Genomic DNA, 57,671 nt, shown 5'->3' on the forward strand with positions numbered 1-57,671 from the left:
GTGGTATTGCCGGCAAACGCCTCAATCGCCACCGGGCACCCGCGCCGGTCGGTCAGTAAGCCATAATTGACCTGCAGCATGCCCTTCTTCCCGTCACGGGAATAGCCGCGCATGGCCAATGGACAGCACTCACCCTCGAAATAGCTTGANGACAGATCGTAGAGGACTCGGCCACCGTCGTGCAAATGCCGCTTGGCCAGTTGCTGCTCAATGGCCGGCTGGCGCTCGCATAGCCAATCCAGCGCCGCATACAGCGCGTCTTCATCGGCATCACTGACCCCGTACAGCTCCCCCAGTGTGCTGTGGTCCCACGTCCGCGTGGTGGCCAGCTTACTCTGTGGATCAAGGACCCGGGCGGCGATCATCGCCAATACCAGGTCGCGCTCTCGACACGCCTCGCGCCCCAACAAGGCACTGATGCGCAATCGCCCCATGGCCAGGTCGATCGCTTGCACCGCCCCATGGGTGCGCGAGCGGATGATCTCGAATACCTCATCGACTGCTGCGAGGGGTTGGCCCTTGAGGACGGCCCGAATGGCTTGCGCTTGCGCGAGGGTCAGCGATGAGAGATTCGCAAGTGTGCGCTTGATGACCCGCTTGCCCTCGCGTACCGACTCGCGCAGCAAGATCGCCGGGGGGGAGTTGCGGTTCGGCACGATGTCAATGTACATGCATACAAGTATAAAGCATATGCTTAGATTTACAAGTTCCTGAGAGATATTTACATGGGTACATTTATGATCAAGATAGCGGACCCCAATGATCAGCGCCCCAAGAGATCAGAGACTTAAGGTCAAGATGAGAATGGTTCTCGATGGAACTTCGGTTTAGTCGAATCACCGGGCGGCGAATGCCACGCGCATCTCGTTATGGGGTCTTGCTGTGCGCACGCTGCCAACGCTGCCGCAGATCCGCGAGGTGCACCACCAAGGCGACCGTGACAAAGAGCCAGACCCAGACCCATCCGGCGTCCGTCAGGGCGGCGCGCACCGCCAGCAACAGACAGGCGCCGGAGGCGAGGATGAGGATCAACGCCGCCGGCGGGATGCCGCATGCCCGGACGCGCCACAGCAGGAACAGACCGAGACCTTCCAGTGCCATTAACAGCAGGATCCAGTCGATGAAACGGCCGCTGGCGAAGAACTCAGCCATCAGCGACACCGGCGGATGCGTATGCGCTCATTTCGCCGAGACAATGCCGAGCAAGTGACCCAAATCCTTGAAGAAGACGCGGACGTGCGCGGCCGGTTTGGCGCGTACCAGACGCTTGTTCATGTAGGCTTCCCAGGTCAACTGCTGGACGTCCGGGTCGGCGCACATGCTGACGAAGCGCTCGCGCCGTTTGTCGCTGCTGTACCAGAAGCGCTGCATGATGCCCAGCACCCAGAAGACCCGGCCATGGGCTTTCATGAAGTGCTTCCGGGCCAGTTTGAGCGAACGCACATCGCCGGTGGCGCAGAAGGCTTCGGCGGCCTGAGCGGCGAAGCGTCCTCCCGCTAAAGCATAGTAGATTCCCTCACCGGATGCCGGGGCGACCACGCCCGCGGCATCGCCCGCCAGTACGACATTGCGGCCGTCGTCCCACCGATCAAGCGGGCGCAGCGGAATGGGCGCACCTTCGCGCCGAATGGTTTCCGCGTCGGCCAGTCCGGCGGCTTTGCGCAGGTCGTCGGTGGCCGTGCGCAGCGAGAAGCCGCTCAGCGCCGTGCCCACCCCGACGCTGGTGGTCTCGCCATGGGGGAAGACCCAGCCGTAGAAATCCGGGGAGATCTTGCCCTGATAGTAGACGTCGCAACGGGTTGCATCGAATCCACCCTCGCCGTTCTTGGGTGAGCGGACGATCTCGTGATAGGCGCTGACGCAGGGCATTTTGTCCGCGCCGGGGATCCTCTGGCGGGCCACCTTGGAGCGTGCCCCGTCGGCCCCGATGACGCAGCGGGCGCGGACCTCCTGAATTTGGACCGGGCGGTCGTTGCCGCGCGTCTCATAGCGGACGATGACCTGACCCTGGTCGGTCGGGACCAGTTCGGTGAAGGTCCCGGTGCGGCGCACGGCACCGGCCTCGGCGGCGCGGGTGCGCAGCCACTCGTCGAATTCAGCCCGATTGACCATGCCGACGAAGCCGCCGTTGATCGGCATGTCTACCTGGCGGTCGGATGGCGAGATCATGCGGGCGGAGTTGATATGCGCGCACAGCAGGTGCGGCGGGATGTCGAACTCACGGATCGCCTGGGGTGGGATGGCCCCGCCGCAGGGCTTGATCCGTCCGGCGCGGTCGAGCAGCATGACCGAACGGCCGATCTTGGCCAGATCGGTCGCGGCCGTCGCGCCGGCCGGCCCGCCCCCTACGACGACCACATCGAAACTCTCGATCTCGTTCATGCGACATACCTTTTTTCAAACGCGACGGCGTTTGTCGGCTATGGGATAACAGAAAATTGTTGGCTCATCCGCGGCGCCCGGTCGAGCGCCGGTCAGGCCGTCTCCGCGGCGGCGGATGGATTGAGCATGACCGCGCCCGTGGCGGTCGTCTCCGCCCGCGTCACCCGCACCGCCAAGCCCGCGGCGGCGAGGAACAGCAGTGCCTCGGCGGCGAAAACGAACGCATAGGCCGGGCCGGGTGCCTCCATGAGCGCGCGGGTCAGATCGATGGCGGCAGTGCCGAGGAAGCCGCCGATGGCGTAGGCAACAGCCTGCGCGGCACCCCAAAGGCCCATGCGCACCCCCTCGCGCTGTTCACGCCCCTTGCCGACCAGGCCCATCATGGCCCCGATGGCGGCGACCGCAAAGACACCGTTGGCGACACCCAGGGCGAAGACCGCAGTGCGCAACGGGAAGTCCGCCCCGAGCAGACCGCCCGCCGCGAGGTTGAACAGGGTTGCCGCGGAGGCGAGACAGCCGATGATGGTCCAGGTTTGCAGCGAGGCCAGGCGCCGCCCCCAGGCGGTGCTGCCCACGCCGGCCAACAGGAGCATGCCGACGAGGACGCCGCCGTGCTGGTCGGCGGCAAGCCGGGTCGACTCGCCCGGGGTGAAGCCGAAGACGGCCCCGGCGAAGGGCTCCAGAATCAGGTCCTGGGCACTGTACGCGAGCATGGAGACGAAGATGAAGACGGTGAAACGGCGCGCGCGGACCTCGGACCAGACTTGGGCCAGGGCCTCACGGAAGGGTGTTCGGGGGGGCGCGGCGGCGTCCGCGGTTGGGAGGCTGGCGCGGCCCTCGATCCGGTAGGTTGCCGCCACGGTCACGGCCAAGGCGATGACGGACACGGTGGCGGTGACCAGCACCAGGCGGGCGGGAGAAAAGGGATCCAGGTAATGGCCGGCGATGCCCGCGGTGACCACGAACCCGACGATCATCATGATCCAGACGGTCGTGGCGGCCGCCGCCCGGCGGCGTTCATCGACGCGTTTGGCCAGGAGCACCAGGAGATTGGTGCCGCAGGCACCGACCCCGCCGCCCACCAGGGTGAAGGCGACCACGGCCAGGGCCGTGCCCAGCAGCCGGTCGCTCGCCATCAGCGCGGTGGCCAGCGCCGCCAGGACCCCGCCCAAGCCCAGCACCGCCATGCCGCCGATGATCCAGGGCGCCCGACGGCCGCCCAGATCAGAGCCGTAGCCCAGGCGCGGACGCAGGATCTGCACCGCGTAATGTAGTGCGACCAGGGCGCCGGGGAGCATGGCGGGCAGGGCTAGTTCGACCACCATGACGCGATTGATCGTCGAGGTGGTCAAGACCACGATGGCACCCAGGGCGGCCTGCACCAGGCCGAGGCGCAGAATGCCGAGCCAGCCGAAGGCGTCCTGGTCGGTCCGCGTCACGCGGCGAGCCCCCGCAGCGCCCAGGCGCTGATCATCATGCCGGTGACATAGACCATGACGCCGAAGGCGCTGAGCCACAGGGCGCGGTTGATGGGGTCGCGCAGGAAGCGCACCATCATGGCGACCTGCACCAGCACCACCATGGCGACGGCGGCCGCGTGGAGCGGCCGGCCCCAGTCGACCAACAGCCAGACTACCAGGACCTGGGGCAAGGCCATGAAAAGACAGGCGGCCCAGGCCGCTCCCTGAACTCCGAGCTGGACCGGTAGGGAGCGGAGCCCCATCTGCTTGTCACCCTCGATGGCTTTGAAATCATTGAGTGTGAGTATCCCATGGGCGCCCAGGCTGTAGAGCGCGGCGAGGGCCAGAATGCGCCACTCGGGCAGGTCGCCGCCGAGCATCACCGCGGCCCCGGTCACCCAGGCGAGCCCCTCGTAGGAAAACCCGACCGCCGTATTGCTCCACCAGCCGTTGCGCTTGAGCCGGACCGGCGGGGCGCTGTAGGCCCAGGCGAGCAGCAGGCCCAGCGCCGCCGACCAGAACACCCAGGTCCCCAAGGTCGCCGCCAGGGCCGCCGACAGCAGGGTCCAGAGGATGGCGATATAGAGACCCCAGCGCCCCGGTATCCGTCCCGACGGGATTGGGCGGTGGGGTTCGTTGATGGCATCCACATGACGGTCGAACCAGTCGTTCACGGCCTGGCTGGTGGCGCAGACCATGGGCCCGGCGAGCAGGATACCGGCAACGATGTAAAGCCAGTGGCCACTGAACGAGACCCCGGAAGACACCACGCCGCAGGCGAAGGCCCACATCGGGGGGAACCAGGTGATCGGCTTGAGCAACTCAAGCGCGGCGGCCGGCGAGGGACGGCCGGTGGAGGCCAGGGAGGGCGCGGAAGCATTCATGGGTGCAAATTATAACTGACAGTTTGCGCTGTCAACTACACTTGACAGTCTAGGGGATTGCCGGGTGCGTAGTCAGGCCATCCTGGCCTGACACCATCAGGGCTGGAAGCCCTGACGACGCACGCCGCTGGCCGGGATTACGATCAATGCCTGGCGCACCGCGTTCATGGGTTTGGTCGCGCCACGCGATCAGTCCGCTTCGGTCACTTCGCCCCCGATTCCGTAGCGGGCGAGCTTGACGTAGAGACTCTGACGGCTCAAGCCCAGCAGTTCCGCCGCCGAGGCGCGATTGCCGTTGGTCAGTTTCAGAGCGGCCTCGATACAGAGCCGCTCGATCAGGTCGGTCGACTCCCGGACCAGATCCTTGAGTGGGGCGCTGCCGACCCGGTCGGTGAACTGCGCCACCCAGACCGGCAATCCGCCGGCGCTGGGGTCGCCGCTCAGCCGCCGACCGACGTCACGGATGAAAAAGCCGAAACAGGGCCGGTCCCCGTGCTCCACCGCGGCCCCCGAGATTTCGACCTCGGTCGTGGTCCCGTATTGGCCGCGCAGGGTCGTCTTGAAGAGTCGCAACGTCCCGTGCTGGCGCAGGGTACTGATCAGGACATTGAGATCGATCCCCGCCCGGCCCAGCCAGCGGTCCAGTGACTGACCGCGCAGCAGATGCTCGCTGGCCAGTTCGACCTGGTTGAGGAAGGCGCGATTGGCGGCCAGGATGCGCCCCTCGCTGTCGGTGATGAGGATCGAGTCCGGCGCCGCCGCGACGACCTTCAGCAACTTGGCGTCATTGTCCGGGAGCACCGCCGCGGCGGGATCGGTCGGCAGTGGGCAGAGGCGCACGACGAACAGCGGGGCGTCGTCCTGACGCAGCAGGGTGGCCGATACCACCAATTCCCCGCCGTCGGCGAGGCGCTGCACGCTGACGCTGTCGACGCGCCCGCTGCTCAGCACGTTGGCGAGCAAAGTCTCGATGGCGCGGCTGCTCTCGGGCTCGAACCCCTCGGGAAACGGGCGGCCGACGATATGGGTGGCGGTATCGCCCAGCACCAGGGCGGCTGCCGGATTGGCCTCCACCACCCGCCGCAGGCCCGCATCGACGATCAGCACGGCCTCGGAGACACTCTGAAACAGCAGGCGGTAGCGGGTTTCCATCTGTCGGAAACGCCAATAGTCCCGCTCCAGCGCCTGTTGGGCGTCGACCAGTTGCTGTTGCAGCGAGGCGACGGCCTGCAATTCCCGGCCGATGGCCAGGATCTGCCCCCGTTTGCCGACGCGGATGGCGCGGTACTGGATCGGGATCTCTTTGCCTTGGCGGCCCAGGTGGCCGACCTGACGCCATTCATGCGCCCAATGTGGTTCGGCCTCGCGCAGGATGGCCTCCACCCGCGGGCGGCTGTCCTGGGAAACGGTGTCCAGCCAGGCTCGACCTCGCAAATCGTCGCAGATCTCACGCGACAGCGCCTCACTGCCGACCGAGCAGTCGATGATGGAGCCCTTGGCGTCCAGCACCAGGGCGATATCGGCGATGGTCCGCAGCAGGTCGGCGGCGACCTTTCCGTCGATGCGGTCAACCGCCTCGTGCGTGACGCTCAGCGGGCACACGGCAGCCCTCCGCGCGCACGGCGTCGGCCAGCACATGGGTCGGGTAAAAGCGGCATCAGCGCAGACAACGCGCGGCAGTCGGCGGCGAACAGTGAACAGTGGGCATTGCCGGAAACGACCCTCTTGTTGTGGATGGAAAACGGAGCAGCGACGCGTCGGATGCGCCCGGAATGGTCCAGGTCAGCGCTGCAATGACTCCAAGTCTGTCTGCTTGGCCGGGAATGTCAAGTTTCCGCTACGTCAACTTGCATTGACACTCCCGTCTCGCGAGGCTAGATTGTTCGTTGTGGGGCCGGCGTCGGCCGCGCTGGAACCCATCCGCTTGGGCCGGACCCGAGCCGAATCCGATGTCCAGCGGACCGGCTGCTGCGCGTCGGCGCCCGCCAGTCCGCTACATCATGCACAATTGACCTTGAAGGTACCGCCCGAGCATGCCTCTCTATACTCCGGAGGAGCGCAAGCGTCGCGACGCGACCCCATGGACCCTGGTCCAGGGTGTGCTTGCCCCAGTTCAGTTCCTCGTGTTCCTGGTGAGTTTGGCGCTGGTGCTGCGCTATCTGTCGACCGGTGAGGGTTACCAGGCGGCGACGCTGTCGATCGTCGTCAAGACGCTGGTCCTGTACCTGATCATGGTCACGGGATCGATCTGGGAAAAAGTGGTCTTCGGGCGCTATCTGTTCGCCCGCCCCTTCTTTTGGGAAGATGTGTTCAGCATGCTGGTGCTGGCTTTGCATACGGCCTATCTGGTTGCGCTCCTCTTCAACCTGCTCTCCGACCGTGACCTGATGCTGCTGGCCTTGGCGGCCTACGCCTCCTACGTGATCAACGCCACGCAGTTCCTGCTCAAGCTGCGCGCGGCCCGCCTTGAACAGGCCCGCACGGCGGGTACGGCCGACGCCGGGTCGGTCGGGCCGGCGGAGTCGGCAGCGTGAGCGGCAGCGGGGCGGCCGCCGGCACGAATCTCGATCAGGGTTTTCCCGGCACGGCACCGGTCGTCCTGCGCGAGCGCGGCCAGTGCGAGGTCTTCTGCGGGCTCAGCAGCATCGTCTGGCTGCATCGCAAGATGCATGACGCGTTTTTTCTGGTGGTTGGCTCCCGTACCTGCGCCCATCTGCTGCAATCCGCCGCCGGCGTGATGATCTTCGCCGAACCGCGCTTCGCCACCGCCATTTTGCAGGAGCGCGATCTGGCCGGCATGGCGGACNGCATGGAGGAACTCGATGGGGTCGTCACCCGCCTGCTGGCGCGCCGCGGGGACATCCGCACCCTCTTCCTGGTGGGCTCCTGTCCCTCCGAGGTGATCAAGCTCGATCTGCACAAGGCGGCCGAGCGGCTCACCCGCGCCCAGGCCAATGTTGCGGGTCACCAGGTCAAGGTCTTGGCGTTTTCCGGCAGCGGTCTGGAGACCACCTTCACCCAGGGCGAGGATCAGTGCGTGGCCGCCTTGGTGCCCGAGTTGCCGCGCGCGCCGGCCGGCGAGCGTAATCTGCTGGTGGTCGGGACTCTGGCCGATGTGGTTCAGGATCAGTTCGGCCGCTTGTTCGACGCCCTGGATATCGGACCGGTGCAGTTCCTTCCGGGCACCGACACCCGCGCCTTTCCGCCGCTGGGAGACGGGACCTGCGTGCTGTTCGCCCAGCCGTTTTTCAACGAGACCGCCGGCCTGCTCGCGGCGCGCGGGGCGCGTCTGCTCAGTGCGCCCTTCCCCTTCGGCGTCGAAGGAACGCTGGGCTGGCTGGCCGCCGCGGCGCGCGCCTGGGGGGTTTCCGATGCGCGCTTCGACGCGGTCACCGCGGCCCCGGCGGCGCGCGCCCAGCGTGCCCTGATCCGCTACGCCGAGGTGTTGGCGGGACGGCGCATCACCTTTTTGCCGGACTCCCAGTTGGAGATTCCGCTGGCGCGTTTTCTCGCCCGCGAGTGTGGCATGGAGCTAGTCGAGGTCGGTACGCCCTACCTGGATCGACGCGCCATGCAGCCCGAACTGGATCTGCTCCCGGCCGGCGTGCGGCTGGTGGAGGGGCAGGATGTCGACCGCCAGCTCGATCGCATCGCCGCCGACCGTCCGGACCTCACGGTCTGCGGTCTCGGCTTGGCCAATCCCCTGGAGGCGCTCGGGTTGCGGACCAAATGGTCCATCGAGTTGGTCTTCACCCCGATCCACGGCTTTGAACAGGCGGCCGATCTGGCCGAATTGTTCGCCCGGCCCCTGATCCGCAGCGCGCGCCTGAAGGTCTAGGACATGCAACTGACCGTCTGGACCTACGAAGGACCTCCGCATATCGGTGCCATGCGCATCGCCGCGTCCATGCGCGGGGTGCACTGTGTCTTGCACGCCCCTCAGGGGGACACCTACGCCGACCTGCTCTTCACCATGATCGAGCGCAGTGAGCGCCGCCCCCCGGTGACTTACACCACCTTCAAGGCCCGCGATCTGGGGACCGACACCGCCGAGTTGCTCAAGACCTGCGTCCAGGGCGTGCACGAGCGCTTCCGGCCGGACCTGCTGCTGGTCGGCGAGGCCTGCACCGCGGAACTGCTCCAGGATCAGGCGGGCACCCTGGCCAAATCCATGGGACTGCCGATCCCGGTGGTCCCGCTGGAACTCTCGGCCTATTCGCGGCAGGAAAACTGGGGCGCGAGTGAGACCTTTTATCAGATCGTCCGCCGGTTGCTGCATGCACAGGTACCGCAACCCGGGTCCCCGCCCCGTGAGCGCGTCAGCGGGCACCGGCCTAAGGCCAACCTGCTCGGACCGACCTCACTCGGCTTCCGCTGTCGGGATGATGTGACCGAGGTGACCCGGCTGCTGAATGCGATCGGCGTGGATGTCAATCTGGTGGCGCCCTTGGGTGCCAGCCCTGCTGATATCGCCCGCATTCCTGAAGCGGACTTCAATTGCTGCCTCTACCCGGAAGTGGCGTTGTCGGTGTGCAGTTGGCTGGAGCGGATGTTCAAACAGCCGACGGTGAAGACCATCCCGATCGGCGTCGGCGCGACCCAGGACTTCCTGCGCGAGATCGGCGCCCTGACCGGGATCGATGTCACTGCGGCACTTGCGGCCCAGGCGTCGCGGCTGCCCTGGTACTCGCGCTCGGTGGACTCGACCTACCTCACCGGCAAGCGGGTCTACATCTTCGCCGATGCCACCCATGCCATCGCGGCGGCGCGGATCTGCGCCGATGAACTGGGGTTCCAGGTGGTGGGCCTCGGAACCTATGGCCGCGAGTTGGCCCGCGACGTCCGCGCCGCGGCCCAGCGTTACGGCATCGAAGCGCTGATTACCGACGATTATCTCGAGGTCGAGGCGCAGGTCGCCGAACTGCATCCGGAGCTGGTGCTGGGCACCCAGATGGAGCGCCACATCGCCAAGCGTCTGGGGATCCCCTGCGCGGTCATCGGTGCGCCCTTCCATGTTCAGGACTGTCCGGCCCGGTACGCACCCCAGATGGGATTCGAGGGGACCAACGTGATCTTCGATACCTGGGTCCATCCGCTGATGATGGGCCTGGAAGAGCACCTCCTGACCATGTTCAGGGGTGATTTCGAGTTCCATGATGAGGCCGCACCCTCGCATCTGCCGACGTCGGCCACGGCCAAGGCGCAACCGGTGCAGACCGAGATTTCGCAGCAGCAGACCCCGCAAGCGTCTGCACCGAGCGTGTCGCCCGCGCCGGGCGACCCCCTCGCTTGGGCGCTGGACGCCGAGCGGGAACTGAAGAAAATACCCTTTTTCGTCCGCGGCAAGGCCCGCCGTAACACCGAATTGTTCGCCGCGGAACGCGGCATACAAATGATTACCGTGGAGACGCTCTACGATGCAAAAGCGCACTTCGGTCGCTGACCGTTCGCCCAAGGCCATGCGGGATACGCCGATCCGTGTGGTCATCGTGTCCCTGGACGGGCACCTTGCGGGGACGCTCGACCGGGCCCGCCCTGGTTTGCACCGCGATATCCCAGGCCTGCATCTTTCACTGCACGCCGCGGCCGAGTGGGCCGAGGACCCCGAGGCGATCGAGCGCTGTCGTGCGGACATCGCCCACGGGGACATCATCATCAACACGATGCTGGTGATGGAGGAGCATATACAGCCGGTGCTGCCTGCGCTGCAGGCGCGTCGGGATCACTGCGATGCCATGGTGTCCTGCATGTCCGCCGCGGAGGTCATGCGTCTGACCCGCATGGGCGGATTCAGCATGGACGGCTCCAAGGGCGGCCCGCTGGCCCTGCTCAAGCGGCTGCGCGGCGGCGGCACCAAGAAAGAAGGTACCGAGGCCAACGCCGGCGCCCAGCAGATGAGCATGTTGCGCCGCATCCCCAAGCTGCTGCGTTTCATCCCCGGTACCGCGCAAGACGTGCGCGCGTATTTCCTCAGCCTGCAATACTGGTTGGCGGGCACCGAGGAGAATATCGCGAACATGGTCCGCTATCTGGTGGACCGTTACGCCGACGGTGATCGCCGCGGGCTGCGCGGCAGCCTCAAGGTGCCGGCGCCTCAGGAATATCCCGAGGTCGGTCTTTATCATCCGCGCATGAATGGGCGCATCAGCGATGATCTGGGCCGTCTGCCCGCCGCCGGACGCGACAGTAAAGGCACCGTGGGGCTGCTCTTGATGCGCTCCTATGTCCTGGCCGGGAACGCCAATCACTATGACGGCGTGATCGCGGCCCTGGAGTCACGGGGCCTGCGGGTGGTCCCCGCCTTCGCCAGCGGGCTGGACGCCCGTCCCGCCTGCGAGCGCTTTTTCATGCATAACGGCCGTGCTACGGTCGACGCGGTGGTCTCACTCACCGGTTTTTCACTGGTAGGCGGGCCGGCCTACAACGATTCGAAGGCCGCTCAGGAACTGCTGACCCAACTCGATGTGCCTTATCTTTCCACCCTCGCGGTGGAGTTCCAGACGATGGAACAATGGGAGGGCTCGGATCAGGGACTGCTGCCGGTGGAGGCCACCATGATGGTGGCGATTCCGGAACTGGACGGCTCCACCGGCCCGATGGTCTTCGGTGGACGCTCCAACGCCGTCACCACCGAGCAGGCGCGGGACATGCAGTCTCACGGCGAGCGGACCGAGCGGCTGGCGGGACGCGTGGCACGGCTCGTGGCCTTGCGTCACACGGCGCGCAAGGACCGCAAGATCGCCATCGTGATTTTCAATTTCCCGCCCAACGCGGGCAACACCGGCACGGCCGCCTATCTCTCGGTCTTCGCTTCCCTGTTCAATACGCTGAAGTCGCTCAAGGCGGCCGGGTACGGGGTCGAGGTGCCGCAGGATGTGGATGCGCTGCGCGAGAGTATCTGTTCCGGCAATGCCGCCCGCTATGGCGCTCATGCGAATGTGCACACCCGCATTCCGGTGGATGACCATGTGCGGCGTGAGCCCTGGCTCAAGGAGCTTGAGAAACAATGGGGACCAGCGCCCGGCAAACAGCAGGCCGACGGCCGCTCCATCTTTGTCCTCGGTGAGCGCTTCGGGAATGTCTTCGTCGGCGTGCAGCCCGCTTTCGGCTATGAGGGCGACCCGATGCGGTTGCTGTTCGAAAAGGGCTTTACTCCGACCCATGCCTTCACGGCCTTCTATCGATATCTCAACGAGGATTTCGGGGCGCACGCGGTACTGCACTTCGGGACCCACGGGGCACTGGAATTCATGCCGGGCAAGCAGGCGGGGCTCTCGGCTGCCTGCTGGCCCGACCGGCTGATCGGCGATCTGCCGAATCTGTATCTCTATGCCTCGAATAACCCGTCCGAAGGTACCATCGCCAAGCGGCGTTCCGCCGCGACCCTGATCAGCTATCTGACACCGCCGATCGCCCACGCCGGACTGTATCGCGGGCTCATCGACCTGAAAGGCTCGATCGAGCGGTGGCGCAGCCTCCCGCCCAGCGAGGAGAATGAACGCACAGGGCTTGCCGAACTGATCCAGGCCCAAGGGGCCGAACTCGACCTGTGCCCGGCCGAACCCGCCTGGGGTGACGCCAGCGAGGAACCCATCGGCCGCTTGAACAAGGCCGTCCTGGAGCTGGAATACACCCTGATTCCCGATGGGTTGCACATCGTCGGCACCATTCCGACGCCCGCGCAGCGCACCGATCTGCTGCTGGCCATCGCCGAGGCCAGCCATGACTCGCGCCCGGCGCGCGAAGCGGTGGCCGCGCTGGTCTCCGGGGCGGCGGCGCCGAAGGCGCTGGCGGCCGGCGGCATGGAAAAGAACGAGGTCAATCTCGGGCTCATGCAGCAACTCGGCGAGACCAACCGGTTGTTGACCGAGCAGCACGAGATTCCGTCTATCCTGCATGCGCTGGACGGCGGCTATGTCCGTCCGGCCCCGGGCGGCGATCTGCTGCGCACCCCGGAGATCCTGCCCACCGGGCGCAATCTCCACGGCTTCGATCCCTACCGCATCCCCAGCCAGTTCGCGTTGAAGGATGGTGCGCGTCAGACCGAGCGGCTCTTGGAGCGCTATGTGCTCGAGGGCAATCCGGTCCCTGAGTGCATCGCCCTGGTGCTTTGGGGGACGGACAACCTCAAGACCGAGGGTGGACCCATCGCCCAGGCGCTGGCCCTGATGGGCGCGCGTCCGCGCTTCGACGGCTTTGGCCGTCTGGCCGGCGCCGATCTGATCCCCCTGGCCGAACTGGGCCGGCCACGGATCGATGTGGTCATGACGCTCTCCGGCATCTTCCGTGACCTGCTGCCGCTCCAGACCCGGCTGCTCGCCGATGCGGCCTTCCAGGCGGCCAGTGCGGATGAACCGCTGGACCAGAATTTCGTGCGCAAGAACGCGCTGGCCTATCAGGCGGCCAATGACTGCGATCTGGAGACCGCGTCCCTGCGGGTTTTCAGTAACGCCGACGGGGCCTATGGCGCCAACGTCAACTATCTGGTGGACAGCAGCCGCTGGGACGAGGGCGACGAGCTGGCGGAGACCTACACCCGCCGCAAGTCCTTTGCCTACGGCCGCTCCGGCAAACCGGTGCAGCAGGCCAAGCTGCTGACCAGCGTGCTCGGCAAGGTGGACCTGGCTTACCAGAACCTGGATTCGGTCGAACTCGGGGTCACCTCCATCGATCACTATTTCGATACCCTGGGCGGCATCAGTCGGGCCGTCGGCCGCGCCCGCGGGACCGAGATCCCGGTCTATATCGGTGATCAGACCACCGGCGAAGGGACGGTACGCACCCTGGCCGAACAGGTGGCCCTGGAGACCCGCACCCGGATGCTCAATCCCAAGTGGTACGAGGGCATGCTGGCGCATGGCTATGAAGGGGTCCGGCAGATCGAGACGCACGTCACCAATACCATGGGCTGGTCCGCCACCACCGGTCAGGTCGCCCCCTGGGTCTACCAGCGCCTGACCGAAACCTATGTCCTCGACGAGGAGATGCGCGAGCGGCTCGCCGCGCTCAATCCCACGGCGTCCGCCAAGGTCGCCAGCCGTCTGATCGAGGCCCACGAACGCAATTACTGGACCCCCGACCCCGAGACTCTGGAAGCCCTGCGCCGTGCCGGCGAGGAGCTCGAGGACCGGTTAGAGGGCGTCTTTCAGGAGGCCGCCGCTTGAATACTCTGGGTATCCCGATCGAGCTGGGTCGTAACCCCCCGGACGGTGACGGCAGCGTCCAGTTCCAGGAGGACGAGCGCATCGATGTCGGTACGGCCAAGATCTTTGCGGTCTATGGCAAGGGCGGCATCGGTAAGAGCACGACGTCATCCAACCTGTCCGCGGCCTTCTCCAAGCTTGGCAAACGGGTATTGCAGATCGGCTGCGACCCCAAGCACGACTCCACCTTTACGCTCACCAAACGGCTGGTGCCGACGGTGATCGATATCCTGGAATCGGTGCAGTTCCATCCGGAAGAGTTACGCCCCGAAGATTATTGCTATGAAGGCTATAATGGCGTGATGTGCGTGGAAGCCGGCGGACCTCCGGCCGGGACCGGCTGCGGCGGTTACGTGGTCGGCCAGACGGTGAAACTCCTGAAACAGCATCATCTGTTCGAGGACACCGACGTGGTGATCTTCGATGTGCTGGGTGATGTGGTGTGCGGCGGCTTTGCCACGCCCCTGCAACACGCCGAACGGGCCTTGATCGTCACCGCCAACGACTTCGATTCGATCTTCGCCATGAACCGGATCAGTGCCGCGATCATGGCGAAGGCCAAGAATTACGGGGTCCGGCTGGGCGGCATCATTGCGAACCGCAGCGCCCAGACCGACCAGATCGACCGTTTCGCCGCGGCCGTGGGTCTGAAGCGGCTCGCCCATCTGCCCGATCTGGATGTGATCCGCCGCAGCCGGCTCAAGAAGAGCACGCTGTTTGAGATGGAAGCCTGTCCGGAGGTGGAGTTGGCTCAGGCCGAATACCTCAAACTGGCCGCCGCACTCTGGGCCGGGACCGAGCCGCTGACGGTCTCACCGATGCGCGACCGGGATATCTTCGACTTTCTGGGGTTCGACTAATACCAAGTATGAATTATGAATTATGAAGTATGAATGATGAAGGCCGGGCATGAGGGGATTATCCTTGCGCCTTGGTTCTTTATCCTCCGGCTTTCATAATTCATACTTCATAATTCATAATTCATAATTTCTTTTTGAACTCTCTATGATGTCTTCGTACGAAGAACGCCGCGTCGAGATCGAGACCTACTTCGATCGTACCGCCGCCGACGCCTGGTCCAGGCTCACCTCCGATGCCCCGGTCAGTCGCGTCCGCGCGACCGTGCGCGCGGGGCGGGACCGGATGCGCGCCACCCTGCTCGGCTGGCTGCCGGCGGATCTGTCGGGTCGGCGGCTGCTGGACGCGGGCTGCGGCACCGGTGCACTCGCCGTGGAGGCGGCGCGCCGCGGCGCGCGGGTGGTTGCCATCGACGTGGCGCCGACGCTGATTTCACTGGCGCAGGAGCGCAGCCCCAAGGATTTGGGCGTCGGCAGCATTGAGTTCCTGGTGGGCGACATGAGCGACCCGGCCTTGGGGCAATTCGACCATGTGGTCGCGATGGATTCCGTCATCCATTATCAGGCCGCCGACGTGGTCACCTTGCTGGCGGGCGTGGCGGCACGCACGACCGGCTCGATCCTCTTCACCTATGCCCCGCGGACGCCGGCCCTCGCGGTGATGCACGCGGTGGGCCGCTTCTTCCCTCGCGGTGACCGCTCCCCGGCCATCGAACCGGTGGCGGAGCGCCGGCTGCACCGACTGGTGGCGGAGCATCCGGGGTTTGCGGACTGGCGGATTGGCCGCACGCAACGGATCGCCCGCGGTTTCTATACCTCACAGGCACTGGAGCTGGTCCGCCAGTGAAGTCGCTCACCGCCACCCTGACCCGTGAGTGGATACGGCTGGGGCCGCGGTTCCTGCCGTTTGCGGATGCCGGCACGTGCGAACTGCCGTTGTCGCGGCTGCTGCGGCTCGCGCTCTTCCAGGTCTCGGTCGGTATGGCGGTGGTGCTGTTGAACGGCACCCTGAATCGGGTCACCGTCGTCGAACTTGGTGTCCCGACCTGGCTGGTCTCTCTGATGGTCTCGCTGCCGCTGGTGTTCGCTCCACTGCGCGCCTTGATCGGCTTCCGTTCGGACTATCACCGTTCGGCCTTGGGCTGGCGGCGCGTCCCCTACATCTGGTTCGGTACCTTGCTGCAATTCGGCGGCCTGGCCCTGATGCCGTTTGCGCTGCTGTTGCTGTCCGGGAACCACGAGGCCCCGGTCTGGATCGGTCCCACCGGTGCGGCCCTGGCCTTCCTGTTACTGGGTGCTGGTCTGCATGTGACGCAGACCGCGGGTTTGGCCCTGGCGACGGATCTGGCCCCGCCCGAGGCGCGGCCGCGGGCCGTGGCGCTGCTCTATGTCATGCTGCTGCTGGGGATGGTCGGCAGTTCACTCATTTTTGGGCAGTTACTGGAGAACTTCAGCTATACCCGACTGGTCCAGGTCATCCAGGGTGCGGCCCTGGTCACCCTGTGTCTGAACGTGGTCGCCTTGTGGAAGCAGGAGGCCAGGAACCCCGCACTCACCGCCAAGCATCGGGTGCGGCCGAGCTTCAGTGACTCCTGGGCCGATTTTCTGGCGAATGGCCGTTCCGGACGGCTGCTGGTCGCGGTGGCCCTGGGGACGGCTGGTTTCAGTATGCAGGATATCTTGTTGGAGCCCTATGGGGGCCAGGTGCTGCATCTCTCGGTCGGTCAGACGACCTCGCTCACCGCGCTGCTCGCGGGCGGCACCCTGATCGCCTTCGCGCTCGCCTCGCGCATCCTCGCCAGCGGCGCCGACCCCTATCGGGTCTCGGGATTCGGCGCGCTGGTGGGCGTGTGTGCCCTGGCCGCGGTGTTGCTGTCCTCGCCGCTGGATTCAGTGACCCTGTTTCGGGTCGGCACCTTCCTGATCGGGTTCGGCAACGGACTGTTCGGCGTCGGGACCCTGATCGCCGCGATGGGGTTGAGCCAGAAAGGCGAAAGCGGTCTTGCACTGGGTGCCTGGGGCGCCGTTCAGGCGACCGCGGCGGGGCTTTCCATCGCCTTCGGCGGGGCGCTCCGCGATCTGGTTTCCGCGCTCGCTGCGCAAGGCGCCTTGGGCGAGGCCTTGACTGGTCCGGCAATCGGCTACGGAGCCGTGTACCATATCGAAATTCTGTTACTCTTTGTGACCATGATCGCCATTGGCCCGCTCGTCGGTTCGTCCGCGAACGACCGGCGATCACCGTCATCCAGCTTTGGCTTGGCCGAATTTCCCGGCTAGCCCTTTGCCCTCGGGAGGAGAAACCATGCCCGCCGACGCTCTCGTTAGCACCCTTGATGTTGGCTCTATTGCCATCTGGGCCTTTTGGCTGTTCTTTGCAGGACTTATCATCTATCTTCGCAAGGAGGACAAGCGGGAGGGATATCCGCTGGAGTCTGAGCGCTCCGACTACGTTAAGGTCGTTGGATGGCCGGCCATGCCTGAACCCAAGACCTTCCTGTTGCCTCACGGCCAGGGTACCCGTCAGGTACCGCGTCCGCAGGAGCCTGAAACCGTCAACGCAACGCCCACCGAGCCCTGGCCTGGTGCTCCGCTGCAGCCCAACGGCGACCCGATGCTCGCCCGTGTGGGTCCCGGCGCCTGTCCGAAACGTGACGACCTGCCTGATCTGACCTTCGAAGGCGAGAACAAGATCGTGCCCTTGCGTGTGGCCGAAGGGTTCTCCATTGCGTCCGAGGACGGCAATCCGGTGGGAATGGAAGTCCTGGGTGCCGACGATCAGAAAGGCGGTGTCATCACCGATTGCTGGGTCGACCGCTCCGAGCCGCAGATCCGTTATCTGGAACTGTCCGTTACCGGCGGCAAGAAGGTCCTGTTGCCGATCAACTTCGCGCGTATCAGTAAGGCTAACCGTAAGGTCAAGGTCGATGCCCTGCTCGGCAGCCAGTTCGCCAATGTCCCTGTCCTTGCCAACCCTGACCGCGTGACGCTCCGCGAGGAGGATCTGATCACCTCCTATTACGGCGGCGGCAAGCTCTACGCGACTCCCGATCGGACCGAGCCCTTCCTGTGAGTCAATCGATGTGAGTCAACCGATGACCGAGTACGAGTTCGAACCCGTACCGGGCCTGCCAGAGGATCTCCCGCCCGGCGAGACGATCCTCTGGCAGGGCGCGCCGCGCCGGCAAACGCTCGCGCGGCGCGCCTTCCACACCCGTAAGGTGATCGGCTATTTCGTAGTGGTATGGGTGCTGTATCTCGGGTGGGAGATCTCCTCGGGAGCGGCTCTTCTCAGTACCTTTTTGAATTCCCTGAAACTGGTGGTCCCGGCGGCCTTGGGAGTGGGTCTGCTGAGCCTGTTGGCCTGGGCGATGGCCCGCTCAACGCTCTATACCATCACCAGTAAGCGCGTCGTGCTGCGTTTTGGTGTCGCTTTGCCGATGACGATCAATCTGCCGTTCGCCAAGATCGCGAGCGCGGCCTTGCGTGAGAACGGCGACGGGACCGGTGATATTCCACTCACCTTGACCCGCGCGACGCGGGTGCCCTATTTCGCGTTGTGGCCCCATGCCCGGCCCTGGTATTTTGCACCGGCGCAGCCGATGCTGCGGGCCATCCCTGACGTGTCGTCCGTGGCACACATCCTGGCCGGCGCGCTCCAGCGGGCCGCCGGGGAGCAGCAATCCGCACCGGTCGGTGACACCGCATCAGAAGCCGAGCCGGGGGATCGTGAAAGATCCGCGGTACCGGGGCAACTGACCTGAACGCCGGCCGTACGAGCGGCGCAGCACTTTAAGATCCCGATTTTCGGTCGATGTAAGCCTCATGAGTGATCATTCCCATAACCTGATGCCGCGGAAGATGCTGATCGCCATCGCGTCCCTGATCGGATTCAGTCTGGTGCTGGTCATCACGGCGCGGCTCACCGGTCTCGGGATCAGTCATGTCCCGCTGGCGCCGGTGGTGCAGTCGCTGGACCTGCGGTTCGAGGGCCAGGGCGACGCTGCGCTGACCGTGCGCGCCATTGCGGATGGTACTGTCATCACGGTGCTTGAAGCAGGCAGCAACCAGTTCATTCGCGGTGTGCTGCGCTCTACGGCGCGTGCGCGCCGCAGTCGCGGGGTCGGTGACGACACCCCGTTTCAGGTGGCGCGCCTCGCCGATGGACGCCTGATCCTGCGCGATCTGGGGACCGGGCAGGTCATCGAACTGCGCTCTTTCGGTCCGACCAATGAAGGGGCCTTCGCCGCGCTGCTGGACGCCCGCGGGAGCGATCCCGCGCAAGCGCCCCCGGTGACCGCGACTCAGACCCGGCAGCCGCTCTAGGGCTCGCCCGGTTTCCAGCCTGGAACACGACTGCATGTTCGATTATGCCGCACCCGCGCTCTATGCCCTGTTCGTCTGGTGGCTCGGAACCGGAATCATCCTCTACCTCGATAGCCTGCCGACACACACCTATCGCTGGAGTCTGACCGGCGGCGCGCTGGTGTTGATTGGTGCCATCGTCGGGGTCGTCGTCTCCGGCAGCGGCACCTCGGTGGCGCACGCCTATATCGGTTTCACCTGCGGTGTCCTGGTTTGGGGCACGCTGGAGATGAGCTATTTCATGGGCCTGGTCAGCGGACCGCATAAGACTCCCTGCCCTCCGGGCTGCGGGTCCTGGCGACGCTTCGGCCTGGCTATCGGCACCAGTCTTTACCACGAACTTTCTGTGGTAGCCATGGGCCTGCTGCTGGCCGTATTCTGTTGGAATGCGGACAATCAGGTCGGCCTCTGGACCTATTGCGTGCTCTGGGTGATGCGCTGGAGTGCGAAGCTCAATATCTTCTTCGGGGTGCCGAACCTGCATATCGATTGGCTGCCGGAGCATCTGCGCTTTCTCCAGTCCTATATGGGTCAGCGCTCCATGAATTATCTGTTTCCGCTGTCGGTGAGTGGCGGAACCATCGGTTGTGTGCTGATGATCAGCGGGGCACTTGATCTCGAGACCGGCCCCTTCGGCAGCACCGGACAACTCCTGGTTGCGGTCTTGTTGGCGCTGGCGGTGCTCGAACACTGGTTCCTGGTGTTGCCCCTGCCGGACGAGGCACTCTGGGCCTGGGCCTTCAAGCCGCGGTCGCGGCGCTCGGTATGGCGCTCCCGCGTGGGCTCGCAACGGGCAAGGGTTCGCGGGCCGGGTCGGTCAGCCCAATTGGCTGCGATCAGCGGACGCTGACTTTGGAGCATTTGAGCGCGCGGGCAGAGGGACTGCCGCGGGGCGGTGCCTGAGGGCGGGCCTGTGCCAGTGAAGGCAAGAACAAGACCGAAACGACCTGGTCCATCCGCGTGGCCGGGTTCGACGTACGACAGCAAGCGGTTAGCCACAGTCTTTCGGGAGTAGCACATGCGCATTTTGATGATTCAGCCGAACTATCACGCGGGCGGAGCAGAGATCGCCGGAAACTGGCCGCCCGGCTGGGTGGCCTATATCGGCGGCGCCCTGAAACAGGCGGGCTACAACAATGTCCGTTTCATCGATGCGATGTGCGAGGATATCCCGGACGAGAAGCTCCGTGAGATCATTCGCGAGCACGCTCCGGACGTGGTGTTGGCGACCGCCATCACCCCGATGATCTACAAAGCCCAAAGTACACTGCAACTCGCCAAGGAGGCGCTGCCCAAGTGCGTGACCGTGCTGGGCGGCATTCACCCCACGTTCATGTACACCCAGGTCTTGGGCGAGGCGCCCTGGATCGATTACATCGTGCGCGGTGAGGGCGAGGAGATCATCGTCAACCTGCTCAAGTCCGTTGAGAAGGGCACCGATAAGGCGGATCGGCGCCGGATCCTGGGCATTGCCTATCTCGACGATGACGGTCAGGTGGTGGCAACCCCGGCGAACCCGGTCATCCAGGATTTGGATGCGCTGGTCCCCGACTGGTCCCTGCTCAAATGGGACCTGTACATCTATATTCCGCTGAACTGTCGCGTGGCAGTCCCCAACTTCGCGCGCGGCTGTCCCTTCACCTGCCGCTTCTGTTCGCAATGGAAGTTCTGGCGCACCTACCGGCACCGTGACCCCAAGAAGTTCGTCGATGAAGTCGAGATCCTGGTGCGGGATTACAACGTCGGCTTCATGATTCTGGCCGATGAAGAACCGACCATCTTCAAGCGCAAGTTCGTCGCACTCTGCGAGGAGTTGATTGCCCGCAAGGTGAACATTCACTGGGGCATCAATACCCGCGTGACCGACATCATGCGCGACCGCGACCTGTTGCCGCTGTACCGCAAGGCGGGTCTGGTGCACGTCTCGCTCGGTACCGAGGCGGCCGCCCAGTTGAACCTGGACGTGTTCCGCAAGCAGACCACGGTGGAGCAGAACAAGCTGGCCGTGAAGCTGCTGCGCGATGCCGGCATCGTGGCCGAGGTCCAGTTCATCATGGGCCTGGAGAACGAGACCCCGGAGACCATCGAGGAGACCTACCGTCTGGCCCAGGACTGGAAGCCGGACATGGTCAATTGGAACATGTATACCCCCTGGCCCTTCGCCGAATTGTTCGAGGACCTGGGGGATCGGGTCGAAGTGCGCGACTACTCCAAGTACAACTTCGTCACGCCGATCATGAAGCCGGAGGCCATGACCCGCGAGCAGGTTCTGAAGGGCGTGCTGAAGAACTACGCGCGTTTCTATATGCGCAAGAGTTTCTTCGAATACCCCTGGATCAGAGATAAGTTCAAGCGCCGCTATATGCTGGGCTGTCTCAAGGCGTTTGCCAAGACCACGATCACCAAGAAGTTCTACGACCTGGGACGGGTCAAGCGCAAGGGCTTCTCCACCGAGGTCGATCTGGGCTTCGATGAGACCAAAGTCCTGACGTCCGAGCAGATTGCCGAGTTGAAGCTCAGCCGGCCGGACCTGACCGCCGACGTGAATTTCAAGGGAACGCCGATCAAGGTGCTGGCGTGCGGCGGGCCGAGCGACGAGGTGTACGAGGAGCAGATCGGCGCGCCTGGAATGCCCCCGGCGGTGTCAGCCGCGGGATTGGAGAAGACTGCAACCGCCACGTCGACGACCTGAGCCGGGGGCCGCCATGACCCCTACCCTCTTCGCCGATATTCCGCGGAATCTGCTGGAGCACTTTGCGCATCCCGCTGCCGAGGCGATCACCTTCACGCCCTCGGCCAACGCCGGACGACTGCCGTCAGCGGAGTATGCGAGTGCCCTGACCGCCCTCGCCGGGCGTCCGGATGAGGCGGTGGCGGTCTATGTGCACCTGCCCTTCTGTCCGGTGCGGTGTCTCTATTGCGCCTGCCATACCACGGTGACCCATGAAGCGGAGCGGATCGACCGCTACCTGGACACCTTGGAACAGGAAATGGATCTGGTGACCGAGCGTCTCGGTACGGGGCGCGTCTTGTCTCAACTGCATTTGGGCGGCGGTACGCCCAACTATCTCTCGGACTCACAACTGATCCGACTGATGGAGATGGTGACCAGACGCTTCCGGTTTGGCGCCAACACGACCGCGGCGATCGAATGCAATCCGCGGCGCGCATCCGCCGGGCAACTGGAATTGCTCAAAGGCTTGGGTTTTACCGGGGTGAGCTTCGGCATCCAGGATTTGGATGCCCGGGTCCAGCATGCGATCGGTCGAATCAATTCGCTCGGCCTGGTCCGGGATGTTTGTGCCATCGCGCGCGAGACCGGGTTCGAGAACGTCAGCCTGGATTTGATCTATGGATTGCCTAATCAGACCGAGCAGAGTTTCGAGTCGACCCTGGAGCGGGTCATCGAAATCAACCCGGATCGAGTGCGCTGCTTCAGCTATTCCCATCTCCCGACCGCGCGGCCGCATCAATACGCGATCGAGGCGGGTTGCTTGCCCGGTACCGGGGAAAAGCTCGGTTTGCTGCAAAGCGCCGTACGCGGCTTTACCGACGCCGGCTACCATTGGATCGGGGTCGATTGGTTCGCGCGCGATGGCGATGAACTCGCTGATGCGCAGCTGGCGGGGACACTGCGGCACACCTGTCTTGGTTACACCAGCTCACCGACCCGGCATCTGATCGCGCTTGGCAGCAGCAGTTTAGGCGAAGTCGATCGGGTCCTGATCCAGAACCAGCCGGGAATTGACGCCTGGCGCAGTGAGATCGAAGCCGGGCGATTCCCCCTTCACTGGGGTCACACGATGACCGATGCGGACCTGCGCCGGCGGCAGGCCGTCGCGCGACTCATGTGCAATCTGGACGTACCGGCCGGTCTGGCCACCGACTTCGATCGGGACTATGAACGTCTGACGCAGTGGGTCGACCACGGTCTGGTCGAGTTCAGTGGTGACACCATGCGGGTCACCCAGCGTGGGCGCTATTTCCTGCGCAGCCTCTGTGCCCCACACGAGATATCCATCTCCTGGAGCAATGGTCAGTCGAACGTGGCGCGAGTCTGTTGAAGATGGGTGCACAGGAAACACCAGAAGCCGCCGGGGACGCCGGTTCGGCACCCGCGCGCATCGGGCCGAACGCCATCTGGCGGGTCGCCGAGGCGCTGCGGGACGGTCCGGGCCCGGAGGCCCTGACCAGGGTATTCGAGCGCGCCGGGCTTGCCGGTTATCTCGATTCACTGCCGCAGGAGATGGTCGACGAGCGCGAGGTCACCGCGCTGCATCACGCCCTGCGTGACATACTGGGCATCAAGGAAGCCCGCCAGATCGGTGCCGATGCCGGGCGGCGCACCGGCGATTATCTGCTGGCCAAGCGTATTCCCCGCCCGGCGCAGGTCGTGCTGAAATTCCTGCCGGGTTTCCTCGCCGGCCGCGTCCTGCTCAAAGCGATCGAGCGCAACGCCTGGACCTTCGCCGGCAGCGCCCGCTTCAGTACCCAGGCCGGAACGCCGACCCGCTTCATCATCGAGGGCTCACGCGTGTGTCTCGGTGTCCAAGCTCCGGTCCCCTTGTGTGACTTCTATGGCGCAACCTTCGAGCGGCTCTTCAGGGAACTGGTCGACTCCAAGGTGCGGGTCATCGAGGTGCAGTGCCAGGCGATGGGTGACCCGGCTTGCGTTTTCGAGGTCCGCAGCGACGGGCGTTAGCCCGCCGCTTTGTTGTTGTCGCGAGAGCGCATGGCCAAACGCGATGCGCATCGCACCTGCCGTGTCGCTCAATAGGGCGAGTTCACCACCACATACTGTACGCTGGTGCCCGCATAACGCGGCTGGTACCAGGTTGAGCCGCAGCGCTGATAGGTGATTCCGCCGACATTAACCATGGAACATGAGGGCGGTAGCGAATAGACGATTGAGCCGATGATTGCGGCGGTGGCCCCGATCGCCACCGCGGTCCCCACCGGGTGATTCCAGCGGCGGTTCACGTCGACATCGATGTCGTTGTAACGATGAACATCGACATTGCGGTTGATGTTGCGGTCGACATTACGATTGACATTGCGGTCGACATTCACATTCGCGCTGCGGTTGATATTGGTATTGCGGTTCAGGTTCGCCTGGCGATTGACGTTCGTATTCCGGTTGACGTGGGCACCCCGGTTGACCGAAGTTCGGGCATGACCTCCGCCGCCCCTGCCGGCCCAGGCATCCAGAGACATCAGGCCGACAGTGGCGCACAAGAGTGACACGGCGGCCAGCGTGATGGCGTGCTGTGATAGGCGTTTCATCTTGAGGCCTCGCTAGGGTTTCGCTTCGGATGTTGCCTGGGACTCGTCACGGACGGCGATGGCGATCGGGTGGTTGTTTTCATTTGGCGTGAATGTAAAAACCGCATCATCTGGCCTGGCTTGCGTATTCCAACTCAGGTTGGCCGCGTACTGCGGTTCACCCGGCAGGTCCTTGGTGGTGATGACATAGCGCAGTGGCAAGGGGGCGTCGCCCTGCGCAATCCAGATTTGCCAGTCGATGTCGTCCTGACGGAAAGCGTAATGGTCCGCCGCCTGGCCGGCGATCTTGCTGGTACCAACCACCGTCGCCTGTGTGACTTCCGTTGCCGCGTCCGCGTTCTCACCCCAATGAAAGAGATCCACCAGCGGGATCTCGATACCGAACTTTGTTTCGATCTCGGTGAGCAATGCGCCGATGCTGGCTGGGGCCGCCACAGTCGCGTAGTAGCCGGTCTCCGGCGCCAACAAAGTGAATTGCTTGCCGTCGTAAAAGATCTCGCGCGCCTTGCGGTCCGTTGTCACCTCGGCATGCAGATGGTCTGGCTTGCGTACCTGAAGCGCGACTGTTTTCAACAGTTGGATCTTTTCACCGGATTCCAGCACTTCGTCGGTCGCGTCATTCGCCTCCAAGTTGAAAGTGGGCAGGCCGCGCAGATAGGCACCCATGCGGTCCAGCGCCTGCATGGCCGCGGGATCGACTGCCTGAGTGGCCGTCGCCGGAGCCGTCTCTGTCTGGGGTTCTGCGGCGGATGCGACGCCCGCCAGGGAGAGGCCGGCAAATAGCAGCACGGTCGGATAATCCGGCCTTATCGTCATGATCTTGGTCCTCGTCGTGAGTCGGTTGCAACATGATCGCTGGCTTGCGTCGCTGACGAGCGGCGCAAGCGCAACGGAAGGCCCCGCCATGCTGCCACAGATGGATGGTCGGCGAACAGGGTGGGTGACCCGTCCATCAGGCTGGCGCGGCCGAACGCGGCAGCAGTGACTCGGCATACATGGGTCGGACCCCGGTATAACGCACCGCGGTGTAATGAGCGATGACGACCGCAAGCATCAGCGGCAGGACGATCTGATAATCCATGGTCATTTCCAGGATCATCAGGATCGACATCAGCGGCGCGTGGGTGGTCCCCGCCAGCATGGCACCCATGCCGACCACCGCATACGCGCTGACCGGCCCGGTGCCATCGGGCAGGAGTGCATGGATCAAGGTGCCGAACAGGGCGCCGAGCATGGCGCCGACGAAGAGCGTCGGCGTGAAGGCGCCGCCGATGCCGCCGGAACCGAGCGTCACCGCGGTTGCGAGCATCTTCAGCACCAGCACAGTCACCAGCGCTTGCCAGGCCCAGGGTGCGAGTAACACCGAGTCGACCACGCTGTAGCCCTTACCCCAGACCTGGGGTTCGTAAACCGAGATGGCGCCGACGATGAGTCCGCCGACGGTCATCCGGCCGACCAGGGGAAGCGGCATCCTGGCGAACAGTTGCGAGGTCCGCTCCAGCAACTGCAGGAAGAACGGCGCGAGATGACCGGCAACCAGGCCGAGCACAATAAAAAGTCCCAGTTCCCAATCGCTCACCAGACTGAACTCGGGGATGGCATAGGTCGGCGCATAGCCGAAAATGTCGTGAACCGTGACGCTCGCGATCACCGCGGCGACGATCACCGGCCCGATGTACTCCAGGGCGATGGAGCCGAGGACGATCTCGGCGACGAAGATGGTCGCGGCGAGCGGCGCGTTGTAGGCGGCGGCGAGTCCGGCCGCCGCGCCGGCGGCGACCAGCAAACGCAAGCGGTCGGTCGGCAAGCGGCTGAGCCGTCCCAGGGCCGAGGCGACCATCGCCGCCAACTGCACCATCGCCCCTTCGCGACCGATCGACCCGCCGGAGGCCACCGTGAACAGCGACGAGGCGGCCCGCACCAGGCTCTGGCGGATACTGATCCAGCCGTCCCCGACCGCCACGGCCTCCATATAATCGGTGGTGGTGCGCCCCCGCAGCCGGGTGCCGATCTCCTGCAGGATCAGACCGGCGATCAGCCCGCCGAGCGCGGGAATCAGCAGCCGTTGCCAGGCCGGCAGGGCCACGGCCATGGCCGCCAGGCTGCTGCCGTGGCCCCCGTAGAGCGACGCCAGCCCGTCGATCGCCTCGCGAAACACGACGGTCACCAGGGCACCGAGCACGCCGGTCACGGCGGCCAGCAGCAACAGCAGGTGCAGATCGCGCGGTCCGAGTGCCAGCAGCAAGACGGCGCGTTTGGGCAGCGTGATCGCCGCGGCGAGCGCCGCGGTTGGGGTCAGGTGCGCGGTCCGGCCCAATTGGACCTGCTCCCAGCGGATCAACGCGATCCCCAGCAGACCGATGGTCAAGGCCGTGAGGAGCCATGCAGGGGCGCGTGCACCGGGCGGTAACAGGGTACTTGGTTGTTCCGGCGCGTCCGGGGTCGTCGGCTGGATCGAGATCGATGCGTCCGGGTAGACCTTGGCCAACAGCGGCTGGTCGGGGTCGGGCGATGTGCTTGCCGGAACCGGCTGCAGGACGGGCGGGCTCGCCGGTGCTGGAGACGGCAGGTCGACAACGGTTAGTGCAGTCGCGCCGGGCGTCTCAGCGACCCCTTCCAGGGCACTTGGAGCAACGAGTGCACAGTCCAGCGGTTCGCCGCCGCGGCGATGATCCGCCCACTCCCGTGTCTGCTGTGCGATCGTCGCTCGCGCGGTTTGCCGATCCACCGCGCCGATCGCTTCCGGAGTCGGCACCCGCAGTCGAGCGCCAAGGCGCAAGGTCCCGTTGACATTGCAGGACGGCGTGAAGGCGTCCGGATTGGCCCGCAGCAGGGCCAGCATGATCTGATTCCGATCGAGCCCGGCACCGGGGTGGACCCGGCCCGCCACCTGCCAAAGGGTCTCCCCGGAGCGGATCGGACCATAGTCCTGCACCGTCGCCGCGTGCGCGAACGCAACCCAGACGGCCAGCAGTATCAAGGCGCCCTGCCCGGCCGCTGCCCAGCGCTTACCGCGTCTCACGTCTTGTCCGCCAGGCGTCACGTGGTTCCCCGGTTGTCGGTTCTATGCCGGCTGATTCAGCGGCCGGTCTGGTCGTTTCGTAGTGTATACCGGGAAACCTGGGCTGCCCCAAGGCCCCAAGCCTCGCGATCGTGTCAGGTTTGGCGAACAGGACGAGCGGGTCGTCGACCTGGGGTATCCTGTCAGCAAAGTCATCGGTCAGCGTCCCCGGGTGACCTGCCCGAAAGGGGGGGGCTTGATCATCGTTCCGGCCGCCGACGGTCCGCACAGCGGACCCTACGGGGAAACCGCGATCTGTAGGGTCCGCTGTGCGGACCGACGACCGCGCAGATCGCGCGGCGGCCAGGTTTATGACCAAGGTCCAACCGGGAGAGAACCGCTGACCTGAGCACCACCAAACGACGGGGCGACACGCTATCCAGGAGGCAAACCGATTGTTATCGGCCGTTGAAGAGACCCGATTAAGCCTATCCAGAAACACCGCGGCGAAGCGGAAATCGCAATTTGGTCAGTTTCTCACGCCGGCCACTACCGCTCGCTTTATGGCAGGGCTATTCAATCCGATGCTGAAATGCCCGTGTCGGCTACTTGATCCGGGCGCGGGTATTGGCTCACTTTCAAGCGCATTTCTCGACAGGTGTCAATCCGGTGATCTGGCTTTTTCGGAAATCACGGTGACGGCTTTTGAACTGGACAACCTGCTTCAGCACGAGCTCAATCATACGCTTTCCAGCCATGCGACTGAAGTCTCGTTAAAATACGAAGTGCTTGGTGGTGACTTCATCGAACAGGCGGTAAATCGGATTCAGTTCGGGCAGTGCGATTTTACTCACGCGATCCTGAATCCGCCTTACAAGAAAATCAACAGTGACTCCCATCACCGTCTTTTGCTGAGGCAAGTCGGGATTGAGACAGTCAACTTATACTCGGCGTTTCTCGCGTTGACAGTGGCTCTGCTGGCGCCTGGCGGACAGCTTGTCGCGATCATCCCACGCAGCTTTTGCAACGGACCTTATTACCGGCCATTCCGCGACTTTTTGCTGGAGCGTACCGCGATCCGTCAGTTACACCTGTTTGACTCGCGCAACAAGCAGTTCAAAGACGATGCGGTACTACAGGAGAATGTCATTCTCGTACTTGAACGCGGCGGCCGACAAGGTGAGGTCACCGTCTCAACCTCCACCGATGATAGTTTCGTTGACCTCAGCATCAACATGCATCCCTTTGAGCGTATTGTGTTTCTTGATGATGCAGCGCGCTTTATTCACGTACCGACCACGATTGAACAACTTCCTATCGAGCAATCAGGTATCATCCGCTATTCATTGGAAGATCTCGGGGTCAACGTATCAACCGGGCCGGTTGTCGACTTCAGACTCAAAGAGCATCTGCGTCCTATGCCGGAACCAGGCGCGGTCCCGCTACTCTACCCCGCGCATTTCAGGTGCCTGAAGACACAGTGGCCGCAACCAGGACTGAATAAAGCGAACGCGATTCGGCGCAACCCGGAAACCGAGAAGTGGCTTTACCCGGTAGGCTGTTATTGCGTGGTACGCCGCTTCTCAGCGAAAGAGGAAAGGCGGCGCGTTGTTGCCGGCGTGGTGAATCCGGACGCGTTCGACGGTGTCGAGGCTTTGGGCTTTGAGAACCACTTGAATGTATTTCATCAAAGCAAAAAAGGTTTGCCGGAGGCTTTGGCTTACGGTTTAGCCGTCTTTCTCAGCACAACGGCGGTGGATGAGAATTTTCGACGTTTTAGCGGGCATACGCAGGTGAACGCAACGGATCTTAAGCTCATGAAATACCCAAGCCGCGAAGTGTTGATTGCTCTCGGGGCTTGGGCAATGGAGCAAAATTGTGTGTTGACCCAGGCGATGATCGATAGCAAGTTTGAGATGTTCTCGACATGATGCAACATAACGGTCATACCGAAGGCGCGTACCAGATCCTGATCTCGCTCGGTCTGCCTCGTGCCCAGCACAACGAGCGCTCCGCTCTGTGTTTGCTGGCTCTTTTGAATCCCATTTCAATGGCGAGCGCTTTCTTGGGCCATACGGTTCATAGTTGGCATCGGCCGCCGCGGCCTCTTCGACAACACCGGTCAGTCCTTCAGTCCGAAGAATGACCTGAAGCCGGTCGTGCGACGCTTCTTCGCGGTAACCTGTGCGACCCGGGCCTTGGCGTTGGCGAGCATCCGCTCGTCCAGTTCGTTTTCCACCAGCCGCTCGAGGGTGGCGATGAGTCCGTCGGCAGACGCACCTTGGCCGGATGCCTGATTCAGCATCGCCATGACACTGTAGAGTGAAAATGCCTCCTGAACGTGCAGCCGCGGCCGCTGCATGAGGCCATCAAGTAATGCTTTGGCCGCGTCCAGATGACCCGCCTCGATTTCGATGGCGGCCAGGTTGCACCGGGCGAACAGGTAGTCGGGGTGGGCGGCGATGATCCGGCGCAGGATCGCCTCGACCTCCTGATAGCGGCCCTGGCCAGAGCGGATTCCTGCCAGATTACCTAAAGCGATGGGGTGTTCGGGGACGCGTTCCAGGATGGTATTGAGGCATGCCTCTGCAGCATCGATCCGGCCTCCCAGCAGCAGGCTCAGGGCTTGTTCGAGAACAGGCCGGAGGTCGTCCGGCAGATCGATCGGCCCCGGTTCACGATCGATCTGGGTCGCGAGCATCTGGATCCGCTGCAGTGATGTGCCGTCCCAATATTCGATGATCTCGTCGGTTCCAATCAGATTGTGTTCGCGCAGGGCGGTGAAGAACCCGATGTGTTCCTCCTTCGTACCAATGGGCAGGCGTGCCAGTTCCCGGAGGATGAGCGGTGCATGCCGCGCGCTCGGGTCGGCCGTTGAGGAGATCGGATGGGGGAACTTCAGCCGATGTCTCAGCAGGAGCCCGACGATGCTGCGTACGCGGTCATCGCCGCCACGGTAGATGGCGTCCAGGTAGCCATCTGTGGCAGTCAGCGCGCTGAGGTGTGACTCGATCGTCCTTGGCGTGGTCTTGCTGGTGAGAATGCCATTGACCCAGGCGACGGGCAATACCACGCCCAGGTCAAAGATCATCGGGTAGGTGGGCGGCTTGCCGTCCGCTTTCAGGGCCGCGAGGTTGGCGGTCGCGGCCGGGAGTCCCGGACTCTGCTTCAGTGCCTGTTCCCACAGCGTTCTGGCCTGCTCGCGACGCCCGAGTCGGCTGGCCGCTCCGGCGCCCTGCAAGAGTCGCAAGGCCTCTAGGAGGCCGGTCTGGTCAGCCGTCCAGTCCGCTCGACTGGTGCGCTCGAAGGCCTCCCACGCGGCTTGGTTCTCCTGAAGCAGTAGCAACGCGGCGACCTGGGCCTGGGCATCTTCGGCGCGCCGCGCATGGGCCTGAGCCAAAGGAACCGCGAGCCCGCCGGCGCCGGTCTCATCGCCGCGATACAGCCGCAGCTGCAGGGCGAAACTCAGGGCGAAAAGATTGTCCGGGTCGCGCGCCCAGGCATCCAGGAAGGCGGTCAAGGCGGCGTCGGCGCGATCCAGGTGAAACAGGGCGAGGGCCCGGTTGTTGCGCGCCGGGGTCGTGTTGACGCCCTGCAGGACACGCGCGGCGCCGACGAAATCGTGAGCCTCCAGGTGCACCTTGCCGATCTCGAATCGCTCCTGTTCCTCTCGGGTTGCGCGGGAGCCGTCGGGTTGTTCCAGTAATTCATCGATCATTTCGTCGGTGCGGGGGCCATCGCCGGTGATCACTCCCAGCTGCTGCATTCGAGACTCGACCCGCAGCGCAAGCAGGAAATACCGGCCTTCGATCGCGAGTTGGAAGAGTGCCTCCGTAGCGGCCAGACTATTCGGCCGCCGCTCCGCCCACTGATAGGCGGCCAGGGTGGCGGCGGCCCGACCCTCGCCCTGATACAGCGCATCGACCAGTAACCGATTGGCGCCGCCATGATCGGGGTAGCGCGCCACCAGCGCGCGTGCCCGCGCAATCGCGTGCGGATAGTCTTCCGTCCCGAGCAAACGCTCTATGGCCTTGATCTGGGCTGGGTCGGGTTGCGGCCTTTGCGCTGATGATCGTTTCGTCGGCGTCTTTGCCACCGTGGGGTCCTTCTGGATCTGGTTGGGGTCGAGATTTGATTTTACCGAACCCCGGTCCGCTCAGCGGCTGGATTTCACGGCGGCGGATGGCATCGATCCGCAAGGTCAGCTCCCGCGGTCTTCTTGTGGGACCATGACGCGTCGCTCTGACGCCCCACTTCACCGATGAAATCGACCGGACCATGCGAATCGAGACTGACCACACGACCACCTATACCTACAGCGAACCGGTGCGGCTGGGACCCCAAACGGTCCGCTTGCGGCCCCGCCCCGGCGGGCCCCTGAGCGAGATCCACTACCAGCTTGAGGTAGACCCAGCCCCGTCGGTTCGACTGGAGTGTCTGGACCCGGCCGGTAACCGCGTCGTGCGGCTGCAATTCATCGGCGAAACCCGGCATCTGTGTCTCACCACCCACCTGGTGGTGGAGACCGGTTCCGCCGCGGAGTATGTGCCGGTGTTGGACGCGGCGCATCGCCTGTTGCCCCTGAGTTATCCAGCCGCGGAGGCCGATCCGCTCGCCCCGTACCTGTCCGGACCGCCGGCCCCACCCGCCGTGACCCAACTGGCGACACGCCTGCAGGAGCGGGCGGGCGGCGATCTCCTGGCGTATCTGGAGTGCCTGAATCAGTGGATTTACGCATCGATCGTCCGCGAAATCCGCCCCACCGGCGCCCCGCAGACCCCATCGGAAACACTCGACCGGGGTCGCGGCGCCTGTCGTGATCAGACCGTGCTCTTCGTGGCACTCTGTCACGCCGCAGGCTTAGCGGCCCGCTTCGTCAGCGGCTATCAGGACCGTTCGGCCATGGAGACCGACCGGCGCTACCTCCATGCCTGGCCCGAGGTCTATCTGCCGGGGGCCGGCTGGTACGGTTACGATCCCACGCGGGGGATTGCGGTCGCGGACGGGCATCTCCCGCTCGCCGCGGCCCTGGACCCGGCCGGCACCTTACCGGTGGAAGGGAGCTATTTCGGCACTGCCGAGTCGCGCATGGAGTTTCTGCTGACCATTCAGACCGATGCTCACCAGGCCGGGGCAACCCGCACCCGCTCCGGCGCCTGATTCGGGCTGGTGGGCAGGAAGTAAAGTCGAGCGAACAGCAGCGCGGCCTTGACGCTCAGCCCCGCGCGTTTGAGCGAACCGATGACGCCGCCCTGCGCCTTGGCGGCAGCGCTGGCTTGCGCGACCACGAGCAGATCAGCCAGACCGGCCCGGAAGCGCGGGTCGTCCGTCTCCAGCGTCAGCGGGAACACCTGCCGGCTGATCTCGGTGGTGATGGCGAACACCTGATAGTCGAATTCGGTCGGATCGATACCCAGGGCCTCGTAGAGCACGGGGCGGGTGTGGTCGCGGACATACATGGTGGCGTAGACGGCGAGCACGAAAAACCGAATCCAATAGCGGTTGAGCCCGCGCAGCAGATGCGGCTGGGCACGCATCAGCAGGGCGAAGGCTTCGCCATGACGGTATTCGTCATTACACCATTCCTCGAACCACTCGAAAATGGGATGGAAACGGTACTCGGGATGCCGCTCCAGATGCCGGAAGATGGTGATGTAGCGCGCGTAACCGATCTTCTCCGACAGATAGGTCGCGTACATGATGAACTTGGGACGGAAATACGTGTATTTCTTGGCCTTCTTCAGGAAGCCCAAGTCAACCGCGACACCCATGTCGGCCAATGACTTATTGATGAAACCCGCGTGGCGGGATTCATCGCGGGCCATATAGCCCATCAGCGCCTGGATGTCGGGATTATCAACGTGCTTTTTGATCTCGGTATAGAGCACGCAGCCGGAGAATTCGGCGGTGACCGAGCTGATCAGGAAGTCCAGGAACTCCTGACGCACATGCGGCGGAATGCGGGCGGCGTCGGCGGTGAAGTCCTCGACCCGGCGAAAGTGCGTGCGGTTTTCATCCCGCGCGAACTCGGCCATCATCTCGTCGAATTCACGGCGCACCGGACTCACGTCCAGTGCATCCATGGCTGCATAATCGGTGGTATAGAAACGCGGACTCAGCAGGTTTTCCCGCTGCGCCAGCGCCGTTGAATCAATGCCCGGATGCAGTTCGGCAACCTGTTCCATCCCAATCCTCCCGCCTGCTCGGCGTGTCGTGTGACGGGCCAGCCGCGCGGCTGGCCGCGGGGTGCGCGGCCCCGACCCGTAAGCCGGGCGGGGCCGTCGCCGCTGAACGTTCGCGTTCGATGGGGACGCGCGGGTTGGCCGTCAGTTCTGCCCGGCCCAAAAGCCCTCGATGGCGGTCGCGGTCTCGGGGAGGCGCTCCCAATGCGGCACGCCGAGCGACGGCGTGACGCGCTGGGCCTGCCAGTTCGCCCGGCCGGGCAGGAACGCCGGCAAGAGATCGAAGTTGATGTTCGGATCCCGATCGTAGAGCACCAAGGCGCGCTGGGTTACCTTGGAATAAATCTGGTTGGTCGCGTCCTGGGTGAAGATCTGGCCGGCCAGGAAGTAGAGCGGCGCAAAGCGCGCGCCTGGCTGATGGGTCGTCGCATAGGCGTACTCGACCATCGCCTCCGGCACCGGACCGACGAATGAGCGCCGCAGGAAATAGCGGATGCTGGGCCGCGAGGTCAGCGCGGTATAGGCGCCCTGACCCAGACCGGGCAGGCTGATGACGCGATGCAGGCGCATACCCTTCTCACCGCCGGGCATGGTGCGGGAACTGAACCCGGTAGGTGAGATCAGCACCAGCGAGTTGACCAGTTCCGGCACCTCGATGGCTACCCGCGCGGCGAATTCTCCGCCCAGCGAGAGTGACACCAGGTCGGCGGGCTGAACCACGACCCGGCGCATGAATTCGACCAAGGCATTGACGAAGACGTCGGGCGTGTAGGCGATATCCGGCCGGTCGGAGAAGCCGAAGCCCGGCAGATCGGGCACGAGCACCGGGCGCTCGGAGCGGTAGCGGTCGAACAGCGGCTTCATCTCATAGGCGCTGGGGGCGGCATTGATGCTGTGAATCAGCACCAGCGGGCGACCCTGGCCGGGGCCGGCGCTGTAATAGCTCAGTTGACCGAATTCGGGGACACGGATGCGGGTACGCGCGGCATCCAGGGCATCGGGCAGGGCCACACGGCGGACGATACCGGCGTCGTTGGGATGATTCAATGGATGTACGGTCGTGGCGTTCATGGGAATCCTGTCGCGGTTGCGCGATGAGCGGTGAAAGATCCGGCCCGGGTGACGCACCCAAGTGTCAAGCCGGCTTGACATTATAGCAGCGTCTGAGGCCCGGTAAGGGCGCATCCGGGCGGTTTCAGTCGACCCTGCCGCGGGGACGCTCCGCCTCGGAAACCGCGGATCGTCCCCACCTTTGAACGCATGAAACCGCCATCGCCATCCGCCACACGCACCCGGCTCGGCGCCGGTCTGCTGGCCGCCCTGGCGCTCACACTTGCGCTGGTCGGCTGTCCCAGCATGGGCCGACGCGCGTCGGGCACCCTCCTCCCACCAAACGCAGCCAGCACCTTGACGGCCCCCGGCACGGCCGGCGGTCTCGTCATTCAAGCGGGCATCCTGCAGTCCGCCACCGGTTGCCGGATCGAGACCCGGCGGTTTGCGCCGCGCCAACCGCGCACGCAGACCCCGGTCATCCTCGCCCACGGCTTTCTGCGCGACCAACGCCGCCTGGAGGGCCTGGCCATCGCGCTGGCCGAACGGGGTATCCCCGCCGTGACCCTGAACCTCTGCAACAGCCGCCCCTGGGACGGCCGGCACGTCCAGAACGGCCGCGACATGATCGCCGTCGCCCGCGATCTGGGAGCGCGGCAGGTGGTCTATGCGGGTTTCTCGGCTGGCGGATTGGCCGCCCTGGTCGCCGGGCGGCTGGATCCGACCGCCATTGGCGTCCTGGTGCTGGATTTGGTCGATACGCAGGGGATCGGGGTCGGGATGGCGCGCGCCCTGGACAAGCCGCTGATCGGACTGGCCGGGGAGCCGGCCGGCTGCAACGCCGGCAACAATGGCCGCGCGGTCTTCGCCGTCAGCCAGAAGGCGCGACTCATACCGGTCGCGGGGGCCAGTCACTGCGATTTCGAGTCGCCGACGGATTGGCTGTGTGAAACGGTCTGTACCGGCGTGGATGCCGGCTCGCCGGCCCGCCGTCAAATCATCATCGAGCAATCGGTCGCTGCCGTGTCGGACCTGCTGGGTCTGCCGCAGACCGCGCCGCCTGAAGCCTGACCCGCGGCGGCGCGGACATCCCGCGCCGTCGCCTGACTATTGAGCCGCTGGTTGCGTCGGCAGCGTCGCGGCGTTCTTGACCTTGGCGGGCGGCGCTTCCACGGCGCCCGTGCTTGCAGCCGTTGCCGTCGGCGCCTTCTCCTTGACGACCACCGGCGCCGGCTTCTCTTTGGCGGCGGGAGTCATCTCCTTGGCGGCCGCGGCCTCATCCCGCTTACTGACGGCCTTACAATGGCCGGACACAGTGATGCCGTCCTTGCGGGTGTACCCATCGACCCAGGTGCAGTCCGTCTTGCCCGCGCAGGGACCCTGCCCGAGCCCCTTGCAGGCGGACTCGGCCAGGACTGGACCAGCAGACAGTGCAATCAGGGCGGCGGATAACCAAGCGGTGTGCGACAAGCGGGAGCAAGACGTTTTCATTGAGGATCTCCATGTGCGTTTATTCGATCGCGCTGCCTTTGTGTACCTGGCGCGCTTGGTGAGCGTAAATTCAGTCTGCCCGCGAAGCAAGTGGACGGCTGCCCATTCGTCGGTTGTTTCGGCCGTTCGGTCTGCCCATTGCGTTGTTTCGGCGGCGGCGCCCGGTCCGTGATGCGACCTTCGGACCAGAGGATCGGCGCCGATGCGGCCCGGCTGTTTCGCGTGCATCCATCCACCTTTGTCGGCGCAGCGGTGCCCACAACGGGACCCGAACACGCAGTGCTGGGTTGGAGAGGAATCAAGCCGCCCTCGGTAGGCGACCTGCCTGACCTCCAGCGGCCTCGCCGTTCCCGGAGCGAGCGCCGGTTCCCGTGTCGCGCGGCATTCTTCAGGGTCTTCGCCTCGCCACGTTTTCCGGTAGAAAAAGTTAGACCTTTTCGGAAAACGCAAAATTACGCCGTTAGAATTCGGTTTACGAAATTTCTTATGCCAGAATCCTTGACATCCGACTTTTCTGCGTCTAATCTGAAAGTCGAATTAGACAAGTCAGGAGAGCACGAATGTTGTTCGGAAAATCCCATCTAAATTCGCTTCTCGACGTCGGAGCAGACGGAATAAGCGATTTCTGCGCAAAACACTTGGATGCGGCGCAACTCACCAAGCACTTCGATCGCGCAGACCCGATGACACGTAAGGAGTTCTGCAAGTACCTCGAGGTCGGCGAGTCGACGGTGACCGGTTGGCTGAAGGAGGACCGGATTCCGTTGATGGCGAAAGAAGCGATCGTGCTGAGGCTCGCGATGCCGCTACTGCGCGCCTTACGCGATACCGACTGCGAGCCGCGGATCGTCAAGAGCCAGGATGGTTATCAGATCTGCGAGTTTTCTAAAGACGGTCGAGGCGAAATCACCGGCTCAGTGATCGCTCTTGGCGTTACCAACATCCAGCGTGCTCGTCTCATGCTTTCCGGCTTGCAAGCGGCGGGGCTTCGTGAACGCGCCCTACGCCTACTGGAATCGAGGTGCGACACGTTTGGATTTTTCGACTCGTACTTCCGTTCGGATTGGACTCTTACTCCGGATGAGGCCGCAATTCGTCAGGAAAACATCGATCTGAGCTTAGAGATCGGCGCGACCCTCAGGGAGGGCCGCGACACAGTCAGTCAGCGCAAGCTGCTTCAACTGCTACGTCGATACGCGAAGCAACATGAACATGCAGCAAGGATACTCGAGGAAACCGGAGAGGAGGACTTAGCGCAGGAATGCCTCCAGTTCCGCGACGCGATCGAGGAATTTCTCGACGACCTGTTCGACTATCTCGGCGCCCGTGCCGATATCGATACCGACTTGGCAGTTACCGGGAAGGTGGCCGGATGAAACTCGCCTTCTCCAATCACGCCCTTGCGCGAGTGCGCCAGCGGGGCCTGCGTGAACGCGATGTCGCGATGGTCCTGGACGCTGGAACACTACTCGGCGAAGACAGCGTCATGCTGCTCGATCAGGATGTTGCCCGCGCAATCGAAACGCGCAAGCGGGAAATCGCCGCCCTGGAACGACTGCGTGGCTGTCGCGTCGTGATGGGCGGGGAGACCGTGGTCACGGTCTATCGGCCCGTTCATAAGGTCGAAAAGCGCCTGCTGCGTGCCGAGCGGAACCACTGAGATGCACCTTGAAAAAGCCGCCTGCCTTATCTATAGTGTCAGACACGTACGATAAGGCGGGAGCAAGCGACGGGGAAAACGCAAGCGTGACAAGGGTTGCGGTCCGCCACCAGTGCCAGCCGCCGTCCCACCCGCCGCCACTTTGGTTGGCTGAAACGTCCAGTCCGGAGCGAGATTTCCGGCCTAAGTGCCTAAGTGCCTTAGCGGCAGGCTTTCCGCACGTCCGCGCGCGGCCAAACCGAAATCTGGCATCTTCAGTAACTCTATCGAGTATTTGTCCCATGAGTGACCGCGACAAAAAGCGAACTTTCACATTCCCGGTATATTGCCCGCGCTTCAAACAAAACGACGATTACGAACTGACCGTTCTTGAGGATGGTTGGCACGTAGCTCATAGTGCGATCAACGGCGACTGCGATCCGCGCGGGGCTCCCTTTCTTTACGAAAATCTCACGCACGATTCGATTGAATATCCGTCTGGGCTTCCTGTTGCACTGGAAAGCCTATTTGAACATGCGCGTGACGGTACGCTTACCGATGATGAAATACGATCCCGGCTAGATCGTCTGGCGCAGTGGGTCAATCATGTCAATGCTGTTGAGCGGCCTCAATTCGATGATTGAGCGCCGCAGGTTGGGGTGAGGAACGAACCCCAACTGTCCCGAAGGATGTCCAGTGCAACGCCACCATCGATAGCCTGAAAGCCCGCGATGCGATACGCTCTACCGGACCACACCGAGGAATAAGTTTATTCAATGAACGCAGACTTTCTCGACGCACACCACCGCCACTGGCAGGACGCCGAACTGCTATTTGGTCTCGGGCGCCTTGCGAATGCCGATCACCTTTACGGGGTGGCTGCCGAATGTGGCTTGAAGCGATTGATGCACGCCTTCGGCATGACGCTCACTTCAGACGGCGGTCCTCAGAACAAATTCGACCGCGTGCATGTGATGGAGGCAAATAAATCGGGCAATGCGTGGGATCGCTATGAAAGCTATCGCTCAGGCCACCACCAGGGAACGCATTATGGTCTACCGACGCCCAGCCCGTTTCTCGATTGGGACGTGTCGCAGCGCTACGCACACCAACGCGATATCGATGCGCCACGAGTGAAACCACATCGCACGGGTGCGGCCGTCGTCCATGCGTTGATCAAGAAAGCGATGGTAGAGGGTTTAATATGACCACCTTCGACGGTGTTCTTCCTGAAATCAGCACGATCTTCCAGGATTACGCGGACGCTGTGCGACGTATGGTGCCGATAGTTATCAATCGCGATCTGAATGGTCGGGTGCGGCTGATCGTCGCGGAAAAATGGCAGGAAGACGCATCAGCGCGGGCGGCACTCGATGCCATCGCGGGTGAGATGCGCCGCAGGCTTGACCTTCATGGCTTCGAGCCGAACCGGGCCGTGCTGTTCGAGGAAAGCGTGGAATCGGTCATTGAAGGGATTCCGCATTTTCCGCTCGCTGGCGTCTCTGGCGTGTCGGTCATCGATCGACTCGCCACCGAAGGGAACTGGTCATCCATCGCTCCGCTCACGGCAGGGGTGACGCGAGTCGTGTTTTTCTCGATCAAGGGCGGCCTTGGTCGATCGACGGCCTTGGCCGCGTCGGCCTGGGCACTGGCCGAGCGGGGTAAACGGGTCCTGGTGCTCGACCTGGACCTGGAGTCGCCGGGGCTGTCGTCCTCCTTGCTGCCCCAAGAGCGGCGGCCCGCCTTCGGTATCGTCGACTGGCTGGTAGAAGACTTGGTGGAGAATGGCGAGGCAGTGTTTGAGGACATGGCCGCCACCAGTACCTTGTCCCATGATGGCGAGATCTATGTGGTACCGGCACATGGCGCAAACCCCGGCGAATATGTGGCGAAACTCGGTCGTGCCTGGATGCCGAAGATCGCGAACGATGGTCGGCGCGAGTCCTGGTCGCAACGTTTGCAACGCCTGTTGGATGCACTCGAAGCGCGCTGGAAGCCTGACGTGATCCTGATCGATTCGCGCGCCGGCATCGACGAGGTGGCGTCGGCCTGTGTGACCGATCTCGGCGCGAACCTGGTACTGCTCTGCGCCATCGACGGGGAGCAGACCTGGTCCGGCCACCGTATCCTGTTCCGCCATTGGCGTACCACCGGTGTCGTGCGGGAGATCCGGGAGCGGCTGCAGTTGATTGGCGCAATGGTTCCGGACGTGGATGGGGCTGCCTATTTCGATGGATTACGTGAGCGCGCCTGGGCTGTGTTTGCTGAGGAACTTTACGACGAGGTGCCCGCCGGCGCGTTGGCAGTTGACAGCACCTGGAGCTTCGACAAATCCGACGAAGGCGCACCCCATTACCCGTGGCCGATCCGCTGGCATCGCGGTTTCGCGGCCGTTCGCTCGTTGCATGAACGCTTCCAGGTCGTCGACGCGCGCGAGGTGGATGCCATTTTCGGTCCTGTCGTCGAAGGGTTGTGGAATTTCATGGGCGGCGATGAAGAAGCGAATCATGTGTGACGTGCAACGCATCCGACAGGCCATTATCGAGGCGATACCGCTCACGACCTCGAACCACGGCGAAACACCCGATCGGCAGCACCTGTACCTACCGCCGGCCCATGTCAAGGCGCTACGCATCGAGTGCAATCTGGTCATCGGTGCGCGTGGCGTGGGTAAATCGTTCTGGACGGCGGCGCTCGGGTCAAGAGAAGTGCGGGCATCGCTTGGGACTTCGGTGCATGAACTGGAACGCACTGATGTCCGTATCGGGTTTGGAGTCACCCCGGATATCGCGGCGTTTCCCGACGGGGCGTCGCTTTCGCAACTCATGCAGAGCGGCAGCGAACCATACGCTATCTGGCGCGCGGTCCTCGCCCGCTGGCTGACGGGCGTCGTCGGGGAGGACATTCCAAAAGCCGCTTGGTGCGATTCAGTCTCTTGGGTGCAGGAGAATCCCGAGCCCTTAGCCAGGCTGATGGAACGCGCCAATCAGCATTTCCTGGATGACCATCGCTTGGGGCTGATCGTCTTTGACGCCCTTGATCGCACGAGCAGTGACTGGCGAACGATGGATAGCATCGTGCGAGATTTGCTCCGGGTCGTGCTCTGGCTTAAGTCCTATCCGTGTTTGCACGCCAAGGTGTTTCTGCGCGAGGACCAATCAGCCCGCACGATCACAGACTTCCCCGATGCCTCGAAGCTCCTTGCCACCAAAGCCGAACTGACGTGGGCGCCGCACGATCTTCATGGCTTGATGTGGCAAATGCTCTGCAATGCGCCCAACGAACATGGCGCTTGTATGCGCGAAGTCTACCGTGAGGTTGTCGGTTCGTTGCCGGATGAGCACGGATCTGGGTGGCGTCTCGCGGAGGACGTGAAGCGAGACGGCGTCAAACAGCGCGGATTGTTTGAGGCACTGTCCGGCCTCTGGATGGGCCGCGACCGTCGACGGGGCGTCCCGTATGTGTGGTCGGTGAGCCATCTGGCCGATGGGCGAGGACGCACTTCACCGCGATCGTTTCTCGCTGCCATTCGTGCCGCTGCCGAGGATTCATTGGAACAGTATTCAGACCATGAGTATGCGCTTCACTACGAAAGCATCAAACGTGGCGTACAGACAGCTTCGGAAATCCGCGTTGCGGAAATGGCCGAAGATTACCCATGGGTTACGCCACTCATGCATCCCCTGCGTGGGTTGACGGTGCCCTGTGATTTTGACGCTGTCCAATCGCGTTGGGGCGAGTTATCTCCGGGTGGTTTGCGGTCCGCTTCAGATTTAAGATTGCCGCCCCAACACATCGAACGCGGCTGGCCCGGGGTCCGTGACGATCTTGAGCGCCTTGGTATTTTTGAGACAATGAAAGATGGCCGTGTGAATTTGCCGGACTTGTACCGTGTCGGGTTTGGTCTTGGCCGCCGTGGTGGCGTCAAGCCGATCACATGAATCGCTGGATGGCAGTCAACCAACGGACTGCATCCGGGGGCGACTGTTCATCCACGATCAGAGTCTCGGTCAGGGGTTGTCCGCTCTTTGCCCCGCAGGACGATGGTGCCGCAGCGACCAGCATCCTGTATCACCCGACAATTCGTTATGATTCCCCATGGCAACCACCCTGATCAGTTGGCTCGGCCGCACTGATCTGCGGGCCGTCACTGAGACCGAGCAAGTCGGTCTCGGTCCCGTCACCCAGGCCCTGCACACCGGCCGCTTCGCCCGGCTGGAACTCCTCTGCGACTACGCTCCGGACGTGGCCGCACATTATCTGGCCTGGCTCCAGACCCAGGCACCAATCCCCGTCACCCCTCACTACGTTACCCTCGACAGCCCCACCGACTTCGGCGCCATCTACCGGCACGCCCGCGCGGTCGTCGCGGAGACCCTCGCCGGCCATCCGCCGGGTGACGGACTCGCCTTTCATCTGAGCCCCGGCNCCCCCGCCATGGCCGCGGTGTGGATCATTCTCGCGAAAACCCGCTTCCCTGCAGAACTGATCGAGTCTTCCATCCAGCACGGCGTGCGTGTGGCCGCGGTCCCCTTCGACATCTCAGCCGACTTCCTCCCCGACCTGCTGGAGCGTCCCGACCGGACGCTCGAACGGCTCACCCTCGGCCTGCCGCCCGCCGCCCCCGAATTCGACGCCATCTGTCACCGCGGCCCCGCCATGCAGCGCGCCATCGCCCGCGCCCGCCGCGCCGCCCCGCGCTCCATCCCCATCCTGATCGAGGGCGAGTCCGGCACCGGCAAGGAACTGCTCGCCCGCGCCATCCACCAGGCCAGCCCCAGGCGCGGACGCCCCTTCGTCACCGTCAACTGCGGCGCCATCGCCCCGGACCTGATCGAGTCCGAGTTATTCGGCCACGAAAAAGGCGCCTTCACCGGCGCCGCCGGGCAGCGCAAAGGCTACTTCGAGTCCGCCCATACCGGCACTCTGTTCCTGGATGAGATCGGCGAGTTGCCCAAGCCCGCCCAAGTCAAACTCCTGCGCGCACTCCAGGAAGGCGAGGTCACCCGCGTCGGCGCCACCACCCCGACCCCGGTCGAGGTGCGCATCCTCGCCGCCACCAACCGCACCCTGGTCGAGGAGGTCGCCGCCGACCGCTTCCGCGAGGACCTCTTCTACCGGCTCGCCGTCGCGGTCATCCAACTGCCGCCGCTGCGTGAACGCGAGGGCGACGTCGGTCTGCTGCTCGACCGGCTGATGGATCAGGTCAACCGCGAGAGTGAGTCCGAGCCCGGCTACAGCCAAAAGATTCTTTCTGTCACCGCAAGAAAGCTTCTGATTGAGCACCCCTGGCCCGGCAACGTCCGCGAGATGCTCAACACGCTACGCCGTGCCGCCGTCTGGACTCCAGGCCCAACGATCGACCTGGAGGACGCCCGCGAGGCACTACTGCCGAGCCCGATGCGGGACCTGGCGAGCGATCCGCACCTGGCGCAGGATGTTGCCCAAGGGATTGATCTCAATGCCACCATCGACCGGATCGCCAGGCACTATCTGGAACAGGCGATGCGGCTCACCGGTGGCAACAAGACCCGCGCCGCCCGGTTGCTCGGCTTCGGCAATCCAACGACCTTGACCAACTGGCTCAAGAAACATGGGGTCGAGGCGTGATGGCATGGCATCTGCTCTACTGGTACTAACCGCGGATCAATACGACTGCAAACCTTTGTGGACTCACTCCGATGCAAGCCATCGAAATCAACGCCATCATCAAGTCGCACCATGAACTCCGGGTGAGACTCCCGGATCATGTCCCACCCGGACCGATCCGCGTTATCGTCCTATTCGAGTCCGACGCGATGGCATCGGCAAAGGGCTACCTGAACGAGTTCTTAGACCGGCTGCCGATCAATAGGGCTACGACGCCATGACAGAGACTGCCCATCTACAGCGCAGCCCAAACAACGCCCGACGGCTGCTGGAGTCCATCGCCGAACTGGAACAGCGCGGCGACCCCGAACGACTCGCCACACGAACAACCGATCCGGAGCCGGAACCCATGTCCACCGCGCAGATCAACCCGGACTTCGTGCCGGTCCTGGAGTCGCTGGGCCAGGGCGCCGGGGACTTCTTTCTCGCGGCCGGTCTCTACCATGCCCGCAAGATCAGCTTCGCTGCCGCGGCGGCACTCGCCGGACTCGGCTTTGAAGAATTCCATTACCGCCTCAAGGAGCACTTCGGCTACGGTATGGTCATCGACGACGAGACCGTCCGAAAGGATCTCCGTCTGCTCGATCAGGTCAAGGACGAGCAACAGTTAGGTGCCGACCTGGTACATTCACGATAGCGCGACCGGCACTACAAGAACCCACGGAACGCACAGGACAACCCGATGATCATCAAGGCACTCACCCTCGAAAACTTCAAAGGCATCCGCGAGCCGGTGCGGATCGAGTTTGCGCCGCTGACGCTGCTGTTCGGACCCAATAACGCGGGCAAGAGCACCGTCGTTCAGGCGATCATGTATGCCCGGGAGGTGTTGGAACGGAATAACTGCGACGCTCGCCGTAGCGAGCTGGGCGGCGATAGCGTCGATCTGGGAGGGTTCGCGAATCTGGTCCACGGCCACGATGCAAGGCGCAGCATTCGCATGCGATTCGATCTGGCCATTGATCTTCCGGCTCTTGCCGTCAGGCAAGAGGCACTCGACGAAGATGAGGAGTTCGCGGACTCGGACGATGAGCCCGAAGACGAGGGCATAAGCGAGATTTTCAATGTCGATGCCCTCTCGGAATCGCACGACGTTTCCGCCGATCTTTGGGTCGAGTTGGAGATCGGTTGGTTGGGTGCGCGCTCGCGTCGCTCGTCCGGCGGTCCAGCCGTACTGCGCTATTGCGTAGGACGTGGACCTGCAAAATACGCCGAGATTACCGTTGACGACGCTGAGGAGTGTGCCCGACTGTCGTTTCTGGACAGCAAGCTATTTCCGGTGGTGGCAGCGCACTATACTCAGGGCGAGAAAAGCGATTTCGACTGGGATCTTGAGCGCGCTGCCCGAAGCCGGGTGCGCCGCTATATCTCGTCTAAAGGAAGCTCTCGACACGGCCTACGACAGGGAGCGACTGTCGCTGCACCGGACGAAAGGGTTCACCTCGGCGCCAATAAGATGACGCGAGTCGATTTCGATAAACTGGTGTCGGAAATCGTTCGCGGCGATGGGCTTTGGGGAGACGATACGGTCGATCCTGAGACTCACAAGCAGAATCTAAATTACATGCTCAGACAAGAGTTGCTGGATCATGCCCATGCCGCTGGCCGGGTGCGTTTGGATTGCCCCGAATTTTGGGAGCTGAAAGACAGAAACATCATATTTATAGACGGTTGGTATGCCTATGATGAACCGATAGGAGCGCTAGAAACAGTTAGTATCGTCTCCGAGGACTTGCAGATCCTCTGCAGGAACATATCCCTAGACGACCTGCTCGAAGGCCTGATAGACAGCGAAGAATATGACGGGTACGGGGTCCTGCGCATTCCAGAGAAACTGTTGTTTATCGGCACAGCACTTCCTGGATGGAGCGAACCGCTCGGGTCGTTAGACGTGTTGCGCGATCGTACCCTTGAAGCGTTGCGTCCCTTCGTCGTTCGGCCTGGCGAGATCTTGCTTCAAGCTCTGAAGAACGATGCCATCTATCTAGGGCCTTACAGACGACTGCCGTCCAGGAACTTTCGGCTGAGCGACGTGCCTTCCGCCCCCGACTGGGGAAGCGGACTTGCCGCCTGGTATGCGTTGGCAGGCGTCGCCGATCCCTCGCTTGTGCAGCGGGTAAACGACTGGCTGTCCGGGTCCAGTACCGGCTTTCGCACCGACTATTCCGTGGCAGTCCATCGAAATAAGATTCTCCCGATGGAAAGCTCGCTTTGGCAAGACCTCATGTTGGGCGATCTCGGCGCCATCGTGGACTCGATTCGCGGGCGACTTAAACAATTGCCGGAGGATGCGAACAAGCTTGAGCTTTGCGATGTCCGGACGGGCGTTTCGTTGGCACCCCAGGACCTTGGGGTGGGTATGTCGCAGCTCATTCCGGTGGTGGTCGCGGCATTGCGACACGCCGCGGGAATCGTCGCCATCGAAGAGCCCGAGTCGAACCTCCACCCGGCTTTCCAGGTCGTGCTGGCTGACCTGTTCATCAGCCAGGCCAAGGAGAACCCGAACGTCCTGTTCCTCGTCGAGACCCACAGCGAACACCTGATGCTGCGCTGCCTGCGCCGGATCAGGGAAACCAGTGACGGCGAAGTACCCGAGGGCGAGCCGCACCTGAAGCCCGAGGACATCGCTGTTCATTTCGTCGAACCGGACGACGACGGACCGCATATCCATCGCATTCGCATCGACGAGGACGGCGAGTTTCTTGATGCCTGGCCGCAGGGATTTTTCCGGGAGCGGGGAAAGGAGTTATTTGGATGATCAAGGAATTCGCCGTCGATCCGGGTTTGCTAACGAACTGGGAGCGCTTTCGATATCTAACAGAGAAATTTGGAGTCGCCAATGGCAGGCTGATTTCGCGGTATCCGAAGAGGTGGGCGAAGATGGTTTATGATGGGCTTGAGGGAGTGAGCGACATGGATCGTTTGCGCATAGTTGAAAAGCTTGCTGAAATCGAGCAAAAGTTGCTGGTTCGCGTCTGCAAGTGGGAAGACTCTGATGATTGGTTGACGAATTCTGAGCGGGAGAATGCAGCGCGCGCATTTCAAGCGATTATTGGCTGTAAAAACCCGCGAGGACATGATCACGTATTAGTTTATGACAACCTCGACGAAGGCAACTCTTTATGGAATGCAAAGACAGAGCTAAGAGTTGAGCGTACCGCAGAGGCGCTTTCATCCGCCGTGGCGCCTCTCCTCAGGATATCCAGGCATGTGGTCTTCATCGATCCTTACTTTGAGCCCGATAAGGATAAATTTGACAATCTCGTCAGGACCGTTGGTGCTTTTCTCAAAGCGTGCCTCGTCGGACGATTCGAGAGTTGTCGCTTAGATAAAGTTTGGTTTTACACGCGGTCCCAGAATATCCCGGATTTCGAGCGCAAGTCTCGGGAGCGCTTATCTCAAGTAATCCCCGATGGTATGGTTCTCAAAGTAACACGATGTGAAGAGAGAATCGGAGGCCAAGGCTTTCATAATCGATACATCCTGACGGACCGTGGCCGCCCAGACAGTCCGGATCGTGGTGGAGTCAAATTCCCCTGGGGCTTGGACGAGGGTAAACCGGGACAAAAGGACGTAATCAATCTACTTCAACCAAGTGTTGTGGAGGAGCTTTGGTCAGATTACTGCGGCAAGGACCCGGCGTTTGAAATGGCAGCGCCATTCGATATTGTTGGAACAAGGAAGATCAAGTGAGCCAGGCGGCAGCGCAATTCCGGGCCACCCTTTACGAGCGCGACGGATCATGTGACGTTATGCTTGTTTGCTGATTTGCTCTGGCTCCCACGCTCCAGCGTGGGAGCAAGTCCCGACGCTCTAGCGTCGCGTGGCTAATCGGGCCGCTGGAGCGGCCGAGACTGCATTCCCACGCTGAGCGTGGGAACGAGGTGAGGCGAATTATTTAACAGGAAACCAAGCAATGCAAACCGCGAAACAACAAGCCGAATCAGTGCTGCGGCACCTGCCCGACAACTGCACCCTGGAAGATATCCAATACCACCTCTATGTGCTGGAGAAGATCGGCAAGGGTCGAAAAGACATCGAGGACGGTCGCTCATTCACGGCTGACGAGGCGAAGGCGCGTCTAGCAACATGGCTGGCGAACTGATCTGGGCGCTGAAGGCGCTCGACGATATCGATGCGATTGCCCGCTATATCGCCCGCGATTCGGCGGTCTACGCGCGGCGCGTCGTCTCGGAGATTCTCGAACTTGGTGAGTTATTCCTGACGCAGCCGCTGATGGGACGAGTCGTTCCGGAACTGGCAGATCCCGCAATCCGCGAGCATTTCATTTATAGCTCTCGGGTAATTTATCAGGTATCCGGTGACGACGTGCAGGTGCTTTCCGTCATCCATGACAGAAGGCTGCTGGATTCCGCTATCGCCGATCGGTTGTAATAACACGGCAGATCCAAAGATAGATCTTCTATGGATGACACCAATACATGTTCTTCGCGCTCCAGAGTCGCGTGATGACGGCGGCTGCAATCCTGGATTGATGCCAGCAGAACGAGGTAAACAATGACTGAGACGATTGAAGCATTGTACGACGGGGAGGTCTTTCGTCCGACCCAGCAGATCGCCCTAGCCCCCAATACCCGCGTGCGCGTGATCATCGAGAACCTGCCGCCCGCCGAGCGCACGGACCCGTCTTTCCTTCACACGGCGCGTGCGATTGAGCTGGAAGCTCCTTCCGACTGGTCGGAGAACGTCGACGTGTATCTATATGGCGGGGAGCGACCCCATGTCGACTGAAATGTTTATGGGCACAGCCTATGCGATCACTGCGGACAAAGAAGTTATAAACATGCAAACGATAGACTTGCGAGCAGAAATTGACGAACATAATGAGATCCGGTTCAAGGTACCGGCTGGGTATGCGCACCAGTGGGCCAGGATTCATGTCAGCATCCCTGACCAAGGCAGTAGGGACGCAGATCAAGTGCCTGTTAACTCGCCGACGACTGAAGTGATCCGGCGACAGCCGTTAAAGATGGGCCTGTTTCGTGGCCGGATTCACATGGCCGACGACTTTAACGATCCTCTGCCTGACAGGAACAGATGAAATGGAAATCGTCACAGCGGATCCTCTCTTCGACGCCTATTCTGTTTCGGTGATCTGGTAGTCGGCAATCGAAATCAATCACGGGCTTTGGTATCCTGTGTGATGAATACGAGTTCGTACCCACTGTGACTTCGCCATTTCAGGAACCGCTCATGGACACCCCGCCGCCCAACCCGGACTTTGCCGACCGCGCCCGCGCCGCCCTGCTCGCCCACGCCTGCGGCGACCGCTTCGGTGCGCCGCTGGAATTCGTATCGGATCTCAGCGTGCGAACGCGCACGGTCCACTTGGGCAACTGGACCGACGACACGCACATGTCGCTGTATCTCGGCGAGACGCTGCTGGCCTATGGCCCCATCACGGACCAATCACCCTTTGAGGCTGATCGGTTCGGGACTCTGGTGGGTGAGGCGTTCGTGCGTTGGCTGCATGACCCGCTGACGCCGACCACCGCACCGGGCAACACCTGCCTGACCGGTGCGCGCCATTTCGAGCGTGACCGCGACTGGAAAACCAGCGGTATCCGGTCGTCCGACGGTTGCGGGGCGGTGATGCGCATTGTCCCCATTGGACTCGCCTGGCGTGGGGAGGCGCTGCTGGAGGCGGCCCGGGTCTCGGCGCTGGTCACCCATGCGCATCCCAATGCGCCGGAAGCGGCGATGGCCGGGGCCTGGCTGGTTGGGCAGATTCTGGAGACCGGGGTCTGGGGCGCGGCCTGTGTGGAAGACGCGATCCGGCATCTGGATGGACCCTGGAACCAGGGCGGGAACCTGGCCGGGAGTCTGCGCGCTGCGCTGGTCTGGGCGCAGCGGGGCGAGGAGTGGCTGGACGAGCCGGCGATTCCGCCGGGTGACGGCGGCTGGCGCTCGGGCAGCGCGCTGGGGCTCGCGGTGGCCGCGGCACTGCGCTGGCCCGACGACCTGGGCTTGGCGGTCGAGAAAGCGGCGCGCATTCGGGGCGATTCGGACTCGGTGGCCTGTCTGACCGGCGCCCTGCTGGGGGCGGCCTTGGGGACAGCGGCGATCCCGCCGGCGTGGCTCGCGACGCTGCCGCGGCGTGCCGGGATCGCCGGTCTGGCGGATCGGTTAGTGGCCATCAGGGCGTAGCAGCGGTCAGGGCGATCACATCAAACCGAGCGCTGAATGCTGGCCTCGATCAAGATTCCGGCCACTTGAGCGCGCCGAGTGCGTAGTCAGGCCATCCTGGCCTGACACCGTCAGGGCTGGAAGCCCTGACTACGCACGCCGCTGGCCGGGATTACCATCAAGGCCGGAAATTTCGGAACTGATCGCCGCCGGAACGATGATCAAGGTATGAGTGCTGCGTGCTGCGTGCGCTGTTAAGGTTTACCCTAATCAGCGGCTAACTCCGCCGTCGACTATGGACCCCGTTCGCCATGCCCAGCACACCGGCCCCGACACCCGACCAGGACCCGTTTCTTTTCGATAGCGAGCAGCTCCATGCGCTGGCCCCGTCCGGGCTGATTCGCAGCGCGCTGCGGCATTGCCAGGACAAGCGTGTCACCGCGCTGGATTCGGACGGCGAGCGGCTGTGGGCGCGGGTCGAGGACGCGGAGACCGAAGCGCAGTTGGATCTCACCCTGGGCTATGACATCGATGGGAATCTCCGCTGCGAGTGTCAATGCGAAGCGGATCCGGACGGGCTCTGCGTGCATGGCCTGGCGGCCCTGTTCGCCCATAGTCAGGCGAGCGGCAGCGCCGGGGCGCTGACCGGGGCCGTGGCGGGCGCGATCGAGGAGCGCGCGCTGCGTGGGCGGACCGAGGTGCAGGTGGAGCCGGTCTCGGGCGGCGACTGGCTCGGGACCTGGCGGGCGCAGTCCATCAATCCCACCGGGTATCTGCCCACAAGCTATCGAGTGCACATCCGCTCGCTGACCCGCCGTGCCAACTGGTGTACCTGCCCGGACTTCGCCACCAATCAGCTCGGCACCTGCAAGCATGTGGAGGCGGTGCTCCATCGGCTGCGTAAACGCAAGGGCTACAAGAAGGCCAGAGACCGGGGCCCGGACACCGCCTTCGTCTACCTGGATTGGGAGTGTGAGAACGCGCCGGCCGTGCGGTTGCAGCGCGCGGGTGAGACGAGTGTCGAGCTGGCGCCGCTGCTGAACGAACACTTCGACGCGGCCGGGATCTTCCGGGGGCGGCTGCCGGACGGGCTGTTGCGGCTTGCCGATACCCTGGCCGGACGACCCGACATCGAAATGGGCGAGGATACGCTGGGCTTCGCCCGCCGGTTGGCGGAGGACGCCGCCCGCCAGGTCCGGGCGCAGGAGATCGGCGAGCGCATTCGCGCCGGCGGCGGGCGCCTGCCGGGTGTGCGGGCCACCCTCTATCCGTATCAGGTCGACGGGGTCGCCTTTCTGGCCGGCCGCGGGCGTGCGCTGCTCGCTGACGACATGGGTCTGGGCAAGACGCTTCAGGCCATTGCCGCCGCCCATTGGCTGCACCAGCACGATCAGGTGGAGCGGGTGCTGGTGATCTGTCCGGCCTCGCTCAAACGCCAATGGGCGCGCGAGATCGCCAAGTTCACCGGTGCCGAGGCGGAGGTGGTGCAGGGGCCGGTGGCGGGGCGCGCCGTCCAATACCGCAAAGGGACCGGCTTTTATGTCATCAATTATGAACTGGTGTTACGCGACCTGAGCCTGATCAATGAGACGCTGGGTCCCGATCTGGTGATCCTCGACGAGGCGCAGCGCATCAAGAACTGGCGCACCCGGATCGCCTCGGCGGTGAAGCAGATTCCCTCGCGCTACGCCTTCGTACTCACGGGCACGCCCCTGGAGAACCGCCTGGAGGATCTCTACAGCCTGATGCAGGTGGTGGACCCGCGCGTACTCGGACCGCTGTGGCGCTATCTGGTCGATTTCCACATCACCGATGAGCGCGGCAAGGTGCTGGGCTACCGCAATCTCTCCGAACTGCGCCGCCGCCTGACCCCGGTGATGCTGCGCCGCGACCGCAGTCTGGTGCGTGATCAGCTTCCGGAACGGATCGAACAGCGGCTCGACTGCGCGCTGACCCCCAAGCAACAGGAAATCCACGACGAGGCCGTCAATGCCGCGGGCATCCTGGCGCAGATCATGAAGCGCCGGCCGCTCACTCCGTCCGAACAGAACCGCATGATGGCCGCGCTGCAACGGGCGCGCATGGCCTGCGATGCCGCGGGTCTGGTGGACAAGGAGACCGAGGGCTCGCCCAAACTCGACGAGCTGGAGACCATCCTTGATGAGCTGTGCCGACTGTCCGGGCTCAAGGCCGTGGTCTTCTCCCAGTGGGAGCGCATGACCGAGCTGGTGGAGCAGCGGGTGCGGCGCATGGGGCTGGGCTCGGTGCGGCTGCACGGCGGTGTCCCCAGCGCCAATCGCGGGGCGCTGATTGACCGCTTTCATGATGACGACGCGGTGCAGGTCTTCATCTCCACCGATGCCGGCGGTGTCGGTCTCAACCTGCAATGCGCTTCCGTGCTGGTGAATCTGGATATTCCCTGGAACCCGGCGGTGCTCGATCAACGTATCGCCCGGATTCACCGGCTCGGTCAGCGCCAGCGGGTTCAGGTAATCCTGCTGGTGGCCCCGGACTCCTATGAGGAGCGGGTCCTGGGTCTGGTGCAGGGTAAGCGCGTGCTGTTCGACAACGTGGTAGACCCGGAAGCGACCGAGGACGTGGTCGATGTCTCCAAGCGGCTGGCCGAGGTCCTGGCCGGGGACCTGGTGGGTCCGGATGAGCGGGGAGCGACCGAGCATGGGGTCTCCGCCGAGCCTGAGCTTGCCGCGGATCTGCCCGCGGTCGAGCCGCCGGCCGCCCTCGCCGCGCCGGAGGACGAACCGAGCGTCGCGACGCCAAGCGACACGGCAGCATTACCCGAGCCGCCGCGCGGGCCACTCCCCACCGAGGCGGTGCGCCACTGCATTATCGCGCTGCAAGACCGCTTCGGTACGCGGATCGAGCGCATCCTGGCCAGCCGCGGCGGGCTGCTGGTGGTGATGGACAGTACCGACGCGGAGGCCGATCGGTTCGCCGAGGGGCTGTCGGATCAAATCCCGATCGCGCTGATCGACCGCCGCACCCTGGCCGGGCTTCAGCGGCTCGGGGCGGCCTCGCCGGCGGCGGAGGGCGAGATCTTGTTCGAGGCGGGGGCCGCACCGGTTCCCGTCGCGGGTCATCCACTGGCCCGTCAGGCCCAGACCAAGCTCGAGGGTGCTCGGGTGCTGCTGGCGCAGACCCAGGCCGGAGCCGCGCTCGGAGGGCCGGCGCTGGACCTGCTGCTCGGTGCCTTGCTCTGCGCCGCGGCGCTCCTGGCCGGTCGGACCCAGCCGCCCAATCCCCGCGAAGCCGGCATCTGGCTCTATGGGGAGGCGCTGCCGACCGGCGCCATTGAGCCCGCCGATGCCGCCCTGGTGATGCGTGCCATTGCCCTGGCCCAGGCAGCGGATGCCGTGCCCTTGGCTTTGCTGGAGGATTTGGCCGCGGATACCGAGCCATTCATACAACGGGTGCGGGGACGTGCGTAGGGGCGTAGGGGCGTAGGGGCGTAGGGGCGTAGGGTCCCGGATGGGACGGGGGAGTGCGCAGCCCGCGCGCCAGAGCGGCGATCAGCACTCAGGAACAGAGGGTCGCCAAGTGGCACAATTGCGCGACACTGTCGGCTTGCATGACCGTCATGACTCGGGCACGATGATTTTCGACCGTGCGCGGACTGATGCCGAGCATCTGCGCGACCTCCTTGTTGGAAAGACCGTTGGTCACCAGGTCCATGACTTCGCGTTCACGCGCGGTCAGCGTCTGGTAGCAGCTATGGACCTCTGCCCGAACAGCACGTTGGTGGCGTCGCCGTTCGTCCTCCCGGAACGCGTCGCGGACGCGCTCGATCAGAATCTCGCGGGATACGGGTTTTTCTACGAAATCAACGGCGCCGGCCTTGATTGCCCTGACCGTTGTGGGGATGTCTCCGTGGCCGGTGATGAAGATGATCGGAATCTCGCAGCCGTGCGCGTTCAGCACTTGCTGCAGGTCCAGTCCACTCATACCCTGCATCCGGACATCCAGGACGAGACATCCCGGATAGTCAGCGGGGACTGTCGCCAGGAAGGCTTCGGCCGATGGGAAAGATTCGACGTGCAGACCCTCTTTGCGCAGTGCCCAGACGATGGCCTCGCGCACCCCTTCGTCGTCGTCTACGATGAAGACCGTTGGCTGTTCGCTCATACGGACCTCCCCCTCCGATCTTTCCATCTGGAACCTGATGGTCTGGCCGTAAAGCGCATGATCGCGCTCGGCGCGGGACGGGTGACCCTGATCCCATCGCCGACCCGGCCACCTGGACCACATCTCGGAGAATTATAGCCGAATCGCGTCCGATTAAGCGCCGGATTGATCGACGTTTTGACTCGGCTTTTTAACGCAGTGCATCGGTCACGTCATAACCGGAATGATGCGGTTAGGCGATTGCCGGATTTGACGGAAATCGCCCGATCGCGCGGTCGTTGCGAACAGTGGCAGGCATCGGGTGTCGGCGCTCAAGCAGCGCCGCCATCGTCCACGCATCAGACCTGAGGAGACACGTAGGGTACCTCCGCGATCAGACGCTGCACGAACCCGGATGCGCGATCGTCCAACGCACGAAAGATCAGTCCCAGTCCTTGGTTGGTCCGGTGGATCACCAGTGCCGGGAGCACAACTGGACCAGCCGCCATCGCGGCTGAATCAGAGACAATGAGGTCCAGGCAGCAATCAAGTTCGAGTCTGACGCCAGTCTCGACATAAATGCCTTCGCGACTCAGGTTACAGGCAGTCCCGTAGCTGTGTAAACCGCGCGAGACGTGTAGCAAAACGGGAAACTGCACGGGTACGCGCCGGGATTGGCGGTGATCGATACTCGCGGTCGCGCTGGAGCGGCGCTCAATCGTGCCCAACGACCACGCTGCCGGTCGCGGCACTGACGGTCGAAGTGCCGGCACCGTGCCCGGATCAGAACGCAGAAAATGGTTAATGGCTAGTATCAACAGGTCCCCCTCGTCGGCTTTTTCGTGCCATCCGTCGCAATGTATAACAACTGATAAGTCTAGCTGCCAGACACGTCCTGATCATCCGGGAAACTACTCAGCGCAGAGGGGAGGGTCGCTGCGCAAGCCTGCGGTCAGGCTCAAGGGTCGGCACCGGTGTCCGGACACCCCGGCAACCAGAAATGCAGCGCCGCGCCATCACTGACTTGGGCGTCTACCCAGAGCTTGCCGCCTTGCCCCTCGATCAGCGAGCGGCTGATGGTGAGCCCGAGGCCACAGCCATCCGCCTTGTTGCTTGCGAAGCTGTCGAAGATACGCTCGGCGTCTGCGGGGCTGATGCCGGGGCCGCTGTCGTGAACCGTGACCCGCACGCCCATGGGTTCAGGGACGAGACCCACCCGCACCTGACGTTGCGGACTGTCGGCCTGATCGATCGCCTCGATGCTGTTGAAAAGCAGGTTGAGCACGACCTGAGCGACCTGGGCCCGGACGGCCATCACCAAGACCGGTTGCATGGGCAGATCCAGATGGATCGCGACCTGCTTGTTGATGGCGAGCGGATGCATCAGGGCAACGGTGTCGGCAAGCGTCCGGCACAGGTCAATGGCGTGCTGTTCAGCGCTATCGGTACGCGTGAACTCCCGTACCCGCGCGAGGATCTCCGCGGCGCGTTTGGCCTGAGACTCGATCCGGCCGAGTACATCGGCCAACTCGCCCGCCCGGATCTCACCGGATCCGGCCAGGTGCGCGGCGGCATTGCTGTAAATGCTGATCGCGGCCAGCGGTTGGCTGATCTCATGGGCCAGCGTGGTGGCCAAGGCACCGGCCGTGTGCCGCCGCGCCATCAGGGCGAACCGCGTCCGGCGCGCGGCGAGGTCCCCCCGGTCCGTCGGCCCGTGGTCTTGGACCTCAGCGGCCGGCTGCTGCCCCCGCAGGACACCGACCAACTGATGTAACTCGGCATGCAGTTGTTCCGGCTCGGCGTAGCCAAGCAGCCGTTCAAGCCGCAAGAGGATGTCCTCTGGGGAGAGCGGATGGGGCACGGGATGCGGGCGGCACTGGTCGAGATCAGACCTGATCCGCAATCGCCCTCTCCCCCGGCGCCCGGCCGAAAACGGCAGCGTACTCCTGCGTATAAGGCGCGATGGATTGGTACACGTGATACGGGACGATCCGAGCTTCCAATTGAGGAAATTTCTCGCGTACATGGGTGTAATTACGCAGGAGTTTCATCTCGATGATGGCACGGGCGAACTCCAGGCCCCGCGGACCGCGGTGCCGTTGCAGAAAGGCGATGAGTTGCCGGATCAGCTTGGGCGGCTTGGCCGGCCGCTTGGCGAGCATCTGGATGTAACGGGGCATGCCGCGGGTCCGGTCGCCGGCCGCGGATACCGGCCGGACCTCCAAATCCGGCCGCAACAGGTCCAGCAATTCCACCCCGCGGGCAGTCCGCGCCAGCACCCATTGCCAACCGAGCGGTGCACCCATGTAACCGATGGTGATGTCGGAGAGCGCATTCGGATAGTCGAAACAGGACAGACAGGCCGAGGGAAAAATGCCCTGGAGCTGGTCCATCGGGAAGTCGATATAGTTGACCCGCTCGATGTGCCCATCCTCATGACGCAGCCACAGGCTGAAGTCCTGCATGAACTCGTAGTGCACCACCGTGGCGGGCGAGCGGGAAATGGTGGCCAGGAAGAACTGCTGGTCCTCGTGGGTCACATTGTCGCTGCACGGGATGCCGATCAGGTCGAGATGTTCAAGCCCGAGTTGTGCTTGCGCCTGACGCAGCATCTGGACCTGGCAACTGGTACCGACGACAGCCAGACGGCGGATACCGGCCTCGCGCACCTGATCCAGCAGGCCCAGATTGGGCGAGAAGCTTGGTTTGTTGCCGACGCAGGCCCGCACCTCCATCGTCGTGCGGGCGAGGACCGGCACCGGTTGGAAGCGCGTGCCGGGGTTAGTGCCCGTGAGGATCACGGCCTCCACCTCGCCGCGCTCCAACAATCGGGAGGCCAGGGTGGTGATCATGCCGCTCCACTGGGCATCGGCCACCGGCCGGCGCATCCGCGCGATGGTTTGCTCCCGGTAGATGCCGAAGCGCATCTCATCACCCGGGTTGCGGAGCCGGCCATGCAGACGCTGTTCGATCTCGTCAGCCCGATTGCGCACGAACAGACAGGTTTCCGCCATCTGCGGACGCAGGAAGCTGTCGCACAGTCCGCAGTCGCTGCACAGACGCGGCCGGCCCTGCAGGCGCCGGTCGTGGCTCATCAGGCTGACGTCGTGCAGACCTTTTGAAGGGCCTTGATCCATTCCGGGGTCCTCTTGGGGTATCTTGGAGAGGTTATAGGGATGCACGATGCCGCATCGGCAACACGCGTCCGCGGGGAATCATGGTTCCCCAATCGCCTTATCGTCAACGACCGGCCGCCGACGCTCCAGGCGCGGCCGTCCGGCCTTCAAGCGGGAACTGAATTTTGATGTGGAAGCGTGTCTTGCTGGGTATCTTGCTGGTCTTGGGCGTCTTGTTGGTCCTCCTGCTGGGGGCCGCGGCCCTGGGTCCTTTCCTGATTTCAACAGCATCCGTCCAGCCGCAGGGCAGCGCCCACGCCGCGGCGACGCCTGACAGCCACTTCATCCGCATTCCTTTTGCGGGAACCTCCGGGATCGAAGTCCACCACCTGGAACGCTCCGGTGCGGCCGAGTCAGCCCGGCACGCCTTCCTGCTGCTCCACGGCTTCACCTTCAACAGCTTCACCTGGGACGCCGTGCTCGATCCCCTGGCCGCGTATGGGCGCACCGTTGCCTACGATCAGATCCCCTACGGACTCAGTGCCAAACTGACCGCGGGCGACTGGACGGCGGCCGACCCCTATGCCAAAGAGTCGGCGATCACTCAGGTCTTCGCGGTGATGGATCAACTCGGGCTCGAACGTGCCATTCTGGTCGGGAATTCCTCGGGCGGCACCCTGGCCCTGGAAGCCGCGCTGGCGCGGCCGGAGCGCGTCGAGGCATTGATTCTGGTCGCGCCCTGGGTCTATGCCCAGCGTCCGACCATCCCGGCCGCGGTGGCGGACCTGCCCCAATTGCAGCGCTTGAGCCTCTTCATCGCACGCCAGTTGGGGGACCCGACGCTAC

Annotated in this window: 52 protein-coding genes (1 of these 52 running past the window's edge); 35 read left to right on the forward strand and 17 right to left on the reverse strand. The window is 63.6% G+C overall.

Annotated elements, in window-relative coordinates; all coding sequences use genetic code 11:
• The 6 genes from A39O_RS43795 to ppsR all read right to left on the reverse strand — a co-directional run.
• Window positions 1–671, reverse strand: a 671-nt coding sequence (locus A39O_RS43795) for an IS1634 family transposase (RefSeq protein ID WP_020503920.1), incomplete at its 3' end; no start/stop codon positions are given.
• Between the two features lie 196 nt (window positions 672–867).
• On the reverse strand, window positions 868–1,152 hold the full coding sequence (locus A39O_RS0106705) for a hypothetical protein (protein WP_020503921.1): 285 nt from the start codon (window positions 1,150–1,152) through the stop codon (window positions 868–870).
• 27 nt (window positions 1,153–1,179) lie between these two features.
• Complete coding sequence (locus A39O_RS0106710; protein ID WP_020503922.1) at window positions 1,180–2,382, reverse strand: geranylgeranyl diphosphate reductase; 1,203 nt, start codon at window positions 2,380–2,382, stop codon at window positions 1,180–1,182.
• A 92-nt stretch (window positions 2,383–2,474) separates the two neighbouring features.
• Window positions 2,475–3,821, reverse strand: coding sequence for a BCD family MFS transporter (locus tag A39O_RS0106715; RefSeq protein WP_020503923.1), 1,347 nt, complete (start codon window positions 3,819–3,821; stop codon window positions 2,475–2,477).
• Entirely contained in the window at window positions 3,818–4,726 is a 909-nt protein-coding gene (chlG, locus tag A39O_RS0106720; protein ID WP_020503924.1) for a chlorophyll synthase ChlG, read from the reverse strand. The genes A39O_RS0106715 and chlG overlap by 4 nt, the downstream gene beginning before the upstream one ends.
• 189 nt (window positions 4,727–4,915) lie before the next feature.
• Window positions 4,916–6,328 carry a transcriptional regulator PpsR gene (gene ppsR, locus A39O_RS0106725; RefSeq protein WP_020503925.1) on the reverse strand — a complete coding sequence of 471 codons (1,413 nt, stop codon included), beginning with the start codon at window positions 6,326–6,328 and terminating at the stop codon, window positions 4,916–4,918.
• Between the two features lie 431 nt (window positions 6,329–6,759).
• Here ppsR and bchF point away from each other — a divergent pair, with 431 nt between their 5' ends.
• From bchF to bchJ, 14 genes are all read left to right on the forward strand, one after another.
• Window positions 6,760–7,260 (forward strand): 2-vinyl bacteriochlorophyllide hydratase, encoded by a 501-nt coding sequence (bchF, locus tag A39O_RS32345; RefSeq protein WP_020503926.1) that lies wholly within the window; start codon window positions 6,760–6,762, stop codon window positions 7,258–7,260.
• Window positions 7,257–8,564, forward strand: a complete 1,308-nt coding sequence (locus A39O_RS0106735) for a ferredoxin:protochlorophyllide reductase (ATP-dependent) subunit N (protein WP_020503927.1) — start codon at window positions 7,257–7,259, stop codon at window positions 8,562–8,564. Before bchF ends, A39O_RS0106735 begins: the two co-directional genes overlap by 4 nt.
• A 3-nt stretch (window positions 8,565–8,567) precedes the next feature.
• Entirely contained in the window at window positions 8,568–10,169 is a 1,602-nt protein-coding gene (gene bchB, locus A39O_RS0106740; RefSeq protein WP_020503928.1) for a ferredoxin:protochlorophyllide reductase (ATP-dependent) subunit B, read from the forward strand.
• Entirely contained in the window at window positions 10,144–13,890 is a 3,747-nt protein-coding gene (locus A39O_RS0106745; protein WP_020503929.1) for a magnesium chelatase subunit H, read from the forward strand. Before bchB ends, A39O_RS0106745 begins: the two co-directional genes overlap by 26 nt.
• Window positions 13,887–14,789, forward strand: a complete 903-nt coding sequence (bchL, locus tag A39O_RS0106750; protein WP_020503930.1) for a ferredoxin:protochlorophyllide reductase (ATP-dependent) iron-sulfur ATP-binding protein — start codon at window positions 13,887–13,889, stop codon at window positions 14,787–14,789. The genes A39O_RS0106745 and bchL overlap by 4 nt, the downstream gene beginning before the upstream one ends.
• A gap of 145 nt (window positions 14,790–14,934) precedes the next feature.
• Window positions 14,935–15,633, forward strand: a complete 699-nt coding sequence (bchM, locus tag A39O_RS0106755) for a magnesium protoporphyrin IX methyltransferase (RefSeq protein ID WP_020503931.1) — start codon at window positions 14,935–14,937, stop codon at window positions 15,631–15,633.
• A complete protein-coding gene (locus A39O_RS0106760; protein ID WP_020503932.1) occupies window positions 15,630–17,063 on the forward strand; it encodes a BCD family MFS transporter in 1,434 nt (477 codons plus the stop codon). The genes bchM and A39O_RS0106760 overlap by 4 nt, the downstream gene beginning before the upstream one ends.
• Before the next feature lie 25 nt (window positions 17,064–17,088).
• Window positions 17,089–17,856 (forward strand): photosynthetic reaction center subunit H, encoded by a 768-nt coding sequence (gene puhA / locus A39O_RS0106765; RefSeq protein ID WP_020503933.1) that lies wholly within the window; start codon window positions 17,089–17,091, stop codon window positions 17,854–17,856.
• A gap of 22 nt (window positions 17,857–17,878) precedes the next feature.
• On the forward strand, window positions 17,879–18,547 hold the full coding sequence (gene puhB / locus A39O_RS0106770; RefSeq protein ID WP_020503934.1) for a photosynthetic complex putative assembly protein PuhB: 669 nt from the start codon (window positions 17,879–17,881) through the stop codon (window positions 18,545–18,547).
• Window positions 18,548–18,608: 61 nt separating this feature from the next.
• Entirely contained in the window at window positions 18,609–19,109 is a 501-nt protein-coding gene (gene puhC, locus A39O_RS32350) for a photosynthetic complex assembly protein PuhC (protein ID WP_020503935.1), read from the forward strand.
• A gap of 34 nt (window positions 19,110–19,143) precedes the next feature.
• Entirely contained in the window at window positions 19,144–19,998 is an 855-nt protein-coding gene (puhE, locus tag A39O_RS0106780) for a putative photosynthetic complex assembly protein PuhE (RefSeq protein ID WP_020503936.1), read from the forward strand.
• A 168-nt stretch (window positions 19,999–20,166) separates the two neighbouring features.
• A complete protein-coding gene (gene bchE, locus A39O_RS0106785; protein WP_020503937.1) occupies window positions 20,167–21,840 on the forward strand; it encodes a magnesium-protoporphyrin IX monomethyl ester anaerobic oxidative cyclase in 1,674 nt (557 codons plus the stop codon).
• Between the two features lie 13 nt (window positions 21,841–21,853).
• A complete protein-coding gene (hemN, locus tag A39O_RS0106790; RefSeq protein ID WP_020503938.1) occupies window positions 21,854–23,212 on the forward strand; it encodes an oxygen-independent coproporphyrinogen III oxidase in 1,359 nt (452 codons plus the stop codon).
• Window positions 23,213–23,214: 2 nt separating this feature from the next.
• Entirely contained in the window at window positions 23,215–23,850 is a 636-nt protein-coding gene (bchJ, locus tag A39O_RS0106795; protein ID WP_020503939.1) for a bacteriochlorophyll 4-vinyl reductase, read from the forward strand.
• A gap of 68 nt (window positions 23,851–23,918) precedes the next feature.
• Here the strand turns inward: bchJ and A39O_RS0106800 are convergent, their stop codons facing one another.
• From A39O_RS0106800 to A39O_RS36320, 3 genes are all read right to left on the reverse strand, one after another.
• Window positions 23,919–24,362 carry a hypothetical protein gene (locus A39O_RS0106800; RefSeq protein WP_245561802.1) on the reverse strand — a complete coding sequence of 148 codons (444 nt, stop codon included), beginning with the start codon at window positions 24,360–24,362 and terminating at the stop codon, window positions 23,919–23,921.
• Between the two features lie 81 nt (window positions 24,363–24,443).
• Window positions 24,444–25,247 carry a DUF2092 domain-containing protein gene (locus tag A39O_RS0106805; protein ID WP_020503941.1) on the reverse strand — a complete coding sequence of 268 codons (804 nt, stop codon included), beginning with the start codon at window positions 25,245–25,247 and terminating at the stop codon, window positions 24,444–24,446.
• 136 nt (window positions 25,248–25,383) lie between these two features.
• On the reverse strand, window positions 25,384–27,453 hold the full coding sequence (locus A39O_RS36320; RefSeq protein WP_020503942.1) for a ClcB-like voltage-gated chloride channel protein: 2,070 nt from the start codon (window positions 27,451–27,453) through the stop codon (window positions 25,384–25,386).
• Between the two features lie 434 nt (window positions 27,454–27,887).
• Between A39O_RS36320 and A39O_RS0106815 the strand changes: the two genes are divergently transcribed.
• Window positions 27,888–29,363: an Eco57I restriction-modification methylase domain-containing protein gene (locus A39O_RS0106815; RefSeq protein WP_026199216.1), complete on the forward strand. Its 1,476-nt coding sequence runs from the start codon at window positions 27,888–27,890 to the stop codon at window positions 29,361–29,363.
• A 191-nt stretch (window positions 29,364–29,554) separates the two neighbouring features.
• Here the strand turns inward: A39O_RS0106815 and A39O_RS0106820 are convergent, their stop codons facing one another.
• A complete protein-coding gene (locus A39O_RS0106820) occupies window positions 29,555–31,528 on the reverse strand; it encodes a tetratricopeptide repeat protein (protein WP_169338412.1) in 1,974 nt (657 codons plus the stop codon).
• Between the two features lie 182 nt (window positions 31,529–31,710).
• Between A39O_RS0106820 and A39O_RS32360 the strand changes: the two genes are divergently transcribed.
• On the forward strand, window positions 31,711–32,592 hold the full coding sequence (locus A39O_RS32360; protein ID WP_020503945.1) for a transglutaminase family protein: 882 nt from the start codon (window positions 31,711–31,713) through the stop codon (window positions 32,590–32,592).
• Here A39O_RS32360 and acsF read toward each other — a convergent pair.
• Together acsF and A39O_RS0106835 are read right to left on the reverse strand one after the other, a co-directional pair.
• On the reverse strand, window positions 32,553–33,617 hold the full coding sequence (gene acsF, locus A39O_RS0106830; RefSeq protein WP_020503946.1) for a magnesium-protoporphyrin IX monomethyl ester (oxidative) cyclase: 1,065 nt from the start codon (window positions 33,615–33,617) through the stop codon (window positions 32,553–32,555). The two genes, A39O_RS32360 and acsF, sit on opposite strands and share 40 nt — an antisense overlap.
• A 141-nt stretch (window positions 33,618–33,758) precedes the next feature.
• Complete coding sequence (locus tag A39O_RS0106835; RefSeq protein ID WP_020503947.1) at window positions 33,759–34,685, reverse strand: alpha/beta hydrolase; 927 nt, start codon at window positions 34,683–34,685, stop codon at window positions 33,759–33,761.
• A gap of 189 nt (window positions 34,686–34,874) precedes the next feature.
• Between A39O_RS0106835 and A39O_RS0106840 the strand changes: the two genes are divergently transcribed.
• Window positions 34,875–35,735 carry an alpha/beta fold hydrolase gene (locus tag A39O_RS0106840; RefSeq protein ID WP_020503948.1) on the forward strand — a complete coding sequence of 287 codons (861 nt, stop codon included), beginning with the start codon at window positions 34,875–34,877 and terminating at the stop codon, window positions 35,733–35,735.
• A 36-nt stretch (window positions 35,736–35,771) separates the two neighbouring features.
• On the opposite strand, the gene A39O_RS36325 is transcribed toward A39O_RS0106840, so the two are convergent.
• Complete coding sequence (locus A39O_RS36325) at window positions 35,772–36,155, reverse strand: hypothetical protein (RefSeq protein WP_157639756.1); 384 nt, start codon at window positions 36,153–36,155, stop codon at window positions 35,772–35,774.
• Window positions 36,156–36,715: 560 nt separating this feature from the next.
• On the opposite strand from A39O_RS36325, the gene A39O_RS0106850 reads away from it, so the two are divergent.
• The 17 genes from A39O_RS0106850 to A39O_RS0106935 all read left to right on the forward strand — a co-directional run bounded on the left by A39O_RS0106850 (window position 36,716) and on the right by A39O_RS0106935 (window position 53,036).
• A complete protein-coding gene (locus A39O_RS0106850) occupies window positions 36,716–37,531 on the forward strand; it encodes a hypothetical protein (protein ID WP_020503950.1) in 816 nt (271 codons plus the stop codon).
• Window positions 37,528–37,815 (forward strand): DUF4258 domain-containing protein, encoded by a 288-nt coding sequence (locus A39O_RS0106855; RefSeq protein ID WP_020503951.1) that lies wholly within the window; start codon window positions 37,528–37,530, stop codon window positions 37,813–37,815. The genes A39O_RS0106850 and A39O_RS0106855 overlap by 4 nt, the downstream gene beginning before the upstream one ends.
• Before the next feature lie 281 nt (window positions 37,816–38,096).
• Window positions 38,097–38,438 (forward strand): YecA/YgfB family protein, encoded by a 342-nt coding sequence (locus A39O_RS40490; RefSeq protein WP_157639758.1) that lies wholly within the window; start codon window positions 38,097–38,099, stop codon window positions 38,436–38,438.
• A 132-nt stretch (window positions 38,439–38,570) separates the two neighbouring features.
• On the forward strand, window positions 38,571–39,002 hold the full coding sequence (locus A39O_RS0106865; RefSeq protein WP_020503953.1) for a hypothetical protein: 432 nt from the start codon (window positions 38,571–38,573) through the stop codon (window positions 39,000–39,002).
• Complete coding sequence (locus tag A39O_RS0106870) at window positions 38,999–40,309, forward strand: ParA family protein (protein WP_020503954.1); 1,311 nt, start codon at window positions 38,999–39,001, stop codon at window positions 40,307–40,309. The genes A39O_RS0106865 and A39O_RS0106870 overlap by 4 nt, the downstream gene beginning before the upstream one ends.
• Window positions 40,287–41,735 carry a hypothetical protein gene (locus tag A39O_RS0106875; protein ID WP_211211550.1) on the forward strand — a complete coding sequence of 483 codons (1,449 nt, stop codon included), beginning with the start codon at window positions 40,287–40,289 and terminating at the stop codon, window positions 41,733–41,735. Before A39O_RS0106870 ends, A39O_RS0106875 begins: the two co-directional genes overlap by 23 nt.
• 718 nt (window positions 41,736–42,453) lie before the next feature.
• Complete coding sequence (locus A39O_RS43800; RefSeq protein WP_456073019.1) at window positions 42,454–43,404, forward strand: sigma-54 interaction domain-containing protein; 951 nt, start codon at window positions 42,454–42,456, stop codon at window positions 43,402–43,404.
• A 71-nt stretch (window positions 43,405–43,475) separates the two neighbouring features.
• Entirely contained in the window at window positions 43,476–43,664 is a 189-nt protein-coding gene (locus A39O_RS0106885; protein WP_020503957.1) for a hypothetical protein, read from the forward strand.
• Window positions 43,661–44,080 (forward strand): type II toxin-antitoxin system Phd/YefM family antitoxin, encoded by a 420-nt coding sequence (locus A39O_RS43475; RefSeq protein WP_020503958.1) that lies wholly within the window; start codon window positions 43,661–43,663, stop codon window positions 44,078–44,080. Before A39O_RS0106885 ends, A39O_RS43475 begins: the two co-directional genes overlap by 4 nt.
• 45 nt (window positions 44,081–44,125) lie before the next feature.
• Window positions 44,126–46,201 (forward strand): AAA family ATPase, encoded by a 2,076-nt coding sequence (locus tag A39O_RS0106900; RefSeq protein WP_020503959.1) that lies wholly within the window; start codon window positions 44,126–44,128, stop codon window positions 46,199–46,201.
• Window positions 46,198–47,136: a hypothetical protein gene (locus tag A39O_RS0106905; protein ID WP_020503960.1), complete on the forward strand. Its 939-nt coding sequence runs from the start codon at window positions 46,198–46,200 to the stop codon at window positions 47,134–47,136. Before A39O_RS0106900 ends, A39O_RS0106905 begins: the two co-directional genes overlap by 4 nt.
• Before the next feature lie 223 nt (window positions 47,137–47,359).
• The gene (locus A39O_RS0106910) at window positions 47,360–47,548 is read left to right on the forward strand and encodes a hypothetical protein (protein ID WP_020503961.1); all 189 of its coding nucleotides are present in this window, start codon (window positions 47,360–47,362) and stop codon (window positions 47,546–47,548) included.
• On the forward strand, window positions 47,533–47,838 hold the full coding sequence (locus A39O_RS0106915; RefSeq protein WP_020503962.1) for a type II toxin-antitoxin system RelE/ParE family toxin: 306 nt from the start codon (window positions 47,533–47,535) through the stop codon (window positions 47,836–47,838). Before A39O_RS0106910 ends, A39O_RS0106915 begins: the two co-directional genes overlap by 16 nt.
• 123 nt (window positions 47,839–47,961) lie before the next feature.
• Complete coding sequence (locus A39O_RS0106920; protein ID WP_020503963.1) at window positions 47,962–48,195, forward strand: antitoxin family protein; 234 nt, start codon at window positions 47,962–47,964, stop codon at window positions 48,193–48,195.
• Complete coding sequence (locus A39O_RS32370) at window positions 48,185–48,505, forward strand: hypothetical protein (RefSeq protein WP_157639760.1); 321 nt, start codon at window positions 48,185–48,187, stop codon at window positions 48,503–48,505. The genes A39O_RS0106920 and A39O_RS32370 overlap by 11 nt, the downstream gene beginning before the upstream one ends.
• Window positions 48,506–48,657: 152 nt before the next feature.
• On the forward strand, window positions 48,658–49,611 hold the full coding sequence (locus A39O_RS0106930) for an ADP-ribosylglycohydrolase family protein (protein ID WP_020503965.1): 954 nt from the start codon (window positions 48,658–48,660) through the stop codon (window positions 49,609–49,611).
• A gap of 290 nt (window positions 49,612–49,901) precedes the next feature.
• Window positions 49,902–53,036 (forward strand): DEAD/DEAH box helicase, encoded by a 3,135-nt coding sequence (locus A39O_RS0106935; RefSeq protein WP_020503966.1) that lies wholly within the window; start codon window positions 49,902–49,904, stop codon window positions 53,034–53,036.
• Between the two features lie 88 nt (window positions 53,037–53,124).
• On the opposite strand, the gene A39O_RS0106940 is transcribed toward A39O_RS0106935, so the two are convergent.
• From A39O_RS0106940 to A39O_RS0106955, 4 genes are all read right to left on the reverse strand, one after another.
• On the reverse strand, window positions 53,125–53,730 hold the full coding sequence (locus A39O_RS0106940) for a response regulator transcription factor (RefSeq protein WP_020503967.1): 606 nt from the start codon (window positions 53,728–53,730) through the stop codon (window positions 53,125–53,127).
• 338 nt (window positions 53,731–54,068) lie between these two features.
• Window positions 54,069–54,482 (reverse strand): PilZ domain-containing protein, encoded by a 414-nt coding sequence (locus A39O_RS41660; protein ID WP_407635629.1) that lies wholly within the window; start codon window positions 54,480–54,482, stop codon window positions 54,069–54,071.
• A 185-nt stretch (window positions 54,483–54,667) separates the two neighbouring features.
• Window positions 54,668–55,570: an ATP-binding protein gene (locus A39O_RS0106950; RefSeq protein WP_020503969.1), complete on the reverse strand. Its 903-nt coding sequence runs from the start codon at window positions 55,568–55,570 to the stop codon at window positions 54,668–54,670.
• Between the two features lie 25 nt (window positions 55,571–55,595).
• On the reverse strand, window positions 55,596–56,846 hold the full coding sequence (locus tag A39O_RS0106955; protein WP_020503970.1) for a Coenzyme F420 hydrogenase/dehydrogenase, beta subunit C-terminal domain: 1,251 nt from the start codon (window positions 56,844–56,846) through the stop codon (window positions 55,596–55,598).
• A 167-nt stretch (window positions 56,847–57,013) separates the two neighbouring features.
• Between A39O_RS0106955 and A39O_RS0106960 the strand changes: the two genes are divergently transcribed.
• Window positions 57,014–57,671, forward strand: partial view of an alpha/beta fold hydrolase gene (locus tag A39O_RS0106960; protein WP_020503971.1) — the 5' portion only. 383 nt of this gene lie beyond the right edge of the window; the window shows 658 of its 1,041 coding nt (coding positions 1–658); the start codon lies at window positions 57,014–57,016; its stop codon lies beyond the right edge, outside the window.

This window comes from Lamprocystis purpurea DSM 4197, assembly GCF_000379525.1.
Classification (GTDB): Bacteria; Pseudomonadota; Gammaproteobacteria; order Chromatiales; family Chromatiaceae; genus Thiodictyon; species Thiodictyon purpureum.

Bases quoted from the DNA above. Each gene is read 5' to 3' on its own strand.
- A39O_RS0106955 (WP_020503970.1), bottom strand. From the start codon at position 56,846: ATGGATCAAGGCCCTTCAAAAGGTCTGCACGACGTCAGCCTGATGAGC.
- A39O_RS36325 (WP_157639756.1), bottom strand. From the start codon at position 36,155: ATGAAAACGTCTTGCTCCCGCTTGTCGCACACCGCTTGGTTATCCGCC.
- bchJ (WP_020503939.1), top strand. From the start codon at position 23,215: ATGGGTGCACAGGAAACACCAGAAGCCGCCGGGGACGCCGGTTCGGCA.
- A39O_RS43475 (WP_020503958.1), top strand. From the start codon at position 43,661: ATGACAGAGACTGCCCATCTACAGCGCAGCCCAAACAACGCCCGACGG.
- A39O_RS0106885 (WP_020503957.1), top strand. From the start codon at position 43,476: ATGCAAGCCATCGAAATCAACGCCATCATCAAGTCGCACCATGAACTC.
- A39O_RS0106920 (WP_020503963.1), top strand. From the start codon at position 47,962: ATGACTGAGACGATTGAAGCATTGTACGACGGGGAGGTCTTTCGTCCG.
- A39O_RS0106930 (WP_020503965.1), top strand. From the start codon at position 48,658: ATGGACACCCCGCCGCCCAACCCGGACTTTGCCGACCGCGCCCGCGCC.
- bchM (WP_020503931.1), top strand. From the start codon at position 14,935: ATGATGTCTTCGTACGAAGAACGCCGCGTCGAGATCGAGACCTACTTC.
- A39O_RS0106835 (WP_020503947.1), bottom strand. From the start codon at position 34,685: ATGAACGCCACGACCGTACATCCATTGAATCATCCCAACGACGCCGGT.
- A39O_RS0106855 (WP_020503951.1), top strand. From the start codon at position 37,528: ATGAAACTCGCCTTCTCCAATCACGCCCTTGCGCGAGTGCGCCAGCGG.
- A39O_RS43800 (WP_456073019.1), top strand. From the start codon at position 42,454: ATGCAGCGCGCCATCGCCCGCGCCCGCCGCGCCGCCCCGCGCTCCATC.
- A39O_RS0106705 (WP_020503921.1), bottom strand. From the start codon at position 1,152: ATGGCTGAGTTCTTCGCCAGCGGCCGTTTCATCGACTGGATCCTGCTG.
- puhC (WP_020503935.1), top strand. From the start codon at position 18,609: ATGAGTGATCATTCCCATAACCTGATGCCGCGGAAGATGCTGATCGCC.
- puhB (WP_020503934.1), top strand. From the start codon at position 17,879: ATGACCGAGTACGAGTTCGAACCCGTACCGGGCCTGCCAGAGGATCTC.
- A39O_RS0106710 (WP_020503922.1), bottom strand. From the start codon at position 2,382: ATGAACGAGATCGAGAGTTTCGATGTGGTCGTCGTAGGGGGCGGGCCG.
- A39O_RS0106870 (WP_020503954.1), top strand. From the start codon at position 38,999: ATGACCACCTTCGACGGTGTTCTTCCTGAAATCAGCACGATCTTCCAG.
- puhE (WP_020503936.1), top strand. From the start codon at position 19,144: ATGTTCGATTATGCCGCACCCGCGCTCTATGCCCTGTTCGTCTGGTGG.
- bchE (WP_020503937.1), top strand. From the start codon at position 20,167: ATGCGCATTTTGATGATTCAGCCGAACTATCACGCGGGCGGAGCAGAG.
- A39O_RS0106900 (WP_020503959.1), top strand. From the start codon at position 44,126: ATGATCATCAAGGCACTCACCCTCGAAAACTTCAAAGGCATCCGCGAG.
- bchF (WP_020503926.1), top strand. From the start codon at position 6,760: ATGCCTCTCTATACTCCGGAGGAGCGCAAGCGTCGCGACGCGACCCCA.
- A39O_RS0106805 (WP_020503941.1), bottom strand. From the start codon at position 25,247: ATGACGATAAGGCCGGATTATCCGACCGTGCTGCTATTTGCCGGCCTC.
- chlG (WP_020503924.1), bottom strand. From the start codon at position 4,726: ATGAATGCTTCCGCGCCCTCCCTGGCCTCCACCGGCCGTCCCTCGCCG.
- A39O_RS0106865 (WP_020503953.1), top strand. From the start codon at position 38,571: ATGAACGCAGACTTTCTCGACGCACACCACCGCCACTGGCAGGACGCC.
- A39O_RS32370 (WP_157639760.1), top strand. From the start codon at position 48,185: ATGTCGACTGAAATGTTTATGGGCACAGCCTATGCGATCACTGCGGAC.
- A39O_RS0106850 (WP_020503950.1), top strand. From the start codon at position 36,716: ATGTTGTTCGGAAAATCCCATCTAAATTCGCTTCTCGACGTCGGAGCA.
- acsF (WP_020503946.1), bottom strand. From the start codon at position 33,617: ATGGAACAGGTTGCCGAACTGCATCCGGGCATTGATTCAACGGCGCTG.
- A39O_RS0106800 (WP_245561802.1), bottom strand. From the start codon at position 24,362: ATGTCTCTGGATGCCTGGGCCGGCAGGGGCGGCGGAGGTCATGCCCGA.
- A39O_RS0106745 (WP_020503929.1), top strand. From the start codon at position 10,144: ATGCAAAAGCGCACTTCGGTCGCTGACCGTTCGCCCAAGGCCATGCGG.
- A39O_RS40490 (WP_157639758.1), top strand. From the start codon at position 38,097: ATGAGTGACCGCGACAAAAAGCGAACTTTCACATTCCCGGTATATTGC.
- A39O_RS0106940 (WP_020503967.1), bottom strand. From the start codon at position 53,730: ATGAGCGAACAGCCAACGGTCTTCATCGTAGACGACGACGAAGGGGTG.
- A39O_RS0106840 (WP_020503948.1), top strand. From the start codon at position 34,875: ATGAAACCGCCATCGCCATCCGCCACACGCACCCGGCTCGGCGCCGGT.
- bchB (WP_020503928.1), top strand. From the start codon at position 8,568: ATGCAACTGACCGTCTGGACCTACGAAGGACCTCCGCATATCGGTGCC.
- puhA (WP_020503933.1), top strand. From the start codon at position 17,089: ATGCCCGCCGACGCTCTCGTTAGCACCCTTGATGTTGGCTCTATTGCC.
- A39O_RS32360 (WP_020503945.1), top strand. From the start codon at position 31,711: ATGCGAATCGAGACTGACCACACGACCACCTATACCTACAGCGAACCG.
- A39O_RS0106935 (WP_020503966.1), top strand. From the start codon at position 49,902: ATGCCCAGCACACCGGCCCCGACACCCGACCAGGACCCGTTTCTTTTC.
- hemN (WP_020503938.1), top strand. From the start codon at position 21,854: ATGACCCCTACCCTCTTCGCCGATATTCCGCGGAATCTGCTGGAGCAC.
- A39O_RS0106915 (WP_020503962.1), top strand. From the start codon at position 47,533: ATGGCTGGCGAACTGATCTGGGCGCTGAAGGCGCTCGACGATATCGAT.
- A39O_RS0106910 (WP_020503961.1), top strand. From the start codon at position 47,360: ATGCAAACCGCGAAACAACAAGCCGAATCAGTGCTGCGGCACCTGCCC.
- A39O_RS0106875 (WP_211211550.1), top strand. From the start codon at position 40,287: ATGAAGAAGCGAATCATGTGTGACGTGCAACGCATCCGACAGGCCATT.
- A39O_RS0106905 (WP_020503960.1), top strand. From the start codon at position 46,198: ATGATCAAGGAATTCGCCGTCGATCCGGGTTTGCTAACGAACTGGGAG.